General features: G+C 66.2%; 51 protein-coding genes (1 of these 51 running past the window's edge). 30 read left to right on the forward strand and 21 right to left on the reverse strand.

The window, feature by feature from the left end; translation table 11 throughout:
* Positions 1–842: 842 nt before the first annotated feature.
* The 4 genes from CEY09_RS27540 to CEY09_RS27555 all read right to left on the reverse strand — a co-directional run bounded on the left by CEY09_RS27540 (position 843) and on the right by CEY09_RS27555 (position 5,051).
* Positions 843–1,670 (reverse strand): IclR family transcriptional regulator, encoded by an 828-nt coding sequence (locus CEY09_RS27540; protein WP_088591036.1) that lies wholly within the window; start codon positions 1,668–1,670, stop codon positions 843–845.
* 130 nt (positions 1,671–1,800) lie between these two features.
* Positions 1,801–2,586, reverse strand: coding sequence for a phytanoyl-CoA dioxygenase family protein (locus tag CEY09_RS27545; RefSeq protein ID WP_088591037.1), 786 nt, complete (start codon positions 2,584–2,586; stop codon positions 1,801–1,803).
* Positions 2,587–2,704: 118 nt separating this feature from the next.
* Complete coding sequence (locus CEY09_RS27550) at positions 2,705–3,820, reverse strand: AI-2E family transporter (RefSeq protein WP_006222487.1); 1,116 nt, start codon at positions 3,818–3,820, stop codon at positions 2,705–2,707.
* A gap of 151 nt (positions 3,821–3,971) precedes the next feature.
* Complete coding sequence (locus CEY09_RS27555) at positions 3,972–5,051, reverse strand: LysR family transcriptional regulator (RefSeq protein ID WP_088591038.1); 1,080 nt, start codon at positions 5,049–5,051, stop codon at positions 3,972–3,974.
* Positions 5,052–5,438: 387 nt separating this feature from the next.
* Between CEY09_RS27555 and CEY09_RS27560 the strand changes: the two genes are divergently transcribed.
* From CEY09_RS27560 to CEY09_RS27570, 3 genes are all read left to right on the forward strand, one after another.
* Entirely contained in the window at positions 5,439–6,635 is a 1,197-nt protein-coding gene (locus CEY09_RS27560) for an efflux RND transporter periplasmic adaptor subunit (protein ID WP_167390178.1), read from the forward strand.
* Between the two features lie 26 nt (positions 6,636–6,661).
* The gene (locus CEY09_RS27565) at positions 6,662–9,877 is read left to right on the forward strand and encodes an efflux RND transporter permease subunit (protein WP_006222490.1); all 3,216 of its coding nucleotides are present in this window, start codon (positions 6,662–6,664) and stop codon (positions 9,875–9,877) included.
* A gap of 71 nt (positions 9,878–9,948) precedes the next feature.
* A complete protein-coding gene (locus CEY09_RS27570) occupies positions 9,949–11,427 on the forward strand; it encodes an efflux transporter outer membrane subunit (protein ID WP_006222491.1) in 1,479 nt (492 codons plus the stop codon).
* Positions 11,428–11,955: 528 nt separating this feature from the next.
* On the opposite strand, the gene CEY09_RS27575 is transcribed toward CEY09_RS27570, so the two are convergent.
* Both CEY09_RS27575 and CEY09_RS27580 read right to left on the reverse strand, forming a co-directional pair.
* On the reverse strand, positions 11,956–12,501 hold the full coding sequence (locus CEY09_RS27575; protein WP_088591039.1) for a hypothetical protein: 546 nt from the start codon (positions 12,499–12,501) through the stop codon (positions 11,956–11,958).
* Positions 12,501–13,436 (reverse strand): LysR family transcriptional regulator, encoded by a 936-nt coding sequence (locus tag CEY09_RS27580; protein WP_006222493.1) that lies wholly within the window; start codon positions 13,434–13,436, stop codon positions 12,501–12,503. Before CEY09_RS27580 ends, CEY09_RS27575 begins: the two co-directional genes overlap by 1 nt.
* 182 nt (positions 13,437–13,618) lie before the next feature.
* Between CEY09_RS27580 and gtdA the strand changes: the two genes are divergently transcribed.
* Genes gtdA through CEY09_RS27620 form a run of 8 tightly spaced genes read left to right on the forward strand, consistent with a single transcriptional unit; the run spans position 13,619 to position 21,297 of the window.
* Positions 13,619–14,695, forward strand: a complete 1,077-nt coding sequence (gene gtdA, locus CEY09_RS27585) for a gentisate 1,2-dioxygenase (RefSeq protein WP_088591040.1) — start codon at positions 13,619–13,621, stop codon at positions 14,693–14,695.
* A 54-nt stretch (positions 14,696–14,749) separates the two neighbouring features.
* Entirely contained in the window at positions 14,750–15,448 is a 699-nt protein-coding gene (locus CEY09_RS27590) for a fumarylacetoacetate hydrolase family protein (protein WP_088591041.1), read from the forward strand.
* Between the two features lie 16 nt (positions 15,449–15,464).
* On the forward strand, positions 15,465–16,103 hold the full coding sequence (gene maiA, locus CEY09_RS27595) for a maleylacetoacetate isomerase (protein WP_088591042.1): 639 nt from the start codon (positions 15,465–15,467) through the stop codon (positions 16,101–16,103).
* A gap of 8 nt (positions 16,104–16,111) precedes the next feature.
* Positions 16,112–16,489, forward strand: a complete 378-nt coding sequence (locus tag CEY09_RS27600; protein ID WP_377785600.1) for a chorismate mutase — start codon at positions 16,112–16,114, stop codon at positions 16,487–16,489.
* On the forward strand, positions 16,482–17,486 hold the full coding sequence (locus CEY09_RS27605; RefSeq protein ID WP_088591044.1) for a Bug family tripartite tricarboxylate transporter substrate binding protein: 1,005 nt from the start codon (positions 16,482–16,484) through the stop codon (positions 17,484–17,486). The genes CEY09_RS27600 and CEY09_RS27605 overlap by 8 nt, the downstream gene beginning before the upstream one ends.
* Before the next feature lie 26 nt (positions 17,487–17,512).
* On the forward strand, positions 17,513–18,865 hold the full coding sequence (locus tag CEY09_RS27610) for an FAD-dependent oxidoreductase (protein WP_088591045.1): 1,353 nt from the start codon (positions 17,513–17,515) through the stop codon (positions 18,863–18,865).
* Between the two features lie 19 nt (positions 18,866–18,884).
* Positions 18,885–20,099, forward strand: coding sequence for a 3-hydroxybenzoate 6-monooxygenase (locus tag CEY09_RS27615; protein WP_088591046.1), 1,215 nt, complete (start codon positions 18,885–18,887; stop codon positions 20,097–20,099).
* A 22-nt stretch (positions 20,100–20,121) separates the two neighbouring features.
* Entirely contained in the window at positions 20,122–21,297 is a 1,176-nt protein-coding gene (locus CEY09_RS27620; protein WP_088591047.1) for an ABC transporter substrate-binding protein, read from the forward strand.
* 48 nt (positions 21,298–21,345) lie between these two features.
* On the opposite strand, the gene CEY09_RS27625 is transcribed toward CEY09_RS27620, so the two are convergent.
* The 8 genes from CEY09_RS27625 to CEY09_RS27660 all read right to left on the reverse strand — a co-directional run bounded on the left by CEY09_RS27625 (position 21,346) and on the right by CEY09_RS27660 (position 28,824).
* Positions 21,346–21,708, reverse strand: a complete 363-nt coding sequence (locus CEY09_RS27625) for a glyoxalase superfamily protein (protein ID WP_006222502.1) — start codon at positions 21,706–21,708, stop codon at positions 21,346–21,348.
* Between the two features lie 1,047 nt (positions 21,709–22,755).
* Complete coding sequence (locus CEY09_RS27630) at positions 22,756–23,772, reverse strand: Bug family tripartite tricarboxylate transporter substrate binding protein (RefSeq protein ID WP_167390179.1); 1,017 nt, start codon at positions 23,770–23,772, stop codon at positions 22,756–22,758.
* Positions 23,773–23,858: 86 nt separating this feature from the next.
* The gene (locus CEY09_RS27635; RefSeq protein ID WP_088591049.1) at positions 23,859–24,167 is read right to left on the reverse strand and encodes an addiction module antidote protein; all 309 of its coding nucleotides are present in this window, start codon (positions 24,165–24,167) and stop codon (positions 23,859–23,861) included.
* The gene (locus tag CEY09_RS27640) at positions 24,151–24,513 is read right to left on the reverse strand and encodes a type II toxin-antitoxin system RelE/ParE family toxin (RefSeq protein WP_234818419.1); all 363 of its coding nucleotides are present in this window, start codon (positions 24,511–24,513) and stop codon (positions 24,151–24,153) included. Before CEY09_RS27640 ends, CEY09_RS27635 begins: the two co-directional genes overlap by 17 nt.
* A 71-nt stretch (positions 24,514–24,584) precedes the next feature.
* Positions 24,585–25,325, reverse strand: coding sequence for an amino acid ABC transporter ATP-binding protein (locus CEY09_RS27645; RefSeq protein WP_006222505.1), 741 nt, complete (start codon positions 25,323–25,325; stop codon positions 24,585–24,587).
* Between the two features lie 60 nt (positions 25,326–25,385).
* A complete protein-coding gene (locus tag CEY09_RS27650) occupies positions 25,386–26,486 on the reverse strand; it encodes an amino acid ABC transporter permease (RefSeq protein WP_006222506.1) in 1,101 nt (366 codons plus the stop codon).
* Position 26,487: 1 nt separating this feature from the next.
* Entirely contained in the window at positions 26,488–27,678 is a 1,191-nt protein-coding gene (locus CEY09_RS27655) for an amino acid ABC transporter permease (protein WP_088591051.1), read from the reverse strand.
* 129 nt (positions 27,679–27,807) lie between these two features.
* Entirely contained in the window at positions 27,808–28,824 is a 1,017-nt protein-coding gene (locus tag CEY09_RS27660) for an amino acid ABC transporter substrate-binding protein (protein WP_006222508.1), read from the reverse strand.
* Positions 28,825–29,149: 325 nt separating this feature from the next.
* Between CEY09_RS27660 and CEY09_RS27665 the strand changes: the two genes are divergently transcribed.
* The 3 genes from CEY09_RS27665 (at position 29,150) to cheD (ending at position 31,974) form a co-directional block, all read left to right on the forward strand.
* Complete coding sequence (locus CEY09_RS27665; RefSeq protein WP_088591052.1) at positions 29,150–29,911, forward strand: cell division ATP-binding protein FtsE; 762 nt, start codon at positions 29,150–29,152, stop codon at positions 29,909–29,911.
* Positions 29,908–30,816 carry a cell division protein FtsX gene (locus CEY09_RS27670; RefSeq protein ID WP_088591053.1) on the forward strand — a complete coding sequence of 303 codons (909 nt, stop codon included), beginning with the start codon at positions 29,908–29,910 and terminating at the stop codon, positions 30,814–30,816. The genes CEY09_RS27665 and CEY09_RS27670 overlap by 4 nt, the downstream gene beginning before the upstream one ends.
* 411 nt (positions 30,817–31,227) lie before the next feature.
* Positions 31,228–31,974, forward strand: a complete 747-nt coding sequence (gene cheD, locus CEY09_RS27675) for a chemoreceptor glutamine deamidase CheD (RefSeq protein WP_088591054.1) — start codon at positions 31,228–31,230, stop codon at positions 31,972–31,974.
* Positions 31,975–31,987: 13 nt separating this feature from the next.
* Here the strand turns inward: cheD and CEY09_RS27680 are convergent, their stop codons facing one another.
* On the reverse strand, positions 31,988–32,944 hold the full coding sequence (locus tag CEY09_RS27680; protein ID WP_088591055.1) for a GlxA family transcriptional regulator: 957 nt from the start codon (positions 32,942–32,944) through the stop codon (positions 31,988–31,990).
* 271 nt (positions 32,945–33,215) lie between these two features.
* Here CEY09_RS27680 and CEY09_RS27685 point away from each other — a divergent pair, with 271 nt between their 5' ends.
* From CEY09_RS27685 to CEY09_RS27700, 4 genes are all read left to right on the forward strand, one after another.
* Entirely contained in the window at positions 33,216–33,902 is a 687-nt protein-coding gene (locus tag CEY09_RS27685) for a M24 family metallopeptidase (RefSeq protein ID WP_088591056.1), read from the forward strand.
* A gap of 27 nt (positions 33,903–33,929) precedes the next feature.
* The gene (gene thpR, locus CEY09_RS27690; protein ID WP_088591057.1) at positions 33,930–34,460 is read left to right on the forward strand and encodes an RNA 2',3'-cyclic phosphodiesterase; all 531 of its coding nucleotides are present in this window, start codon (positions 33,930–33,932) and stop codon (positions 34,458–34,460) included.
* 45 nt (positions 34,461–34,505) lie between these two features.
* Positions 34,506–35,066 (forward strand): 5'-3'-deoxyribonucleotidase, encoded by a 561-nt coding sequence (locus tag CEY09_RS27695; protein WP_088591058.1) that lies wholly within the window; start codon positions 34,506–34,508, stop codon positions 35,064–35,066.
* Positions 35,067–35,147: 81 nt separating this feature from the next.
* Positions 35,148–36,485, forward strand: a complete 1,338-nt coding sequence (locus tag CEY09_RS27700; protein ID WP_006222516.1) for an NAD(P)H-dependent oxidoreductase — start codon at positions 35,148–35,150, stop codon at positions 36,483–36,485.
* Positions 36,486–36,510: 25 nt separating this feature from the next.
* On the opposite strand, the gene CEY09_RS27705 is transcribed toward CEY09_RS27700, so the two are convergent.
* Complete coding sequence (locus CEY09_RS27705; protein WP_006222517.1) at positions 36,511–37,257, reverse strand: FadR/GntR family transcriptional regulator; 747 nt, start codon at positions 37,255–37,257, stop codon at positions 36,511–36,513.
* Positions 37,258–37,294: 37 nt separating this feature from the next.
* On the reverse strand, positions 37,295–38,032 hold the full coding sequence (locus CEY09_RS27710) for an SDR family NAD(P)-dependent oxidoreductase (protein WP_088591059.1): 738 nt from the start codon (positions 38,030–38,032) through the stop codon (positions 37,295–37,297).
* A gap of 238 nt (positions 38,033–38,270) precedes the next feature.
* Here CEY09_RS27710 and CEY09_RS27715 point away from each other — a divergent pair, with 238 nt between their 5' ends.
* The 11 genes from CEY09_RS27715 (at position 38,271) to lpdA (ending at position 50,521) form a co-directional block, all read left to right on the forward strand.
* A complete protein-coding gene (locus tag CEY09_RS27715) occupies positions 38,271–39,083 on the forward strand; it encodes a shikimate dehydrogenase family protein (protein WP_088591060.1) in 813 nt (270 codons plus the stop codon).
* Positions 39,084–39,123: 40 nt separating this feature from the next.
* On the forward strand, positions 39,124–40,359 hold the full coding sequence (locus CEY09_RS27720; RefSeq protein ID WP_088591061.1) for a branched-chain amino acid ABC transporter substrate-binding protein: 1,236 nt from the start codon (positions 39,124–39,126) through the stop codon (positions 40,357–40,359).
* Between the two features lie 259 nt (positions 40,360–40,618).
* Positions 40,619–41,560: a branched-chain amino acid ABC transporter permease gene (locus CEY09_RS27725; protein WP_006222522.1), complete on the forward strand. Its 942-nt coding sequence runs from the start codon at positions 40,619–40,621 to the stop codon at positions 41,558–41,560.
* Positions 41,557–42,825, forward strand: a complete 1,269-nt coding sequence (locus CEY09_RS27730) for a branched-chain amino acid ABC transporter permease (RefSeq protein ID WP_088591062.1) — start codon at positions 41,557–41,559, stop codon at positions 42,823–42,825. The genes CEY09_RS27725 and CEY09_RS27730 overlap by 4 nt, the downstream gene beginning before the upstream one ends.
* Complete coding sequence (locus tag CEY09_RS27735; RefSeq protein ID WP_088591063.1) at positions 42,822–43,574, forward strand: ABC transporter ATP-binding protein; 753 nt, start codon at positions 42,822–42,824, stop codon at positions 43,572–43,574. The genes CEY09_RS27730 and CEY09_RS27735 overlap by 4 nt, the downstream gene beginning before the upstream one ends.
* The gene (locus tag CEY09_RS27740; RefSeq protein ID WP_175216784.1) at positions 43,571–44,302 is read left to right on the forward strand and encodes an ABC transporter ATP-binding protein; all 732 of its coding nucleotides are present in this window, start codon (positions 43,571–43,573) and stop codon (positions 44,300–44,302) included. The genes CEY09_RS27735 and CEY09_RS27740 overlap by 4 nt, the downstream gene beginning before the upstream one ends.
* 36 nt (positions 44,303–44,338) lie before the next feature.
* Entirely contained in the window at positions 44,339–45,127 is a 789-nt protein-coding gene (locus tag CEY09_RS27745; RefSeq protein ID WP_088591064.1) for an SDR family NAD(P)-dependent oxidoreductase, read from the forward strand.
* 37 nt (positions 45,128–45,164) lie between these two features.
* Positions 45,165–47,348: an alpha-ketoacid dehydrogenase subunit alpha/beta gene (locus CEY09_RS27750; protein ID WP_088591065.1), complete on the forward strand. Its 2,184-nt coding sequence runs from the start codon at positions 45,165–45,167 to the stop codon at positions 47,346–47,348.
* Positions 47,345–47,833: a VOC family protein gene (locus CEY09_RS27755; RefSeq protein ID WP_088591066.1), complete on the forward strand. Its 489-nt coding sequence runs from the start codon at positions 47,345–47,347 to the stop codon at positions 47,831–47,833. The genes CEY09_RS27750 and CEY09_RS27755 overlap by 4 nt, the downstream gene beginning before the upstream one ends.
* A 10-nt stretch (positions 47,834–47,843) precedes the next feature.
* Complete coding sequence (locus CEY09_RS27760) at positions 47,844–49,115, forward strand: pyruvate dehydrogenase complex dihydrolipoamide acetyltransferase (protein WP_088591067.1); 1,272 nt, start codon at positions 47,844–47,846, stop codon at positions 49,113–49,115.
* 8 nt (positions 49,116–49,123) lie between these two features.
* Complete coding sequence (gene lpdA, locus CEY09_RS27765; protein WP_088591068.1) at positions 49,124–50,521, forward strand: dihydrolipoyl dehydrogenase; 1,398 nt, start codon at positions 49,124–49,126, stop codon at positions 50,519–50,521.
* Between the two features lie 37 nt (positions 50,522–50,558).
* Here the strand turns inward: lpdA and CEY09_RS27770 are convergent, their stop codons facing one another.
* From CEY09_RS27770 to CEY09_RS27780, 3 genes are all read right to left on the reverse strand, one after another.
* Positions 50,559–51,440: a LysR family transcriptional regulator gene (locus CEY09_RS27770; protein WP_088591069.1), complete on the reverse strand. Its 882-nt coding sequence runs from the start codon at positions 51,438–51,440 to the stop codon at positions 50,559–50,561.
* Between the two features lie 771 nt (positions 51,441–52,211).
* A complete protein-coding gene (gene ilvD, locus CEY09_RS27775; protein ID WP_088591070.1) occupies positions 52,212–54,080 on the reverse strand; it encodes a dihydroxy-acid dehydratase in 1,869 nt (622 codons plus the stop codon).
* 101 nt (positions 54,081–54,181) lie between these two features.
* Positions 54,182–55,018 carry an AraC family transcriptional regulator gene (locus CEY09_RS27780; RefSeq protein WP_088591071.1) on the reverse strand — a complete coding sequence of 279 codons (837 nt, stop codon included), beginning with the start codon at positions 55,016–55,018 and terminating at the stop codon, positions 54,182–54,184.
* Positions 55,019–55,364: 346 nt separating this feature from the next.
* Between CEY09_RS27780 and CEY09_RS27785 the strand changes: the two genes are divergently transcribed.
* Positions 55,365–56,402 carry a 2-isopropylmalate synthase gene (locus CEY09_RS27785; RefSeq protein ID WP_088591072.1) on the forward strand — a complete coding sequence of 346 codons (1,038 nt, stop codon included), beginning with the start codon at positions 55,365–55,367 and terminating at the stop codon, positions 56,400–56,402.
* On the opposite strand, the gene CEY09_RS27790 is transcribed toward CEY09_RS27785, so the two are convergent.
* Positions 56,350–56,546: the end of a LysR family transcriptional regulator gene (locus tag CEY09_RS27790; protein WP_088591073.1), read on the reverse strand. It continues 694 nt past the right edge of the window; the window shows 197 of its 891 coding nt (coding positions 695–891); the start codon falls outside the window, past its right edge; it ends in the stop codon at positions 56,350–56,352. The genes CEY09_RS27785 and CEY09_RS27790 overlap by 53 nt on opposite strands.

Consider the following 56,546-nt stretch of genomic DNA (forward strand, 5'->3'; position numbering starts at 1 on the left):
TTCGCAGTGATTTATGCAGAGCGCTTCACTGACCCGTATCGCTGAGATAGCATCGACATGTCTGATCCTCTATGGGTTCAGGCTCTGAGTGCCTTAAACACAAAAAAACTGACACTCCCGTGGAGTGCGTTCCGGTGGGCCCAGGCACACGAACGTTTTTCGCACGTAACCCATCGTCTTCGCATGCCACCAGATGGGTTGCGCGCGATGGACATGTGCGTTCTAACATCGGCTTTGCCGCGCTCCACCCATCCTACGAACGCGAGTCCAGGTAGACACAAACATAAAGCCCCGAACGTAGCCGATCGTCGTCACGTGCCGCCAGATGGGTGGCGCGCGTACGGGTCTTGGTCAGCACGTCGCTGGCTGCCGCGCGCCACCCGTCGCTCGCCCCTCCCCCAGTGACTGCGAGACCCTTAGCAAACCCCTCCCCACCCCCGCGCAAGCGACCACCGCCACGACGCACCAGTGACGCGTAAGCCGAATGCGCGCCGCCCGCGCGGCCGCAATCGGCGGGCCACGCAAATCTCGTCAGGAAACAAAATCCTGGCAGCGCATCGAACCAAGACAGCGCCAGCCCGTCGGCGGGGTCGGGCTGATGGCGCGCAACCTTGATGCGCCCGAGGGAATCCGAAGGGAGCCGCAGGCGGACGAGGATGACAACGGGGAAGTCCGGAGCGAAGGCTCCGGACCGCTATCGTGGGCGCGCGCCATCCGCCCGACCCCGCCGACGGGCGACCCACGAAGCCCCATCGAGACGCACAGACGAAGCTCCATCAGGACGTACCGACGAAACTCCATCGAGACACACCGACGAAGCCCCGACCAGCCCCCCGCCGCCCCTACCTCGAATAAGCAGAAAACTTGGACTTAGAAATCGAAGTCGCCGCCACCTGCACATGCGGCGCCAGTTCTGCTTCTACCCTCGCCACGGTCCACCGCGTTGTCGGCACGGAAATATTGATTGCCGCCACGGCCAATCCACGATGATCGATAACCGGCGCAGCCACCGAAATATCCCCCAACACGGTCTCGTTCACGATGATCGCGTAGCCTTTCTCGGCCACGCGTTGCACGCGGTCCAGCAGCTTCTCGGGGTTCACTTCGGTATACGGCGTAATCGCTTCCAGCCGCGTCTGCGCCAGGATCTCGCGCCGGTGTTCGTCTGACAGCCGGGACAGAATCGCCGTCCCCGACGCCGTGAAGAATGCCGGCAGGCGGCTGCCCACGGCGATGTCCACATTCACCAGATGGTGGCCCGGAAAGCGCGCCACGAAAACGATCTCGTGGCCGTCCAGTTCCTGCAGGTTCGTCGTTTCGCCCAGCGTCCGGCTGATGTCCAGCAGATACGGCGACGCCTTGTCGATCAACTCGTTCGCGCGCACGTAGTTGTACGAGAACTGCAGCACCTTCGGCGTCAGGCCGTAGTTGCGCGTTTCGGGGATGCGGCGCAGATAACCCAGCGTCTCCAGCGTGTAGACCAGGCGCTGCGTCGCGCTGCGGTCCAGGCCGGAAGCGCGTGCGATATCGGCCAGCGTCATGTGGCGTTTCGAACCGTCGAACGCGTGCAGCACCTGAAAGGCTTTTTCAGTGGAACCGACAAACAGCGAAGACCGGGTCTCGGTCGGCGCCTGCGGGTTTTCCGTGTCGTCGGGGATGGATTTGCGCACAGGGAACAGCCTATTGAGTTCTAGGGATGCCGCGCAAGAATCATCGCGACGTGGGAATTTGCCGGCCCATCGTCGCGTAGTGCGCTTACTTTAATTGTAATTCAATTATTAATAGCAAATATCAATTACTTTAAGCGCTTTCGGCAACCGGTTTTCCCAAAGGCACGCCCGGCTGCGAGGCCGATCGCGTGCCCGGCAGCGGATGGCACGATTGCGGGTGATAGGTGTGCACCACCGACAGCTTCACGCGGTCGCTGCGATTGCCCTGCGCCGCGTGCAGCGTGCGGCAATGGAAGAACACCACGTCGCCGGCCTCGAGTTCCGGGCAGACCGCCTGTGCGATCCATTCGGCGTTTTGCGGCGCGTCGTCGCGGAAGAATTTCTTGTCGTCGAACTGATCGGGCGTGAATGCCGCCGCATGCGAACCCGGGATGAAAGACAGCCCGCCGTTCTCGCGCTTTTCCGGCCCCAGGGCAAGCCAACAGGACACCAGGTCGGTATCGGAAAACGACCAATACCGGATGTCCTGATGCCAGCCCGTCAAGCTGCCGTAGGCCGGATGCTTGGTCATCACGCAGTTGTGGTGCACCGTGGACAGCACGGCGGGTTCGCCGAAGTAGCTGGCCAGCCATTGACCGATGCGCGGGTCGGTCGCCCATTGGGCAAACAGCGGATCGCGCGCATAGGCGCTAAGCAGGCGGCGCACCGTCAGCCCGCCTTCGGCGGCGCGCGACTCGGGCGCGCCGGGGTAGCGCAGATCGGCTTCGTATTCGATGGGGGCCACGTGCTCATGCAAATGGCGTTCGGCCAGCGCGCGCAGCGCCGCCACCTGGTCCGCGCCAACGAATTGGCGCGCCACCACAAACCCCTGCTTGCGCAGGACGGCTATCTGATCATCAGGCAGTAACCCGGACATCTCGATCCTCACACCCCGCGGCGGTTGCGAAGCGTCTGCGTGCAGGGCAGGCGCGTACCGGTCAAACGCCGGTATACGCGGGGATGGCTAGATTACCAAAGCGCCGGGCGCGCCGGCGTCAGGCGGTAGGTGTTTTTTCAACCGGCGGAACAATGGGGGGATGCAGGCGCGCGGCGTCGCGCTCTTGCACTTCGTGATGCACCCATTCGCGCCATACCGCCACCAGCAAGGCCATCAGCACGGGGCCGACGAACAACCCCACGATGCCCATGGTCTTCACGCCGCCCACCAGGCCAAAGAAGGTCGGCAGGAACGGCAGCTTGACCGGGCCGCCCACCAGGCGCGGGCGCAGGGTCTTGTCGACGATGAAGAGTTCGACGCTGCCCCAGACCATCAGCGCGATACCCGCGACCAGATGCCCCGAGCCCACCAGGTACAGCGACACCAAGGTGAACGACAGCGGCGCGCCGCCGGGGATCAGTGCCATGAAACCCGTGACCACGCCCAGCAGCACGGGCGACGGCACGCCCGCCACCCAGTAAGCGATGCCCAGCACCAGGCCCTCGCCCAAGGCGATCAGGCCCATGCCCGTGACGGTGGAGTTGATGGTGGCCGGCACCACGCGCGAAAAGCGCTGCCAGCGCGCCGGCAGGATGCGTTCGCCCAGCACGTCCAGCTGGGCCACCATGCGGATGCCGTCCTTATAGACGAAGAACAGGGTGATCAGCATGAACAGCACGGTCAGCAGCAGCTGGAACACGTTGCCCGTGGCCGCCAGCACCATGCGGTAGATATTGCCCAGGTGTTCGCCGCTGACGGCTTCGACTAGCGCGCCCAGCGCATGGGGCTGGCCGATATACGATTCCCAGTATTGCCCCAACCGTTCGCCCACGACCGGCATCGACGTGATCCAGTTGGGGACGGCCACGCCGTGGCGGTTGGCTGCGATGGCCCAGGCGAAGAAGGTGCTGGCTTCCTTGATGGCGTATGACAGCGCCAGGCTCATCGGTACGATCAGCACGACGATCACCACCAGCAGCGCCAGCGACGCGGCCACTGCCGTGCGGCCACCGCAACGCACGACCAGGCGCTGGTACAAAGGCCAGCTGGCCAAACCGATGATGAGTGCCGCAAGCGCGGGGACGAGGAAGCCGCTAAGGAAGTAAACCCCTGCCAACAAGACAAGCAGCAGCAGCCAACGGGCGATCAGGTAAGCGGGTAGAACAGGCTGCATAGAGCGGATCGACAGTAAGGGCGTTGTAGGCTTTGACTGTCGGACTATACAGACGTTTCATGAAATACGAGGGACGCAAGCCCTGTATTTACTACGGGGTTTCCCGTGGTTTCCCGGCGTGGCGGGCCGGCTGGCCCGCCCCCTCATACGCTTACAGCGCGTATTCGGCCGCCTCTTCGCGCGCGCTGCGGCGGCGCGGCGGCGCCGTCTGGAGCAAGGCGGGTTCCATGCCTGGCTGGGGCTGACCCAGGGTCATCGCGCTGGGCATGCCCAACTGGCGCTGATACACGCCGCAGCTGCCGACGGCGGGATCGGTTTCGTCACGGCCGCTCAGCAACGGGCAGCCGGCGAACAATTCCGCCACCCAGTCGGTGAAGGCGCGCACCTTGGGCGACAACTGGCGGCTTTGCGGATACAGCACGGAGATTGCCGTGGAGCTGGGCTTCCATTGCGGCAGGATTTCGATCAGTTCGCCGGATTGCAGGTGCGGCAAGGCCATATAGCGGGCGACTTGTATCAGGCCGAACCCTTTCAGGCCGCAATCCAGGTACGCGCCGGCTTCGTTCACGGCCACCGTCCCCTTCATGTCCACTTCCTGGTGCTTGCCGTCTACCTTGAAGTCCCAGGCGCAGTTGCGGCCCGTGCGGCTCATGAAGTAATGCACCGCGTGGTGATCGCGCAACGATTCGATCGTTTGCGGCATGCCGTGGCGGGCAATATAGGTGGGCGAAGCGCAGGTGACCGTCTGCAGGGTGCCGATGCGGCGCGCGACCAGGCTGGAATCTTCCAGTTCGCCGGCGCGGATCACGCAGTCCACGGCCTCTTGCACCATATCCACGGGGCGGTCGCCCAGGCCAAGCACCAGCTCGACGTCGGGGTATTTGTCGTGGAAATCACACAATGAGGGGATCAGGATCAGCCGCCCGATGCAGGTCGGGACGTCGATGCGCAGCCGCCCCTTCAGGCGCAGCGCCGCTTCCTGGAAACAGGCCTCGGTCTCTTCGACGTCCGCCAGGATGCGCACGCAATGCTGGTAATAGCCCGCGCCGTCCGGCGTCAGGCCGATACGGCGCGTGGTGCGGTTGAGCAGGCGCACGCCCAGAAGGCGTTCGAGGTTCTGGATGATGGTGGTGACGGTGGTGCGCGGAAGCGAAAGGCTGTCGGCCGCCCGGGTGAAGCTATTGGCGTCCACGACGCGCACAAACACCTGCATAGCCTGAAAACGGTCCATGGCGACGGTGTCCTTTTGGGCAAATAAGTCGGGGTGAACGGAGCATAACCCGATTTTGCCGCCGATTAGTCATTTCTGTCGAACAGTGTTGCCGGAATAGAAAGGTTTATCCGGCCCCGCAAAACACTCAGAATGCAAACCATCTTGAAGTGCCCTTGCCTCCCGGCGCCTCCACAGGGCATGTCAATCCTCAGCTTCCGACACCGCAGTGATCCCGCCCCGCCAAGGCGCCCTGCCTAGGAAACGCAACCCTGTTGCATGTTGCATTGCAGCATATGCATATATCCAGCGGACGCTAAGGACTGCCATGCCCCGGACTGCCGGAGCCGCCTCCGCCCCAGGCTCAAACAAGCGCGCTTTCGCCCCTATACCACTCAAGGAAACATCATGGTTTCGCGCAATCGTATCGCTATGCTCGTCGTCTTTGCAGCCGTACTCGCGGCCGGAGGCGGCTATGCCCTGACCCGGGGACCTGCCGGCGGCAATGTCGCCATGGCCCAAGGCGCCCCCGCCGCCACGCCCGTCGAGGTGGCTGAAGTCGTCAGCAAGACCATCGTGGACTGGCAGCGCTATTCCGGCCGCCTGGAAGCCATCGACCGCGTCGACATCCGCCCGCTGGTGTCCGGCACCCTGACGGCCGTGCACTTCCAGGACGGCAGCATCGTCAAGAAGGGCGACGTGCTCTTCACCATCGACCCGCGCCCGTACGCGGCCGAAGTGGACCGCGCCGCCGCCGCCCTGACGGCCGCCAAGGCCCGCGCGTCCTACACCGCCACGGAACTGGCCCGCGGCCAGCGCCTGCTGACGGACAACGCCATCGCCCGCCGCGACTTCGAGGAAAAGCAGAACGCCTCGCGCGAAGCCGCCGCCAACCTGCAGGGCGCGCAAGCCGCCCTGGACTACGCCAAGCTGAATCTGGGCTACACGCGCATTGAAGCGCCGGTGGCTGGCCGCGTGTCGCGCGCCGAAGTCACCGTGGGCAACGTGGTCGCCGCCGGCGCCACGTCGGTGCCGCTGACGACGCTGGTGTCGGTGTCGAAGATGTACGCATCGTTCGACGTGGACGAACAAACCTTCCTCAAGTACGTGAACCCGGCCCGCAACGGCAAGGCTGGTTCGGTCCCGGTCGAACTGGGCCTGGCCAACGAGGACGGCTATTCGCGCACCGGTTACGTGCAGTCGGTCGACAACCGCCTGGACGCCACCTCCGGCACGATCCGCGTGCGCGCCGAGTTCGATAACGCCGACGGTTCGCTCCTGCCCGGTCTGTATGCCCGCGTCCGCCTGGGCGGTAGCGACCCGCGTTCGGCCGTGCTGATCGACGAACGCGCCATCGGCACCGACCAGGACAAGCGCTACGTGCTGGTGCTGGACGACAAGAACCACGCCATCTACCGCCAAGTGAAGCTGGGCGCCAACCAGGAAGGCCTGCGCGTCGTGGACTCGGGGCTTGCCGCCGGTGAGCGCATCGTCGTCAACGGCCTGCAACGCATCCGCCCCGGCGACGCCGTGGCTCCGACCGTCGTGCCCATGGTTGCCGCCAAGGCCGCTCCGGTCAAGACCGCCGCAGCCGCTCTGAAGTAAGGCCTGCGCGTCTACAGAGAACGTTCATGAATATCTCAAAGTTCTTCATCGACCGGCCGATTTTCGCCGGCGTGTTGTCCATCCTGGTGCTGCTGGCGGGCCTGTTGGCCATGTTCCAGCTGCCCATTTCCGAATACCCGGAAGTCGTGCCGCCGTCGGTGGTGGTGCGCGCGCAGTATCCGGGCGCCAACCCCAAGGTCATTGCCGAAACCGTCGCCTCGCCGCTGGAAGAATCCATCAACGGCGTGGAAGACATGCTGTACATGCAGTCGCAGGCCAACAGCGACGGCAACCTGACGCTGACGGTCAACTTCAAGCTGGGCGTGGACCCGGACAAGGCGCAGCAGCTGGTGCAGAACCGCGTGTCGCAAGCGCTGCCGCGCCTGCCGCCGGACGTGCAGCGCCTGGGCGTGACCACCGCCAAGAGCTCGCCCACGCTGACGCTGGTCGTGCACTTGATCTCGCCCAATGACCGCTACGACATCACCTACCTGCGCAACTACGCGATCCTGAACGTCAAGGACCGCCTGGCCCGCATCACGGGCGTGGGCGAAGTGACGGTGTGGGGTTCGGGCAACTACTCGATGCGCGTCTGGCTGGACCCGCAAAAGGTCGCCCAGCGCGGCATGACCGCGTCCGAAGTGGTCGCCGCCATCCGCGAACAGAACGTGCAGGTCGCCGCCGGCGTGATCGGCGCATCGCCCACGCAAGGCGACGTGCCGCTGCAGCTGAACGTGAATGCGCGCGGCCGCCTGCAAAGCGAAGAAGAGTTCCGCGACATCATCCTGAAGACCTCGCCCGACGGCGCCGTGACGCACTTGTCCGACGTCGCCCGCGTGGAGCTGGACGCGCAGGAATACGGTCTGCGCTCGCTCCTGGACAACAAGCAGGCGGTGGGCATGGGCATCATGCAATCGCCGGGCGCCAACGCGCTGGACGTCTCGAGCAAGGTGCGCGCCGCGATGGCCGAACTGGAGCAGGACTTCCCGCCGGGCGTGGAATACCGCATCGAATACGACCCCACGCAGTTCGTGCGGTCCAGTATCGAAGCCGTGGTGCACACGCTGCTGGAAGCCATTGCGCTGGTGGTGCTGGTGGTGATCCTGTTCCTGCAGACCTGGCGCGCGTCCATCATCCCGCTGCTGGCGGTGCCGGTTTCCATCGTGGGCACGTTCGCGCTGCTGCTGGTGTTCGGCTATTCCATCAACGCCCTGTCGCTGTTCGGGATGGTGCTGGCCATCGGGATCGTGGTGGATGACGCCATCGTGGTGGTGGAAAACGTCGAGCGCAACATCGCGGCGGGCTTGAGTCCACGCGACGCGACCTACCGCGCCATGCGCGAAGTGAGCGGCCCCATCATCGCCATCGCGCTGACGCTGTGCGCCGTGTTCGTGCCGCTGGCCTTCATGACGGGCCTGACCGGCCAGTTCTACAAGCAATTCGCCATGACCATCGCCATTTCGACGGTGATCTCGGCCTTCAACTCGCTGACCCTGTCGCCCGCCCTGTCGGCCCTGCTGCTCAAGAGCCATCACGACAAGCAGGACTGGCTGACCCGTGGCATGAACCGCGTCTTCGGCCGCTTCTTCAACTGGTTCAACAACATGTTCGGCCGCGCCTCCGAGTCCTACGGCTCGGGCGTGTCCGGCGTGATCCGCCGCAAGGCGGGCGCGATGGGCGTGTACGCGGTGCTGGTGGCCGCGACCATCGGGGTGTCGTACCTGGTGCCTGGCGGCTTCGTGCCGGCGCAGGACAAGCAGTACCTGATCGGCTTCACGCAGCTGCCCAACGGTGCCTCGCTGGACCGCACGGAAGCGGTGATCCGCCGCATGAGCGACATCGCCCTGAAGGAACCCGGCGTGCAATCCGCCATCGCGTTCCCGGGCCTGTCGATCAACGGCTTCACCAACAGCTCCAGCGCCGGCATCGTGTTCGTGACGCTCAAGCCCTTTGATGAACGCAAGGGCGCCGCGCTCTCGGGTAACGCCATCGCCGCGTCGCTGAACCAGAAGTTCGCCGCTATCCAGGACTCGTTCATCGCCGTGTTTCCGCCCCCGCCCGTGATGGGCCTGGGCACGCTGGGCGGCTTCAAGCTGCAACTGGAAGACCGTGCCGCACTCGGCTATGCCGAACTGGACAAGGCCAAGCAGGCCTTCCTGGAAAAAGCGCGCCAGACGCCTGAACTGGGCCCGTCGTTCTCCAGCTACGAGATCAATGTGCCGCAGCTGGATGTGGACCTGGACCGCGTGAAGGCCAAGCAGTTGGGCGTGCCGGTGACCGAAGTCTTCGACACCATGCAGATCTACCTGGGTTCGATGTATGTGAACGACTTCAACCGCTTCGGCCGGGTGTTCCAGGTGCGTGCGCAAGCCGATGCGCCGTTCCGAGCGCACGCCGACGACATCCTGCAGCTGAAGACCCGCAATGCCGCGGGCGACATGGTGCCGCTGTCGTCGCTGGTGACCGTCAAGCAGACCTTCGGGCCTGAAATGGTGGTGCGCTACAACGGCTACACCGCCGCCGACATCAACGGCGGCCCGGCCCCCGGCTTCTCGTCCGACCAGGCGCAGGCCGCGGCCGAACGCGTCGCCGCCGAAACGCTGCCGCGCGGGGTGAAGTTCGAATGGACCGACCTGACGTATCAGCAGATCCTGGCGGGCAATGCTGGCTTATGGGTGTTCCCCATCAGCGTGCTGCTGGTGTTCCTGGTGCTGGCCGCGCTGTATGAAAGCCTGACGCTGCCGCTGGCCGTGATCCTGATCGTGCCGATGAGCATCCTGGCTGCGCTGACGGGCGTCTACCTGACGGGCAACGACAACAACATCTTCACGCAGATCGGCTTGATGGTGCTGGTGGGGTTGTCGGCGAAGAACGCCATTCTGATCGTGGAATTCGCCCGCGAACTTGAGATGAGCGGCCGCACGCCGCTGGAAGCCGCCATCGAAGCCAGCCGCCTGCGTCTGCGCCCGATTCTGATGACCTCCATCGCGTTCATCATGGGTGTGGTGCCGCTGGTGCTGTCGTCTGGCGCCGGTTCCGAAATGCGCCATGCCATGGGGGTGGCCGTGTTCTTCGGGATGTTGGGCGTGACCTTGTTCGGCCTGTTCCTGACGCCGGTGTTCTACGTGCTGCTGCGTTCGCTGGGCGGCAAGCCGCTGCACTCGGCGGCCCCGCATGAAGCGCCGGAGTGCGCGCCGCACATCGACCCGCACGCACCGCCTGCCACGCAGACTCACGCGTAACGCCGGCAGACGAAAGAGAAGCCAGCGCGTCCCGCCCAAGCAGGCGGGGCGCGCGCCAAAGAGAATTCATCATGATCCAAAGACTGACCCGCGGTTCCGCCTTGCTTGCCGTCCTGCTCGTGCTGGCCGGCTGCGCGGTGGGCCCCACTTACGAAAAACCGTCTGCCGCCGCGCCGGCGGCATTCAAGGAAGCCGCCCTGCCCGCTTCCGAAGCCGGCACCTGGAAGCCCGCCGAGCCGTCGGAAGACGCGCTGCGCGGCGCCTGGTGGAAGGTATTCGGCGATGAAGGCCTGAACCAGCTGGAAGACGAAGCGCAACACGCCAACCAGAACCTGCAGGCCGCTGCCGCCCGCCTGGCGCAGTCGCGTGCCCTGCAGCGCGAGGCCCGCGCCGGCTTCTTCCCCTCGCTGGATGCGGCCTTCGGCCCCAACCGCCAACGCCCGTCGGCCGTCTCGCAAGGCCTGCCCGACGGCACGTCCACCAGCCCGGTGACGACGTGGCGCGCCCAAGGCGCGGTGTCGTATGAAGCGGACCTGTTCGGCCGCGTGGCATCCACCGCCGACGCCGCCACCGCCGACGCCCAGCAAAGCGAAGCGCTGTACCGTTCGGTGCTGCTGGCCTTGCAGGCCGACGTGGCCACCACGTACTTCCTGGTGCGCGAACAGGACGCCGAATCGCAGCTGTACAACCAGACGGTCAAGCTGCGCACGGACACCCTGCAACTGATCCAGCGCCGCTACGACGCCGGCGACATCAGCGAACTGGACCTGGCGCGCGCCAAGGCCGAACTTGCCTCCGCGCAATCGGAAGCACTCGGCATCGACCGCCGCCGCGCCACGACCGAACACGCGCTGGCCGTGCTGCTGGGCCGCGCCCCGTCCGACTTCACGATGCCGCCGCAGCCGATCCAGAAGGTCGCGCTGTCGATTCCCGCCGGCCTGCCGTCCACGCTGCTGGAACGCCGCCCCGACATCGCCGCCGCCGAACGCGCCATGGCCGCCGCCAACTCGCGCGTCGGCGCTGCCAAGTCCGCGTTCTTCCCGCGCCTGGACATCACCGGCGCCTTTGGTTATGAGTCGTCCGACCTGGGCAACCTCTTCCAGTGGTCCAGCCGCACGTTCCTGCTGGGCCCGCTGGTCGGCGCCGCGCTGTCCATGCCCATCTTCGACGGCGGCCGCCGCCAAGCCGGCCTGGACCGCGCCCGCGCCGTCTACGAGGAAGACGTCGCCGTCTACCGCCAAACCGTGCTGAACGCCTTCCGCGAAGTCGAAGACAACCTGGCCAATCTGCGCATCCTGGCAGACCAGACCAAGGCCCAAGACGCCGCCGTCGAAGCCTCGGCCCGCGCCGCCAAGCTGTCGCACACGCAATACCGCGAAGGCTCGATCAGCTACCTCGACGTGATCGAAGCCGACCGCAGCGTCCTGCTGCAACAACGCGTGGCCGTGCAGCTGAGCGGCGAGCAGGCAAGATCCGCCGTGGAACTGATCCGCGCCATCGGCGGCGGCTGGGAAAACCCCGTCCCGCCGGAAACGGTAGCAGCCAAGTAGGATGGGTGTAGCGCGCAATGCGCTACACCGGTGCGCGACTGCCCATCGCGCGTAACCCATCGTCGAAGTGCCGACATCGCCATGCATCGACGATGGGTTACGTGCGGCATGCATCCGTGTTCGTAGGCAGACAGGCGCGCACTCCACCCATCCTACGAACGCGCAGCGAAGTGCACCCACACGCGCAGCATCACCCGTCGACGCAAGACACCGCGTAAGCCCCCGAAGGCCGCCCGCGCGGCCGGCCGGGCGGCGGGCCCCGCAAGACCCTCCACCCCACCCCGCCGGTACCACGAACCGCAAGCACCTCGCTCTCCCCGGCAACCAGTAAATGGCAGCTGACCGAGCCCGGCGCGGCGGTGGCCTGCGGTGCGCGGGGAGTCGATGCGCCCGAGGGAATCTGAAGGCAGTTGCCGCAGGCAACAACGAAGATGACAAAGGGGAAGTCCGGAGCGAAGGCTCCGGACCGCAATCGTTGACGCGCGCACCGCAGGCCACCGCCGCGCCGGGCGCCTCAAGAACCCAAACCTACCTCCGAAGATCCAGATACCGCCGCGCCACCCGATACCCCACAAACACAAAAAACCCCCCACTATTGGCCACCAACCAGGCCCCTAACCCCCCCAGCAACGCCACGACAGGCCCCACTGCCCTAACATCCCCCTGCGTCCAGGCAATCACGCCGAGGCCGCCCACGGTCACCAACCCGATCGCCAGCCACTTCACGATCACCAGCCCCGCCGACCGTCCCGCCATCAGCATCACCACCGCGATCGACAACGCCAGCGCCGTCCCCGCGCACACCGCCACCAGCGCGAACGCCGCCCAGGCCGAGCCCACAGCGCGCAGCACCAGGCTAAGCACTTCGATGCCGACGCCCAACCCGCCCGTCATCACCAGTACCGACAACGCCAACGGCGACCACATCCCTGGCGGGATCCGTCTGGCATCCATGTCGGCCACGAACCGATGCATGGCCACGGACGCGGACGGGTCCGGGCTTCCGGCCAGCGCAGCCTCCACCCGGCGGCACTGCGCGATCAACGCATTCAGGCCCGCGCCGGAGGATGGCATCACAGCCTCGTCACGCCCGGCGCATGTTCCGCCACCGTATTGCGCAAGGCTGCCATCGCTTCCTGCACCGCCAGCGGCCTGAAGGCGTCTTCGCGCCAATACATCGCCACCGAGCCGAAACCGGACAAGCGCACCGGGATGATCCGCATCGCCCGCATCTGCGAAAACCGCAGCGCCGCGCGGTGCGAGGCCACGCCGATCATGTCGCTGTTGTTGATCAGCGTCAGGTTGATCGTCACCGAGTTCGACTCCACATGGTCCGGCGGCGGCGCCTGCCCGGCGGCCGCCAACGCGGCGTCCACCGCATTGCGGATGGGCGTGCCCTTGGGCCACAGGATCCACCGGTACGACAGCAGGTCCTGCCAGCTGGGCTGCTCGATCGAGAAGAGCGGATGGCGCGGGCGCGCCACCAGATGAATGGGTTCCAGGTAAAGCGCCTCGAAGCGGATCGCCGGGTCGTGATGCTCGGGCGCCGAGCGGCCCACCACGATGTCCAGGTCGCCTTGGGCCAGTTGCGCCAGGAGGCGGTCCGTCGTGCCCTCCACCAGCTTCACGCGCGCCTGCGGCATGCGTTCCAGCAGCTTCATCACCGCCAGCGGCACCGTATCTGACGCCGACGCGCCGGACGCGCCGATCACCACCCGGCCGCCGCCGCCTTCACGCAACGCGGCCATGTCGGCGCTGGCGCGGTCCAGCTGCGATTCCACGCGCTGGGCGTGGGCGATCAGCACGTCGCCGTGCGGGGTGGGCCGCAGGCCGCGCGCATGGCGCTCGAACAGCGGCAGGCCGATATCATCTTCCAGGTCTTTCAGCCACTTCGACAAACCCGGCTGCGTGGTGTTGAGCATCGCGGCCGAATGGCTGATGTTGCGGGTCTGCGCCAGGCTCAGCAGCATCTTCAGATTGCGCAGCCGCAGGCGGTGGGTCCAGTCCATGCGGGTCCTCGTCGAGAGGAGGTTGTCTCGTATGTATATTGTTATTCGTATGGATAATAAGATAATTTCATTATTAAACACATAGCTGCTTACGCATAATCGTCTCCATATCCGGACCAGCCGCGAACCACGCGGCGGCCACCCGTAGAAGCCGGCAACAGCCGGACATACTGGAGACAACCATGCCCGACGGCCACCCCGCCGGCGCCGATCATGCCGCCGACCGCGCCGCAGATCGCGCCGCCTATTACGCGCGCATCGCCAAAAAGCACATGGCTCCCCTGTGGGAGTCGCTGCACAACCTGGTGCCCCGCCAGCCTGCCCCGCGCTGCGTGCCCGCCCTCTGGAAATACGACGACGTGCGCGACGACGTCATGGCATCGGGATCACTGATCACGGCCGAAGAAGCCGTGCGCCGCGTCCTGATCCTGGAGAACCCCGGCCTGCCGGGACAAGCGAGCATCACCCAGAGCCTGTATGCCGGTCTGCAACTGATCCTGCCCGGCGAAATCGCGCCCAGCCACCGCCACACGCAGTCCGCGCTGCGCTTCATCGTGGAAGGACGCGGCGCCTATACGGCCGTCAACGGCGAGCGCACCACCATGCACCCCGGCGACTTCATCATCACGCCGTCCTGGACCTGGCACGACCACGGCAACGCCGAAACCACCGAGGGCGGCGAACCCGTGGTGTGGCTGGACGGCCTGGACATTCCGCTGCTGCGCTTCCTGGACGCCGGCTTTGCCGAGAACTACCCGCAGGCCACCCAGCCCGTCACGCGGCCCGAAGGCGACAGCATGGCCCGCTTCGGCCACAACATGGCGCCGGTGCGCCATCAGGCGGCGCGCGGCACGTCGCCCATCTTCAACTACCCCTACGAACGCAGCCGCGAAGCGCTGGACGCGCTGTACCGCCACGGTGAACTGGATCCCTGGGACGGCGTGAAGCTGCGCTACCTGAATCCGGCCACGGGCGGCTACCCCATGCCGACGATGGCGACTTTCATGCAGCTGCTGCCCGCCGGCTTCCAGGGCAAGACCTATCGCAGCACCGACTCCACCGTCTATAGCGTGGTGGAAGGCCGCGGCACGGCGCGCATCGGCGACCAGGAATTCCACTTCGGTCCACGCGACGTCTTCGTGGCGCCCTCCTGGCTGCCCGTGCAACTGGCCGCGCTGGAAGACGCCACGCTCTTCAGCTATTCCGACCGCCCGGTGCAGGACGCGCTGGGCCTGTGGCGCGAAGAACGCATCGCCTGAGCGCGCGGGCCCCCGCCACTTATCGCTTTCCCTTCCCTCTTTCAAGGGTGATTCATGCCTTTCGTGTTTGCTCCCGCCGCCCCCGTCGCCGTGCCCATCGCCGGCAGCCAGGACGCCTTCCCGGTTCGCCGCGTTTACTGCGTGGGCCGCAACTACGCCGCCCATGCCCGCGAAATGGGCTTCGATCCCGACCGCGAACCGCCGTTCTTCTTCTGCAAGCCCGCCGACGCCGTCGTTCCGGTGGCCGACGGCCAGACGCTGGACTTGCCCTACCCGCCCGAGACCGCCAACCTGCATTACGAGATTGAACTGGTCGCGGCCATCGGCAAGGGCGGCGCCAACATCACGGTGGATAACGCGTTGCAGCACGTCTGGGGCTACGCCGTGGGCCTGGACATGACGCGGCGCGACCTGCAGATGAAGATGCGTGAAGCCGGCCGCCCGTGGGAACTGGGCAAGGCTTTCGACCAGAGCGCGCCCATCGGGCCGCTGCACCCGGCCGCGTCGGTCGACGGCATCGGCCAGGCCGCCATCTGGCTACAGGTCAATGGCGCGGACAAGCAACGCAGCGACATCGGCAAGCTGATCTGGTCCGTCGCCGAGACCATCGCCTACCTGTCCAAGTACTTCCGCCTGGAAGCGGGCGACCTGATCTACACCGGCACGCCGGAAGGCGTGGGCCCCGTCGTGCGCGGCGACACGATGGTCGGCGGCGTCAACGGCCTGGGCACGCTCAGCGTACGCATGGTCTGACCTTCCAGGAACCCGCATGCAACTCCACAGCTTCTTCAATAGCTCTACGTCCTACCGCGTGCGCATCGCGCTGGCGCTCAAGGGCCTGCCTTACGAATACCTGCCCGTGAACCTGCGCAAGCAGGAGCAGCGCGCCGCGGAATATGTGGCCAAGAACCCGTCGGCGGGCGTGCCGCTGCTGATCGATGGCGACACGCAGTTGTCGCAATCGCTCGCCATCGTCGACTACCTGGATGCCACGCATCCCGAGCCCCGCCTGATCCCGGCCGATACGCTGGCGCGCGCCCGCGTGCTGGAACTGTCCGACGCCATTTCCTGCGACATCCATCCCGTGAACAACATGCGCATCCTGCGTTATTTGCAGGACGTGCTGGGCGCCACGGATGAGCAGAAGACCGCCTGGTACTACCACTGGATCCGCGAGGGCCTGACCGCCGTCGAGGCACTGCTGGCGCGCCACGGACACGGCGCGTACTGCTTTGGCGACGCACCCACGCTTGCCGATTGCTGCCTGGTGCCGCAAGTGGCCAACGCGCAGCGCATGGGCTGCGACCTGTCTGCCTACCCCCGCATCCTGCGGATCTTCGACCACTGCAACGCGCAGCCCGCGTTCCAGGCCGCCGCGCCCGCGCGCCAGCCCGACTACACCCAATGACGACGCCCATGCAAGAACCCGACACCCACGGCGCGCCGCTGCGCGAATACACCGATCCGGCCTATCGGCCCCTATGCGCCAACCTGGCCGACGTGCGCGCCAACATCGACCGGCTGGACGACGAGATCGTGCGCCTGATCGCCGAGCGCGCCATGTACGTCAAGGATGCGGCGCGCTTCAAGCGCGACGCCTTCCAGGTCAGCGCGCCCGCGCGCCAGGCCCAGGTGTTCGACAAGGCCCGCGCGCTGGCCGAACGCCACAACCGCGGTTTCGCCAATCTTGAGCAGGTGGTGGATGCCACCTACCGGGCGATGGTCGCCGCCTTCATCGCCAACGAGCAAACCTATTTCGCCACCATGAAAGACGCGGGAGACACGCATGAATAAGTCCCGTCCGCTGACGCTGGCCCGCCACGCCGCGGCGCGTGCCCTGATGCTGGCGCTGGCCGCCGCCGCGCCACTGGCGGCAACGCAGGCCGCCGACGTGTGGCCCACGCAACCGCTCAAGGCCATCGTGCCCTTCGGTCCCGGTTCCAGCCCCGACCAGGTCGCCCGCATCGTCGGCGAAAAGGCCGGCGCCATCCTGGGCCAGACCATCGTCATCGAAAACAAGCCCGGCGCCAGCGGCAATATCGGCACCTTCGCCATCGCCAACGCCAAGCCCGACGGCTACACCTTCGGCGTGTCCATTACCGGCCCGCTGGTGAACAACACGCTGCTGTTCGACAAGCTGCCGTACGCGCCGGCGACCGACCTGTCGCCCCTGACGCTGGCCGTGCACCAGCCCAACGTGCTGGTCGTGCCCGCCTCCGCCGGCATCGGCAACGTCAGCCAATTACTGGATGCGCTGAAGCAGAACCCGGACAAGTACAACTTCCCGTCGCCCGGCGCGGGCACGGTGTCCCACCTGGCCGTCGAACTGCTGCTGCAGCAGATCGGCGCGCGCGCCACACATGTGCCTTACCCCTCATCGCCCGCCGCCCTGACCTCGTTGCTGTCGGGCGACACGCAATTCGCGGCGCTGCCGCCCATTGCCGTCATGCCGATGGTGAAAGACGGCCGGCTGAAGGCCTTGGCAGTCACCTCGTCCAAACGCTCGGCGCTGCTGCCCGATATCCCGACCTTGGCCGAAGTAGGCGTGCCGGGCATCGAGGGATCCGCGTGGATCGGCTTCGTGGTGTCGTCCAAGGTACCGGCCGACATCCAGAAGAAGCTGTCCGACGCGCTGATCCAGGCGATCCGCGACCCCGAGGTGGCCAAGCGCCTGCAAGCGCAGTTCATGGACCCCGTCGGCAGCACGCCTGCCGAGTTCCGCGCCTACATGGATGACGAGCTCCAGCGCTGGGAACCCCTGATCAAGAAGCTGGGGATCAAAGGCCAGTGACACGCACGACAAGCAAGGAGAATCAGATGCTGATCAACGAACCCGCCCGCCAGGTCCCGCTCTACGGCGAATACGACGTCGTGGTGCTGGGCGGCGGCCCGGCCGGCGTGCTGGCCGCCACCAGCGCCGCCCGCAATGGCGCCAGCGTATTGCTGGTGGAGCGCTACGGCTTCCTGGGCGGCATGGGCACGGCGGCAGGCGTGTCGAACTTCTGCGGGCTGCACGCCAACATCCACGGCGACATCCGCCAGGTCGTGCACGGCATGACCGACGACCTGCTGGACCGCATGCGCGCCATGGACGGGCTGAATGATCCGCATCTGATCCTGGGCAAGATCCACGCCCAGGCCTACGACATCTCGGCGTTCAAGTGCGCGGCCGACGGTCTGGTGCAGGACAGCGGGGCGCAGGTGCTGTTCCATGCCTTGGCCACCGGCCTTGCACGCGCCGAGGACGGCCGCGTGGACGCCTTGTTCCTGGAGACCAAGTCGGGCCGCTGCGCCGTGCGTGCCCGCGTGTTCATCGACTGCTCGGGCGATGCCGACATCGCGCAATGGGGCGGGTTGCCGTTCGAAAAAGGCGACGAACGCGGCCACATGCTCTACCCCACCCTCATGTTCAAGGTGGGCAACGTGGACGGCGCGCGCGCACAAGAAGCCTGGAAGACCATCCCCCTCCTGATGGACCAGGCCGCGGCCAGCGGCGAATTCACATTCCCCCGCCGGGGCGCCATCGTGCGTCCGCAAAAGCACGATTACGAATGGCGCGTGAACGTCACGCAACTGGCCAACGCCGACGGCAGCGCGGCCGATGGCACCAATGCCGGGTCGCTGTCCGCCGGAGAGCTGGAAGGCCGCCGACAGATCATGCAATACCTGGGCTTCCTGCGCGCCAAGGTGCCGGGCTTCGAGAACGCGTATGTACTGGACATCGCCCCGCAACTCGGCATCCGTGAAACGCGCCGCATCGTGGGCGAAGCGGTATTGACCAAGGAACACGTGCTGGGCTGCGCCGATTTCGAAGACAGCATCGGCGTGAATGGCTGGCCCTTGGAAATGCACACGGCGGGTGACGTGCAATGGATGTGGCCACCCATTCCCGAATCGCGGGGTTACAACCAGCTGCCGTTCCGGATGATGGTCCCCAAGCGCGGCCCTGGCGTGGCCGACAACGTGCTGGTGGCCGGCCGCTGCGCCTCGATGACGCACGAGGGCCAGTCGGCCGCGCGCGTCAGCGGCAGCTGCTTCGTGATGGGCGAAGCTGCAGGCACGGCCGCGGCCATGGCGCTGCGCGCCGGCATCGCGCCTGCCGATGTGCCCGTTTCCGCCTTGCAGGCCCAGTTGAAGCGCCAAGGCGCCTTCCTTGGCGGCCAGGAATGACGGGGCGCGGACAACAATCATGAACACGTCCAAGACAAGCACTCAACCGGCCCGGTCCGTCATCGTGGTGGGCGGCGGCATCGGCGGCCTGGCCGCCGCGCTGGCGCTGACCCGCCAAGGCATCGCGGTGCAACTGCTGGAACAGGCCGCGCACATTGGCGAGATCGGCGCGGGGATCCAATTGGGCCCGAACGCCTTCGCCGCACTGGACGCCCTGGGCGTGGGCCAGACCGCGCGCACCCGCGCGGTCTTCACCGATCACATCATCATGATGGACGCGGTGGATGCCCGGGAAGTGGTGCGCATCGACACGGGCGACGCGTTCCGCGCGCGCTTCGGCGGCCCATATGCCGTGATCCATCGCGCAGACATCCACCTGTCCATCCTGGAAGCCGTGCAGCAGAACCCGCTGATCCGCTTTCGCACGTCTACCCAGATCGCCGGCATGTCGCAAGACGGCAACGGCGTCGAGGTCGTGGACACGGACGGCAACCGCTACCGGGCGGACGCCATCGTGGGCGCGGACGGCGTCAAATCGGTGATCCGTGAACGCACGATCGGCGACCCCGCACGCGTGACCGGCCACGTCGTCTACCGGGCGGTGGTCGAACGCGACAACATGCCCGAAGAACTGCGCATCAACGCACCCGTGCTGTGGGCCGGCCCGCACTGCCACCTGGTGCACTACCCCTTGCGCGGCGGCCAGCAATACAACCTGGTCGTCACGTTTCACAGCCGCGAACAAGAAGAATGGGGCGTGCGCGAAGGCAGCAAGGAAGAGGTGCTGTCGTACTTCCAGGGCATCCATCCGCGCCCGCACCAGATGCTGGACCGCCCCACGTCGTGGAAGCGCTGGGCTACCGCCGACCGCGAACCCGTCGAGCAGTGGGGCCAGGGCCGCGTGACGCTGGTGGGCGACGCCGCCCACCCCATGACGCAATACATGGCCCAGGGCGCCTGCATGGCGCTGGAAGACGCCGTGACGCTGGGCGAAGCCGTGCGCCAATGCGGCTACGACCTGGAAGCCGCCTTCCGCCTGTACGAATCGGTCCGCATCCCGCGCAGCGCGCGCGTGGTCTGGTCCACCCGGGAAATGGGCCGCCTGTATCACGCGCGGGGCGTGGAACGCACCGTGCGCAACCAACTGTGGACCGGCCGCAGCCAGTCCCAGTTCTACGACGCGTTGCAGTGGCTGTACGGTTGGAAAGTGGAGAACTGCCTCGCGGCGACATAACAAGAGCACAAGAGGAGACAACATGAAGAAGAGCCCTATCCGCGGCACCGCCGCGATCCTGCTGGCTTTGGCGGCCTCCGCGGCCGCCGCGCAGCAAAAGCCGGTGGACATCGGCTTCATCGGCACGCTTTCCACGCCCGCCGGCTACATCGGCGAGGACGAGCGCGACGCCTTCATGCTGGCCGTGAAAGAAGGCGGCGGCAAGCTGGGCGGCGTGCCCGTCAACGTGCGCGTCGAAGACGATGCGCTCAAGCCCGCCAACGCCAAGCAGATCGCCGACAAGATGGTGCAGGACGGCGTGCGGCTCTTCACGGGCATCAACTTCTCGAACGTCATGGCCGCCGTCGGCCCCACGGTGCTGAACGCCGGCGGCTTCTACGTCAGCCTGAATGCCGGCCCCTCCAATTACGCCGGCAAGGCTTGCAACCCGAATTACTTCGCCGCCGCCTTCCAGAACGACTCGTACGCCGACACGGCCGGCATCGCGGCCAACGAACTGGGCGTCAAACGCGTCGTCGTCATGGCCCCCAACTACCAAGCCGGCCGTGACGCCGTCGCCGGCTTCAAGCGCGCCTACAAGGGCGAAATCGCCGAAGAGATCTATACCAAGCTGGACCAGTCCGACTTCTCGGTGGAACTCGCCCGCATCCGCTCGCTGAACCCCGACGCCCTCTTCCAATTCCATCCCGGCGGCGCCGGCATCAACCTGACCAAGCAGTTCGCCAACTCGGGGCTGTCCGAGAAGATCCGCATGATCACGCCCATCTACTCGATGGACGACCGCATGCTGGCCGCGACCGGTACCGCAAGCAAGGGCTTCTATCTGAGCTCACTGTGGAGCGCCGACCTGGATAACGCGCAGAACAAGCACTTTGTCGAGGCCTTCACCAACGCCTACAAACGCCCGCCCACCGCCTACGCCGCCCAGGCCTACGACACCGCCAACCTGATCGCCTCGGCGCTGAAAGCCGTCAACGGCGACGTCACCGGCCGCGCCGACGACTTCCGCACCGCCCTGCGCCGCGCCGACTTCCCCACCGTGCGCGGCAAATTCAAGTTCGGCCCCAACCAGCACCCGATCCAGGACTGGTACCTGCTGCACATCGAAGCCGGCCCCGACGGCAAGCTCGTCTACAAGAACCAAAAGGTACTCGCCCGCGACCACACTGACGTGCACGCGGCGGAATGCAAGATGTAGGAAAAAGGGGCAGTAAAACCCGGCACAACAGGACCGGCGCGTAAGCGCCTAGTCCTGGCTTTCGCAAAAGCTCAGGCGGTTGCCGAACGGATCAATAACCGCCAGCACCCGCCCCCAGGGCGCCTCTTCCACGCCCGGCCGCATATAGCCGTACTGCGTCGCGGTGAGCTCCGCGTGATACGCATCCACCCCCTGCATCCGCACAAACACCGCCGACCCCGGCGTCGCATCGCCATGGTGTTCGCTCAAATGCAGGACCAAGTCGCCGCGATGCACCTGCGCATACAAGGGAAACCCGGCCTCGAAGCGATGCTCCCAGTCCCACGAGAACCCCAGATAATCCAGATAGAACTCGCGCGCCTTCTCGACCGAGAAAATGCGCAGAATGGGGATAGCGGCGGAAAATTGCATGAGAAAAGCCCGGATGAGAAGCGTGAATACCACAGCATAATCCGGCCACGCCTTCGCAAGCGACGATGGGTTACGCGCGGCAAGCACCCGCGCACAAGTGACCACCGCACGCGCTCCACCCATCCTACAAATGCACGTAGCGCGAAACGACCAACGCCCCGGCGCAAGACACCGCACGCCCCCAACTACCCAACCGACCGCCACCAACACCGCGAAGCGACCACTCCCCGACGCAAGACACCGCGTAAGCCCCACAAGGCCGCCCGCGCGGCCGGCATGGGGCGGGCCCCGCAAGACCTTCCCCCACCCAACCGCCGATGACAAGCACCATAAAAAACCACGCCTCCCCCGCTGACGGAAGATTGCAGACGACAAAGCTCGTCGCGTCGGTGGCCCGGGGTGCGAGGGGCGTCGATAAGCCCGAGGGAATCTGAAGGAGTCGCCGAAGGCGAGGACGAAGATTACAAGGGGGCAGTCCGGAGCGAAGGCTCCGGACCGCAATCGTTGACCCGAGTCACCCCGGGCCACCGACGCGACGGGCGTCTTAAAAACCCACCCCGCCGCACATCAACCAATCAACCAACCGATCAAGCGATCAAAAAAAGCACGTAGCGCGAAACGACCAACGCCCCGGCGCAAGATACGGCATCAGCCCCGACCGCCACCAACACCGCGAAGCGACCACGCTCCGACGCAAGACACCGCGTAAGCCCCACAAGGCCGCCCGCGCGGCCGGCATGGGGCGGGCCCCGCAAGACCTTCCCCCACCCAACCGCCGATGACAAGCACCATAAAAACCCAGTCCTCCCCCGCTGACGGAAGATTGCAGACGACAAAGCTCGTCGCGTCGGTGGCCCGGGGTGCGAGGGGCGTCGATAAGCCCGAGGGAATCTGAAGGAGTCGCCGAAGGCGAGGACGAAGATGACAAGGGGGCAGTCCGGAGCGAAGGCTCCGGACCGCAATCGTTGACCCGAGTCACCCCGGGCCACCGACGCGACGGGCGTCTTAAAAACCCACCCCGCCGCACATCAACCAATCAAGCAAAAATCAATTCAAACTAGCCCCAGAAATCTTAACGATCTCCTGATACTTCGCCTTCTCGCCCTTAACGAACTCAGCAAACGCCTCAGACGTCATCGGCCCCGCCTCCGACCCCATGGTCAACAGACGCTGCTTCACATCCGGCTGCTGCATCGCTTCCGAATAAGCCTTGTTCAGCTTCGCCACCACAGGCGCAGGCGTGCCACCGGTCGTGAACACCCCGAACCAAGTGCCAAGGTCAAACCCCTTGACCCCCGACTCCTCGACCGTCGGCACGTCCGCCAGCAACGACGAACGCTTCGCCGTCGTCACGGCCAAGGCCTTCACCTTGCCGTCCTTGATCAACGGCGCCGAGGCCGCCAGATTGTCGAACATGAAATCAGACTGGCCCGACAGCAGCGCCAACTGCGCCGGCGCCGCACCCTGGTAAGGAATGTGCTCGACATTGATGCCCGCGCGCGCCTTCAGCAGCTCACCCGACAAATGGCCTGCACTGCCGTTGCCGCCCGAACCATAGTTCAGCTTGCCCGGGTTCTTCTTCGCGTACTCGATCAGATCGGCCAGCGTCTTGATATTGTTCTTCTGGGCGAACTCCACGTTCATCACCAGCACGTTCGGCACCGAGGCCACGATCGTGACCGGCGCGAAATCCTTCACCGGGTCGTACGGCAGATTGGCGAACAACCAGGGGTTGATCGCATGCGTGGCCACCGCACCCATCACCAGCGTGTAGCCGTCGGCCGGCGCCTTGGCCACCAGGTCGGCGCCAATGTTGCCGCCTGCGCCCGAGCGGTTTTCCACGATCACGGCCTGGCCGAGCGAACCGCGCACTTTCTCGGCCAGCATGCGGGCCATGGTATCCAGCGGGCCGCCGGGCGGGTAAGGCACGACGAAGCGGATCGGCTTCGTCGGGAAATCAGTGGCTTGCGCCAGGGCGGGCGCGCCGAAAGGCAGGGTGGCGGCAAGCGCCACGGCGCCTTGCAGCAGTGCGCGGCGCATAGCGCGGCGGGGGGGTTTCGTCATCATGTTGTTCTCCTCACTCCGGATCGATAGCGGTCAGTAGCATACCGCAGGGAGCAGATCGACGTAACAAAGGGATACTGCCGACATTATCCCTGGGGAGTGGGTTCACGTTTGGTTTTGACAAGTGCCGTCAAGGACACGCCAAGCGCGTTCATTACCTTGCGCAAGGTGTGGTAGCTGGGATTCGCCCCCGGGGCGAGCACTCGGTAAAGATTCGTCCGCGCGAGTCCCGTTTCACGCGAGATTTCGGTAATGCCGCGCGCACGGGCCACATCGCCCAGCGCCTCAAGAAACGCATCGGGATCTTCCTCGGCCGCTGCGTCCGCAAGATAATGCGCGATCGTTTCGTCATCTTTCAGATAGTTCGCTGCGTCGAAGTCACGGTATTTCGTCATGATCGGTACTCCGTTTTATTTGCGTCCAGAGGCGTTTTGCGTGAGCGATGTCTCCAGCTTGGCTGCCTTTGTCGCCACCGCAAAGCAGTACATACACGACCCTTCCCGCTCGAGCGTAGTAAACGCGGTAGCCGGCACCGATGTCCACCCGCATTTCACTAATGCCTTCCCCCACGGGCTCAGCGTCGCCGAAATTTCCCTTTGTTGCACGGGATAAACGGCGCAGGATTTGAGCGCGCGCTCGAGCGTCTCGCAATGATTCAAGCCAACGGGAAAATTCCTCGGTTTCTCGAAATCTGAACATACCGGATTGTCGCTCAAAAGGTACATTCAGAACAACGTCCATGAAAAACACCCCAAAAGCCGGACCGAAATCCAACTTTTGGGGTGTCTGCCGAACGGGCGGGCTTCAGCCGATCAGTGCAAAATCTGGCTCAAGAAGAGCTTGGTCCGGTCGTTCTGCGGATTGTCGAAGAACTCGTCCGGGCTGTTTTGCTCGATGATTTCGCCGCGGTCCATGAAGATCACACGGTTGGCGACCTTGCGCGCGAAGCCCATTTCGTGGGTCACGCAAATCATCGTCATGCCGCTTTCCTGGGCCAGGCTGACCATCACGTCCAGCACTTCCTTGACCATTTCCGGGTCAAGCGCCGACGTGGGCTCATCAAACAGCATGATCTTGGGGTTCATGCACAGCGAACGCGCGATCGCCACGCGCTGTTGCTGGCCGCCCGACAACTGGCCGGGAAACTTCTTGGCCTGTTCCGGAATGCGCACGCGCTCCAGGTACTTCATGGCCGTCGCCTCGGCTTCCGCGCGCGGCTTCTTCAGCACCCACATGGGGCCCAGCGTCAGGTTTTCCAGCACCGTCAGATGCGGGAACAGGTTGAAGTGCTGGAACACCATGCCCACGTCCTTGCGGATCGTCTCGATGTGCTTCAGGTCATTGGTGAGCTCCGTGCCGTCCACGATGATGTGGCCTTTCTGGTGCTCTTCCAGACGGTTGATGCAGCGGATCATCGTGGACTTGCCCGACCCCGAGGGGCCGCACACCACGATGCGCTCGCCTTGCGCCACGTCCAGGTTGATGTTGCGCAACACGTGGAACTGGCCATACCACTTGTTCACGTCCTGCAAACGAATAATGGCATCGGACATGCCTGTACTCCCGTAAATATCGCTGTGCGCGCCCGCCATGCGGCGGACGCGCGGCATTGGCTAGCGTTTGTGATCAGTCGCAAGACGTTTTTCAAGCGCCTGACTGTACTTGGACATGGAAAAGCAGAACACGAAGTAGATCAGCGAGATGAAGAGATACGCCTCTACGCCGAATCCGCGCCATGCCGCGTCGGACAAGGCCGCCTTGGCCGCCAGCGTCAGGTCGAAGATGCCGATGATCACCACCAGCGACGTGTCCTTGAACAGCGCGATGAAAATGCTGACCAGCGGCGGGATCACGATCTTCAGCGCCTGCGGCAGGATGATCTTGCGCATCTGCTGCCAGTAGTTCAGGCCCAGCGAATCCGCGCCTTCGTACTGTCCCTTCGGGATGGCCTGCAAGCCGCCGCGCACCGTTTCCGCGATGTAGGCCGCGGCGAACATGATGATGGCGATCTGCGCGCGTAACAGCTTGTCGATGGAAAAGCCTTCCGGCAGGAACAAGGGCAGCATCACCGACGACATGAACAGCAGGCTGATCAACGGCACGCCGCGGATCAATTCGATGTACACGACGCACAGCGCCTTGATGGCCGGCATCTTCGAACGGCGGCCCAGGGCCAGCAGCACGCCGATGGGGAACGCGAAGGCGATGCCGAACGTGGACAGGATCAGCGTGAGCGGCAGGCCGCCCCAGCGTGCGTTTTCCACATAGGTCAGGCCGAACACGCCGCCCCACATCAGGAGCGCCACGGCGGTCAGGCCCACGGTCCAGATGACGGCCAGCTTCCAGTTCCAGAAACGGCGGATGCCGCTGCAGACGATCACCGCCACCAGGATGATGGTGGCGATCAGCGGACGCCATTGCTCATCGAACGGATAAGTGCCGAACAGGATCAGCCGGTGCTTCTCGATGATGAACGCCCAGCAGGCGCCGCCCGAAGCACGGCATTCCTGAGCGCTCGTCGCGTTGAAGTTGGCTTTGATGAATGCCCATTCCACCAGCGCCGGCACCGCCATCAACAGGAACCACGCAAGCAGTACCGTGATGAGGATGTTCAGCGGCGACGAGAACAGGCGGGATTTGAGCCACGGCCACGCGCCCACGTGTGTGCTGGGCGGCGGCAGGCCTTCGCTGGGGGTATGCGTAGTGCTGCTCATCTCAACGCTCCACCAGCGCGATGCGCTTGTTGTACCAGTTCATGAATATCGAGATCGACAGGCTGACCGTAAGGTACGCGCCCATGATGATGAGGATGCCCTCGATCGCCTGGCCCGTCTGGTTCAGCGTGGTGTTGACCACCGACACGATGTCCGGATAGCCGATGGCGACCGCCAGCGAGCTGTTCTTCGTCAGGTTCAGGTACTGGCTGGTCATCGGGGGGATGATCACGCGCAGCGCCTGCGGCAGGATCACCAGGCGCAGTACCTGCTTTCTGCGCAGGCCCAGCGAACCGGCGGCTTCCCACTGGCCGTTGTTCACGGCCTGGATACCCGACCGCACCACTTCGGCGATGAACGCCGACGTGTAGATCACCAGACCCGCGAGCAACGCGGCGAATTCCGGCGACAGCGTCAGACCGCCCGAGAAGTTGAAGCCCTTCAATTCCGGCATGTCCAGCGTCAGCGACGCGCCGCTGACCAGCCAGCCGATGAACGGCAGCCCGATCAAGAGACCGATGGCCCAGCGGCCCAGCGGGAACATGTGGCCCGTGGCCTCATGGCGCTTCTTGCCGTAATGGCCCAGGAAGATGATGGCCACGATGGCCAGTCCCAGTCCGGCCAGCATCCAGTCCAGCGAGTTGCCTTCCAGCCCGGGCACTTTCAGGCCGCGGTTGGAAATGAAGACGCCCGGCAGCGGGTTGTGCGCCTGGCGCGGACCCGGCATGTTTTCCGTGATCAGCGCGTACCAGAAGAACAGCTGCAACAGCAGCGGCACGTTGCGCATCACCTCGACATACACCGACGTGATCTTCGCCACCAGCCAGTTCTTGGACAGCCGGCCGATACCGATCAGGGTGCCGAGGATGGTTGCCAGCACGATGCCGATGACGGCGACGCGAAGGGTATTGAGCAGGCCCACCAGGATGGCGCGGCCGTAATCGTTTGCGGGGGTGTAGGCGATGGGCGTTTCGCCGATCGCGAACCCGGCTTCGCGGTTCAGAAACCCGAACCCCGTGGCGATGTTGCGCACGGACAGGTTGTGAAGCGTGTTCGAAACCAGGAACCACACGGCCCAGGCGACCGCTGCCAGCGCAAGCACCTGGTAGACCACGGAGCGCACGCCGGGGTCGTTCCAGTTCAGCCGCCGGCGGGGCGCCGAAATCGGGGCGTTTTTATTGGAAGTCGTCATGTTGAATCTACAGAAGTCGTACACCGGGTGGCAAAGCCGGCAAGGCCACGCCCCCCACTCCTGCCGCCCGCTCTATGGCGGGCTAGGCAAAACGGAGCCCGAGGCTCCGTTTTGCCAGGCAGCCGTGTGTTAGCGCACCGGCCAGCCGTACATCAAACCGCCCTGCTTGTACGACGCGTTCAGACCGCGTTCCAGCTTCATTGCGCTGTTCTTGCCCAGCGTGCTTTCGAAGCTTTCACCGTAGTTGCCCACGTTCTTGATGATGTTGTAGGCCCACTTGTCATCCACGCCCAGGTTCTTGCCCATGCCCGGGGTCACGCCCAGGATGCGCTGGATGTTCGGGTTGGGGCTCTTGGTCATTTCTTCGACGTTCGCCTTGGTGATGCCGTATTCCTCGGCTTCCAGCATGGCGTTCAGCGACCAGCGGACCACGTTGAACCACTGCTCGTCGCCCTGGCGGACCATGGGGCCCAGCGGCTCCTTGGAAAAGTCTTCCGGCAGGATGATGAACTTGTCCGGGTTCTCGAGCGTGGTGCGCGTGGAAGCCAGCTGCGACTTGTCGGTCGTGAAGGCGTCGCAGCGGCCGGCCGAGAAGGCGCGGATGATTTCGTCGTACTTGTCGATCACGACAGGCTTGAATTCGATCTTCTGACCACGGAACCAGTCAGCCAGGTTCAGTTCGGTGGTGGTGCCCGGCTGCACGCAGATGGTGGCGCCGTTCAGTTCCTTGGCGCTCTTGACGTTCAGGTCCTTGGAGACCATGACGCCTTGCGAGTCGTAGTAGTTCACGCCCACGCCGATCAGGCCCAGCGTCGTGTCACGCGTCAGCGTCACGGTGGTGTTGCGGGTCAGCACGTCGACTTCGCCGGACTGCAGCGCGGTGAAGCGTTGCTGTGTGTTCAGCGGGGTGAACTTGACCTTGGTGGCGTCGCCGAACATCGTGGAGGCGATGGCGCGGCACAGGTCCACGTCGATGCCCTTGTACTCACCCTTGCTGTCGGCGATGGAGAAACCCGGAATGCCCGTCGACACGCCGCATTGGACAAACCCTTTCTTTTTGACATTATCGAAGGTCGCGCCCGCATTGGCGGCCGCGGATGCAGCAAACAGTGCCGCGCCAATAGCAGCGAGTTTCAGTACTTTCATCGTGATCTCCGTGTGGGATAAATCGAGCCGTACGCGGGCCGGGTTGGGCCGACGCATGGGGCGGATGGTAGCGTCCGCGCAGCAGGCGGCGCATCCGGGAATTCCCTTGAAATATAGGGACACTGGCGAAATCAAACGTTGTTTTCGTACGAAAACGGGGACGTGTTTTAGCGCGGCGGATTTGTCCCAAGACGCATTCATTTCGTTCTGGCGAAAACGTGTCCGACTGGTCACATGGATACGCTTTTTCACAGCCTGCCCACCAAGAGGCTTAGGCCACCTTACTGTCCCCGAGTTACTATTGCGGCTTCATCTGACAGCCGCCATGATCGAATTCCAACACGTATTCAAATCATATGGTCGCGGCCGCAATATTCTGGCCGACATCAACTTCCGCGTCAGCGCGGGAGAATTCGTTTTCGTATCGGGGCCGTCCGGCGCCGGTAAGTCCACGCTGCTCAAGCTGATCGGCGGGCTGGAGCCCGCCAGCCGCGGATCCATCCAGGTCAACGGCCAGCGGCTGGACAAGCTGCCCGCGCGCGCCCGGCCGTATCTGCGCCGCGCCGTGGGCGTCATCCTGCAAGACACCCACCTGTTGTTCGATCGAAGCGCGTTCGAAAACGTGATGCTGCCGCTGGCCGTCCAGGGGCAGCCCTGGGATTCGGCCGCCGCGCGCGCCCGCGCCGCGCTCGACAAGGTAGGCCTGTCCGGCAAGGAAGACCTGAACCCCATCGAACTGTCTGGCGGCGAACAGCAACGCCTGGCGATCGCGCGGGCCATCGTGAACCGGCCGGCCATCCTGATCGCGGACGAACCCACCGCCAACCTTGACCACGACAACGCGCAACGCATCATGAACGTGTTCCGCGACTTCAACCGCGTCGGCGTGACGACGCTGATCGCCTCGCACGACCAGGACCTCATGGCGCGCTACGCCACACGCACCTTGCGCATCGACCCGGGCAAGTTCGCCGATTCCGCTGGCACCGCGCCTCCGCCCGAGGCCGGGCAGGGCCAGGCCGCCCCGACCCGCACGGGCGGCGGCCGCGCCGAGCCCGGCTTTGGCCATCCGGGAGAGTCCGCATGAACGCCTGGTTGCGGCAACACCGCTACGCGCTGATGGTCACCCTGCGCCGCCTGGCCAAGCAGCCGTTCTCATCTCTGGCCAACCTGCTGGTCATGGCGCTGGCGCTGGCCCTGCCCTTGCTGGGCAGCGCCATCCTGGTGTCGGTCCAGCCCGTGGCGCGCGAGATGTCCGTGACGCCCGAAGTCACCGTGTTCATGCGCGTGGATGCCCCGGCCGGCGCCGCCGCCGACGTGGCCAAGCGCATCAAGGACGAGTATTCGCAAGACGTGCGCGCCGCGCGTGTCGTGGGGCGCGACGCCGCGCTGGCCGACCTGCGCGCCAACCCCGCCTGGCAGCAGGCGCTGGCCGTGCTGCCGGGCAATCCCCTGCCGGACGCCGTGGTCGTGACGCTGGCCGATGGCGACAATCTGGCCGGGCGCGCGGACAAGCTCGCGGGCGCCTGGAAGCAATGGAACCACGTGGACCTGGTGCAGCTCGATAGCGCCTGGGTGCAGCGGTTGGAAGCCATCTTGCGGTTTGCCCGAATCGGCCTGGGATTCCTGGCCGCCTGCGTGGCGGTCGTGGTGCTGGCCACCGTGTTCAACACGGTACGCATGCAGGCGCTCTCCCAGCGCGAGGAAATCGGCGTGGCCCGCCTGGTCGGCGCCACCGAATCGTTCGTGCGCCGGCCGTTCCTGTATCTGGGCGCGCTGTCGGGCGCCGTGGCCTCGCTGCTGGCCATCGGGGTTGCGGCCATCGCGCTGTCGCCGCTGAACGACGCCCTGCTGGGGCTGGCCCGCAGCTACGGCGCCGAATTTGCCCTTCACCTGCCCGGTACCTCGGTGCTGATCACCGCCGTGGTGGCCTCGGCCGCCCTGGGCGCGCTGTCGGCCCGCTGGTCGGTCACGCGCAGTACGCGCTTCTGACGCTGCCGCGTTGCGGCCCGGTTCCCGATGGCCCGCGCCTTGGGAACCGGCGCAGGCCGCCGCCACTGAAAACCCCGCCTAAAGCCACGTATGAAGCCCGATCCTCCCCGTGATCCGGGGAAAGGCGTGCTATCCGCCCGGGTACGATGATTGCAAGCCGTCCGGGTGAACGGCCGCAGGCGCCTGCGGGTGCCTGGCCTACAGGCTGTCCACCCTGCAAAAAAGGAAACCGCGAGAAAGAGCGTTAAAAATCAGGGACGTATCGCACCGTCGCCGTTACAAGCATTTCCCGCGTTGTAAGCTGGGATATGCAAGAATAAAGCGACATTTTTTTACACTTTTTGAAACATTCCTTGTTTTACCGAGCGCCGTCCTTCGTGTCCCAATCGCTGTTCTTGCCCCTTAAGTCCCATGGTCGCCCGTCTTGAAGCCCGTGCAACGCGCCACTATTTCGATAGCGCGTTCCAGTGTCAGGCGGTGAAAGTACTCCCCAACGAGTACTACGTCACCGACGAAGACCTGATGATCTCGACCGTACTCGGGTCGTGTGTCGCCGCCTGCATCCACGATCCGGTCACCGGCGTGGGCGGCATGAACCATTTCATGTTGCCGGAAGGCGACATGCAGTCGCCTGCCTCGGCAACGATGCGCTATGGCGCCTTCGCGATGGAAGTGCTGATCAACGAACTGCTGAAGGCGGGCGCCGTGCGCGACCGCCTGGAAGCCAAGGTGTTCGGCGGCGGCGCGGTGCTGAGCGCCATGCAGCAGATGAACATCGGCGAACGCAACGGCGAATTCGTCCTGAACTACCTGAAGACCGAAGGCATTCCGGTCAAGGCGCAGGACCTGGGCGACGTGCACGCCCGCCGCATCAACTACTTCCCGCGCGACGGCCGGGTGATGGTGCGCAAGATGGCCCCGCACCATCAACGCGCCGAAGAGATCATCGCCAAGCGCGAGCAGGCGGCCGCCCAGAGCGTGCAGGCCAAGACGCAAAGCCCGCCGCGCGTCGAGCGCTTCACCCGGCCCGGGGTGGAACGTTTCGACAAGCCCGCGCGCCCTGGCGTAGAGCGCTTCGACCGCCCGGCCCGCCCTGGCGTCGAACGCTTCGACACCGCGCTGAGCCGGCTGCGCAAATCGGAAACCACCGACACCTGAGGCGCGCGCCGCCTTAGAACCCGAAGCTTGCGCGGTACTGGCTGGGCGACACGCCCAGCCGCCGCGTGAACACTTCGCGCAGATGGCGCGCGTCGCGAAAGCCGCATTCGTAGGCCACGGTCTTCAGCGGCCGCGCCTCGCGCTCCAGGCGCGCCCGCGCCGCATCCACCCGCACGCGCTCGACGAACTCGGCCGGCGTCACCCCCGCATCGCGCAGGAAGACCCGCGAGAAGTTGCGGCGGCTCATGTTGGCCACGGCCGCCAACGCATCCAGCCCAAGGTCCGCGTCCAGGTGGCCCAGCACGTGCTGCTGCACCTGCGCCACGGCCGACGTCTCTTCCACGAACGGCGTCAGGAACGGGCTGAACTGCGATTGCCCGCCCGCGCGCTGCGTGAACACCACCAGCCGCTTGGCCACATTCAGGGCGACATCCTGCCCGACGTCCTGCGCCAGCAGATACAGCGCCAGGTCGATGCCCGCCGTCACGCCCGCCGACGTATGCAGGCGCCCGTCCTGCACGTATAGCCGGTCCGCCTCGACCCGCAGCGCGGGGTAGCGCGCCGCCAGCGCCGGCGCATCGTTCCAATGCGTGGTGACGGTGGCGTCCTGCAGCAGGCCGGCGCGCGCCAACAGGAAGGTGCCGTTGCAGATGGAGCCATAGCGCGGCGCGCGCAGGCACATCGCGCGCAGCCAGGCCAGGGCATCATCGGGTTCGCGCTGCCCGGGCAAGGCCGGCCCGCCCGCCACCAACAGCAGGTCTGGGGGATCGGCCACGTCCGCGTAGTGGCGCTGCGGCAGCAGCGCCATGCCGTTGGAACAGGGCACCGTGCCGCGCGTCAGGCCGATCAGTTCCAGCTGGTAATGCTGGGCGGGCAACAGGAAGCGGTTGGCTTCGGCGAACACGTCCAGCGGTCCGCTGACATCCAGCGACTGCACGCCGGGAAAGACGACGATAGCGACGGTTTTCATGGGAAATCGTTAGCAGGCGGAACGGCGGTGGACGCACAAAACACTACCTTAGCCGACCGCCACGGCCGCGGCATGGCCCCGCGCACCAGCCTGGCCCGAAAACGCGGCATCGCGGCCGGAAACCACCCCTGCGTGCCCGGTTGGCCGCCCGCCGCACCACGCTGGCGCGATTCCGTCCACGCCGGCCCCGCCCCATCGCCCGCCGGGCCGGCAAGATTGCCCTGTCCGGCCCGGCATGCCGCCGCGCCCATCACCCCCAAAGGATCCCGCCATGACGATGCCCCCGTCTCTAGCCAGCGAACGCGTCGGCCCCGCCTTTTCCGTGGACGGCATGCTGGCCGCCCGCAACAAGACCCGCCAGGCCATCGCCGATGTCGCGGCGCGCATCCGGCCCGGCATGGTCGAAGAAGACGCCGTGCAACTGGCCCGGCAAACGCTGATCGACGCCGGCATGGCGCTCAGTTGGCACCCGACGCGCGTGCGCTTCGGCGCCAACACCATGAAGGCCATGCGCCAGGCTTCCGAACCCGGCGTGGTGCTGGGCGAGCACGACATCTTCTTCCTGGACATCGCGCCACGCCTGGACGCCTGGGAAGGCGACGGCGGCAAGTCGTTCACCGTGGGCGGCAATGCCGACCAGGCGCGCTGCGCCCGCGACGCCGAAGCCCTGTTCCACGACGTGCGCGGCGTGTGGCGCCGCGACGGGCTGACCGGGCAGGAGCTCTACGCCTACGCCGACCGCCAGGCGCGCGCGCTGGGATGGGAGCTGAACTTCGACCTGCCGGGCCACCGCGTGTCCGATTTCCCGCACGCCGCGATCCACACCGGTTCGCTGGCAGACCTGGCCACCTCGCCGTCGGAGATGCGCTGGATCCTGGAGATCCACTTGCGCGATCCGGCCGGTCGCTTCGGCGCGTTCTTCGAAGACATGTTGCTGGGCGACGAGCACTACGCGTAGCGCGCAGGCCGCGCCTACAATCGGCGCATGTCCACCGTCCGTCTCTTCTTCGCCCTGTGGCCGTCGCCCCCGCTTGCCGCGTCGCTGGCCGGCTGGGCGGAACAGGCCCGCCTGGCCTGCGGCGGCCGCGTCATGCGCACCGAGACGCTGCATCTGACCCTGGCCTTCCTGGGGCCGGTGGAGGCGCAGCTGGCAGACACGCTGGCCTGCGCCACGCCCGACCACCGGCTGGCCCCGGGCGAGGTGGCGCTGGACCACTACGGCGTGTTCAACCGCCAACGCATCCTGTGGGCCGGCCCGCGCGATACGCCCGCCGGCTTGCAGGCCGCGCATGACGGGCTGTGGCAATGGCTGGCCGGATTCGGCCTGGCGGCCCCGCCCCAGCCCTTCCGCCCGCACGTGACCTTGCTGCGCAACATCGAACGCGGCCAGCCCCCTGACGCGACGCCGGCGCCGCTGTCCTGGCGCTATGACCGCATGGTGCTGGTGGCCTCGGAATCCCTGTCGGGCGGCAGCCGCTACCGCGTCATCGCGCAGTCGCGCCCCGGTGGCGAGTAGCCCGGCTCTGGCACAATCAGGCGGTTGCAACGACCTGGGATCACCATGATCATCCTGCTGGACCAAGACGGCGTGCTGGCGGATTTCGAACACGCGTTCATCGACGCCTGGCGCGCCCGCCACCCGGACATCGCCCCCGTCGCGTTCGAAGACCGGAAATCCTTCTACATCCGTGAGGACTACGCCCCGGAACTGCGCGGCATGGCCGAGGCCATCTACACCGCCCCGGGGTTCATCCGCAACCTGCCGCCCGTGCCCGGCGCGCTGGATGCCGTGCGCGAACTGCTCGCGCTGGGCATGGACGTGCGGATCTGCACGTCGCCGCTGTCGCAGTTCGAAAACTGCGTGGCTGAAAAGTACCTGTGGGTGGAAAAGCACCTGGGGCGCGAGGCCACCAACCGGCTGATCCTGACGAAGGACAAGACGCTGGTGCAGGGCCATTTGCTGATCGACGACAAGCCCTTGATCGAAGGCGCAGTCAAGCCGCGCTGGAAACACATTCTGTTCGACGCCCCCTACAACCGGCAGGTCACCGATCGCGCCCGCATCACCTGGGCGAACTGGCGCAACGTGCTGGCGGGCGAGCTCTATACGGCAGACGAATGAGTCCGCGCGGGTCCTGTTCAGCGGTCATGATTTAGGGCTATTCTGTGTTGGCTGTACCCCCACCCCGGAGGAGCCCGCACCATGAATCTGCACCGCCTGCTCAAGCAGCGAGAAGCCGACCACAAGCCTTTGCGAGTTGCATTGCTGGGCGCCGGAAAGTTCGGCGCAATGTTCATGAGCCAGGCGCCCCGCACTCCCGGGATGCGGCTGGTCGCGGTGGCCGATCTGGCGCCCGCCCGCGCCCGCGCCGCGCTGACCCGCGTGGGCTGGCCCGCCAGCGCACTGAACGCCGCCAGCACCAATGACGCGTTAAAGAACGGCAAGGTCTTTTTCAGCGACGACCCCTACGCCATCATCGCCAGCCCCGACGTCGACATCGTCATCGATGCCACCGGCCAGGCCGCAGCCGGCATCGGCCACGTGCTGGCCTGCTGCGAACACGGCAAAGACATCATCATGGTCAACGTCGAAGCCGACGCGTTGGCCGGCCCGTTGCTAGCGCGCCGCGCGCGCGAGGCGGGCATCGTGTATTCGCTGGCCTACGGCGACCAGCCGGCCCTGATCTGCGAAATGGTGGACTGGGCGCGCGCCGCCGGCTTTGAGGTGATGGCGGCGGGCAAAGGCACCAAGTACCTGCCGGAATTCCATACGTCCACGCCGGATACCGTCTGGCCCTACTACGGCTTCACCGCCGAAATGGTGGCCGCGGGCGACTTCAACGCGCAGATGTTCAACAGCTTCCTGGACGGCACCAAGAGCGCCATCGAAATGGCGGCGGTGTCCAACGCCACGGGCCTGCTGCCGTCGCCCTCGGGCCTGCATTTCCCGCCTTGCGGCGTGGACGATCTGGCCCGCGTGCTGCGCCCGCGCGAAGACGGCGGCATTCTGCACCATCGCGGGCAGGTGGAAGTGATCTCGTCGCTGGAACGCGACGGCCGGCCGGTGTTTCGCGACTTGCGCTGGGGCGTCTACGTGACCTTGGCCGCCGACAGCGATTACGTGCGGCGCTGCTTCCAGGAATACGGGCTGGTCACCGATCCCAGCGGCAACTTCACCGCCATGTACAAGCCCTATCACCTGATCGGGCTGGAGCTGGGCATCAGCGTGGCCAGCGTCGGACTGCGGCGCGAGCCCACGGGCGCGCCCGCCGGCTGGCACGGCGACGTGGTGGCCACCGCCAAGCGCGACCTGCAAGCCGGCCAGTTGCTGGACGGCGAAGGCGGCTATACGGTGTACGGCCGGCTGATGCCCGCGCCGGACTCGGTGGAAGAAGGCTATCTGCCGCTGGGCCTGTCGCACCAGGTCAAGCTGAAGAACCCGGTGCGCCAGTCGCAGGCGATACGCTGGCGCGACGTGGAGTACGACGACCGCTCCACCGCCGTGCAGTTCCGCCGCGAAATGGAACAGACCTTCGCCTGAGCCCACGCGGACGCACCGCCGCCGGCTAGACCGGCGCGGGGCGTTCAGCCTGGAAGAGGCGCAGCCGGTCTGCGGCGTTGCGCAGATGCTGTTCGGCGGCTTGGCCGGCAGCGTCCGGATCCGCCCCTTCGATTGCCGCGAAAATGGCCTGGTGCTCGCTTTGCACGGCGGCCATGCGTTCGGCGTACCTGCGCGCCGTGTTGTTGCGCGCACTGCGGATCACGCGGCGCACGTTGGCTTCCAGGTAGTCGTTCAACGCGACCAGATGCGGGTTGTGCGTGGCCTGCACGATGGCCTGATGGAACTGGTAGTCCTCTTCGTCGCCCAGCTTGTCGTTGATCAGCGCGTATTCCATGCCCACCAGCGCCTGGCGGATCTTCTTCAGGTCTTGCTCGGTGCGACGCTGCGCCGCGTAGCGCGCTGCGGTGACTTCGATGGACAGCATCAGTTCCAGGATGTGTTCCAGGTCCTGGCTGTCGCCCGGCGTGGGCGCGGCAATGCGAAACGCGTTGCGCTGGAAGTTCGGATCGACGAACACGCCGCTGCCTTGCTGCGACGTGATCAGCCCTTCCGACTTCAAGCGGGCCAGCGCTTCGCGCACGACCGCGCGGCTGACGGAATAGGTTTCGGTCAGCTGTTTTTCGGTCGGCAGGCGATCGCCGGGGGCAAGCACGCCCTGGCGTATCTGCTCGGCCAGCGCGTCGCCCAAGGCCGCGGAAAGCGAACTCTTGGGCGCAGCGCGCGGCGGGTCCTGTTCTTGGGTAGGCTGCATGGAAAATCGTTGGATCGTGATGGCGGCGTCCTGAACTTTAAGCGATATAGATGCCGCCGTTGACCTGCATGACTTCGCCGGTCACGAAGCCCGCCAGCGGCGAACACAGGAACGCGATCGATCCGGCGATTTCCTCGGCCGTGCCGAAGCGGCGCAACGGCGTGCTTTCCAGCAACTGCGCGCCCTTCTGGCCGATCAGGTCATGCGTCATGGACGTGGCGATGATGCCGGGTGCCACTGCATTCACGCGGATCTGCGGCGCCAGTTCCAGCGCCAGGCTGCGCGTGAAGCTCTGCACGGCGCCCTTGGACGCCGAATAGGCGGCGTGGGCGTAGCTGCCGCGCTGGGCGGCCAAGGACGTCAGCAGCACAATCGACCCGTTGTGGCGCAGGTGGCGCTGGGCCGCGCGGCACACGTAGAACGTGCCGTCCAGGTTCACGCGCATCAGCGTGCGCCAAGCCTCGTCGCTGGTGTCTTTCACCAGTTGTTCCGGGTAGATGCCGGCGCAGTGAATCAGATGATCCAGCCCGCCGAAATGCTTGGCCGCCGACTCGAACACGCGTTCGCAGTCGTGCGACACGGACACATCCAGCGCGTGGGTGTAGACCCGCTGGCCGCTGGGATCCAGCTCGGCCGCGATCGCCTCCAGGCGCGCGTTGTCGATGTCGGTCAGCACCAGCCGGGCGCCGTGGGCGGCCATCAGCCGCGCGGTCGCCAGACCAATGCCATTGCCTGCGCCGGTGATGACGGCCACCTGTCCTTCGAACGAAATCATCCTGTCTCCAAAGCTCTCTATGGGCGGGCCCGCGGCCTTTCAAGCGCCAGCGGCTTCTTGGATTGAACTCCTGAATCCGCTGCTTGACACGAGAAAAACGCATGCCCTATGATTTATCGGACAACTTAATAAAGTTGCCTGACAACTTATTCCGAAAGCGTAAATCAAGTCGCGCTTTCAGGCAAGAAGGGTCAGAAAAACACGGCCGCAGGCCGCATGACAGGCAGGGGACAACCAGGTGGAAATCACCGGCAGCACTACCGTATTCGCGATCGCGGCGGACCCGATCACGCACGTCAAGACGCCCCAGCGGCTCAATGCCCTGCTGCGCGAACGCGCGGTCGACGCCGTCATGGTGCCCTTCCACGTGTCCGCCGACGCGCTGCCGGGCCTGTTCACCGGCCTGCGCGGCCTGGCCAACCTGGGCGGCATCGTGGTCACGGTGCCCCACAAGGAACATGCCGCCACCCTGTGCGACGCCCTGACCCCGGCAGCCCAGCTGATCGGCGCGGTCAATGCCGTGCGCCTGCAAGACGGCGTGCTGACCGGCGGCAACTTCGACGGCCTGGGCTTTGTGGCCGGTTTGCGCAGCCAGGGGCATGACCCCGCCGGCCGCCACGTCTACCTGGCCGGTCTGGGCGGCGCCGGCAAGGCCATCGCCTGTGCCCTGGCCGACGCCGGCCCCGCCAGCCTGCGCCTGTACAACCGGTCCGCCGACAAGGCGCGCGCCTTCGCCGCCCATCTGGCCGGTCAACACCCCGACCTGGACATCCGCGTGGCGGATTCCGCGCCCGAACCCTGCGACATCGCCATCAACGCGACCTCGCTGGGCCTGCAAGACACCGATCCCCTGCCCTTCCCCCTGGACGCCCTGGCCCCCGGCACCGTCGTGGCCGACGCCGTGATGAGCCGCGTCGACACCCCCTTGCTGCGTGCCGCCGCCGCGCAAGGCTGCCGCACCCATCCGGGTCTGTACATGCTGGAAGGACAACTCACCGAAATTGCCCGCTTTCTGGGCGTAGAAGAGCCGCAACAAAGCGCGCTTGCTTGATTCACGGACTCACCACTCCCGTCCCACGGAGGAGACACGCATGAAATTGGCTTTCACCACCGGCCTGCTGTGCCTGGCCGGCATTGCCGCATCGGCGCACGCCGCACCCGTCAAGATCGGTCTGATCGAAACGCTGTCGGGCCCGCAGGCCTCGACCGGCCTGATGTTCCGCGCTGCGGTCAAGTACGAACTGGACCGCATCAACGCCGCCGGCGGCTGGAACGGCCAGCCGCTGGAACTGGTCGAATTCGACAACCAGGGCGGCCCCGTGGGCGCGTCCGACCGCTTCCGCGCCGCCGCTGCCGAAGGCGTGCAGGTCCTGGTGCAGGGCTCGTCGTCCGCGATCTCGGGCCAGCTGACCGAAGACGTGCGCAAGCACAACCTGCGCAACCCGGGCAAGGAAGTCGTCTTCCTGAACGTGGGCGGCGAGGCGCTGGAACTGACGGGCCAGAAGTGCCACTTCTACCACTTCCGCTTCACCACCAACGCCGACCTGCGCGTGAAGTCGCTGGCCTCGGTGATGTCGGCCGACGGCACGCTGGGCAAACGCGTGTACGCCATCAACCAGAACTATTCCTGGGGCCAGGACATGGAAGGCGCCACCGAGCGCTTCGCCAAGCAGTACGGCTATGAAGTGGTAGGCAAGACGCTGCATGAAGTCAACAAGATCCAGGACTTCGCGCCCTACGTCGCGCGCATCCGCTCGGCCACGCCCGACACCGTCATCACGGGCAACTGGTCCAACGACCTGCTGTTGCTGATGAAGGCCACGCAGGCTGCCGGCCTGAAGGTGCGCTTTGCCACCGTGTTCCTGGACCAGGTGGGCAACCTGGCCAACGCGGGCGAAGTCGCGCTGGGCCACTACATCGCGCACCCGTACAACATCGAAGCCGCGGGCGACGAAGGCGCCAAGTTCGCCGAAGACTACAAGGCCAAGACTGGCCATTACCCCAGCTATACGGAACCGCAAACCGTCATCGGCGTGCGCTTCCTGGGCGAAGCGTTGAAGCAGGTGCCGCCGCAGGACGGCAAGCTGTCCGTGCCGGCGCTGGCGAAGGCGTTGGAAAAGGTCACCTACACCTCGTCGCTGGGCACCTATACGATGCGTGCGGAAGACCACCAGGTGCAACTGCCGATGGTCGTGTCCAAGGTGAGCAAGAGCGCCAAGTACAAGGCCGACGGCACCGACATGGGCTTCGAGCCGGTGAAGGTGCTGGCAGCGGCGGACGTGTCGGCGCCGGTGCAGGCAACGTGCAAGATGCAACGGCCGGACTGATCTGATGGGTTGCGCGCGCTGGACGGCAGCGCGCGCGGCGTGATTGTCGCGCGCTCCACCCATCCTACGGATGCGTACCCCGCTACGTAGGATGGGTGGAGCGCGGCAGGTCCCCAAAAGCGAACGCCAGCATCGAACGCGCGCAACCCATCATCGCCACCGCAAAAAACAAGCGCACTCCCGGCGCGGGCCGGAAAAACAACGTGCGCAATCGCTCGCAGGACGCCTCGCGTCTTAGCGCAAGAATTATGGAGCGGACATGGAATTCTTTACCGTCTCGCTGTTGAACGGCGTGATTTACGGCCTGCTGCTATTCATGGTGTCGGCAGGCCTGACTTTGATTTTCGGAATGATGGGCGTGCTGAACTTCGCGCACGCCTCGTTCTACATGATCGGCGCGTATGCCGCCTACACACTGACGCCGGTCACGGGGTTCTGGACGGCGCTGGTGCTGGCCACGATCATCGCGGGCGTGCTGGGCATGGGCGTCGAACGCTTCTTCCTGCGCCGCGTTCACAAGTTCGGCCACGCGCAGGAACTGCTGGTGACGTTCGGCCTGGCGTTCATCGTGGCCGAGCTGATCAAGCTGTTCTACGGCGACTTCCCCGTGGACTACCGCGTGCCGCAGTTCCTGAACTTTGCGGCCTTCCGCGTGTTCGACGCGGACTACCCCTTCTACCGCCTGTTGATGGGCGGCGTGTCGCTGGCGATGTTCGCCGTGATTTACCTGTTGCTGTCGCGCACTCGTGTGGGCATCGTGGTGCGTTCGGCCATCTACCGTCCACGCATGGCCGAAGCGCTGGGCCACAACGTGCCGCTCGTCTTCATGAGCGTGTTCGGCGTGGGCGCGGCGATGGCCGGCCTGGCGGGCGCCGTGGCAGGCGCCTTCTACACCACCAATCCCAACATGGCGCTGGAACTGGGCGTGCTGGTGTTCGTGGTGGTGGTCGTGGGCGGCCTGGGTTCGCTTGAAGGCGCGATGATCGCGTCGCTGCTGATCGGCCTGATCAGCTCGTTTTCGGTGGGCATCGACGCCAGCCTGGCTTCCTTGTTCGGCCTGTTCGGCGCGGGCGAGTGGGCCGAAAGCGTGGGCGGCCTGATGACCGTGAAGATATCCAGCCTGGCGGCCACCTTGCCCTTCCTGCTGATGCTGGTCGTGCTGCTGGTCAAGCCGTCCGGCCTGAAAGGAGAACAGGCATGAGCCAAACCCGTAACGTCTCGGGCGCCCTGCTGTTGATCGTCTGCGTGGGCGTGCTGTGCGCGCTGCCCTGGCTGCTGCCCCCGGGCCAGCTTGTGGCCGCCGTGCAGATGCTGATCGCCGCGCTCTTCGCTTGCGCCTTCAACCTGCTGGCGGGCCAGGGCGGCATGCTGTCCTTCGGCCATGCCGCGTACTTCGGCGTCGGCACGTTCGCCACCATCCACGCCATGAATGCGCTGGGCGGCGCGGGCCTCTTGCCCACGCCCCTGATGCCGCTGGCGGGCGGCGTGGCCGGCCTGCTGTTCGGTCTCGTCGCTGGCTGGTTCGCCACCATGCGTTCCGGCGTGTACTTTTCGATGATCACGCTGGCCTTGGCTGAATTGCTGCACGCGCTGGCGCCGCACCTGAAAGGCGTGTTCGGCGGCGAGGCCGGCGTGTCGGCCATGCGCATGCCGGCCTGGGGCTTCACCTTCGGTTCCGACATCGAGGTGTACTTCCTGGTGCTGGCCTGGGTGCTGATTTCGCTGGCGGCCTTGTACGGCCTGACCCGCACGCCGCTAGGCCGGCTGACGCTGGGCCTGCGTGAAAACGCCAATCGGTTGCGCTACCTGGGCTACCGCCCGCATGCGTTGAAGACGATGGTGTTTGCGCTGTCGGCCATGTTCGCCGGCATCGCGGGCGGCCTGCAGGCCTTGAACATCGAAGCCGGCAACTACGTGCTGTTCGAGGTCAAGCTGTCCACCGACGCGGTGCTGTTCGCCTACATCGGCGGCGTCAACGCCTTCCTGGGCCCCGTGCTGGGCGCCTCCATCCTGACCTTCCTGTCGCAGACGCTGGCCGACATCACGCGGTCGTGGCTGTTGTACCAGGGTGTCCTGTTCGTACTGGTCATGCTGTTCGTGCCGGACGGCCTGGTGGGCCTGGTGCAGCGCGCGGCCAAGTCGCTGCGCGAGCGCGGGTTGGCCAACTGGCTGCCGCGCGCCGCGTTGTCGGTGGCCGCCGGCCTGCTCCTGACCGCCGCCACCGTGTTCTCGGTCGAGATGCTGCAACGCATGTTCGCCCGCGATTACCGCGCACTGCTGGCGATGAACCCGGAGGCCGGCTGGCCCGCCATTGCCCTTTTCGGCCAGGAATGGGCGCCGCTGGCGCTGTCCACCTGGCTGATCCCGCTGGCGCTATTTGCCGTGGGCCTGGCAGCCTGCCGCTGGGCGCTGGCCCTGTGGCGCGACGACGGCGACGCCGCCCCTGTGCTGGAGCCCGCAAAATGACCCACGACATCCTGACCCTGACTGACGTGCGCAAGTCCTTTGGCGAAGCGCAGATCATCCGCGGCGTGAACCTGGCGATCGAAGCCGGGGAACGGCACGCGGTCATCGGCCCCAACGGCGCCGGCAAGTCCACCTTGTTCCACCTGATGTCGGGCTCGTTCGCGCCGACCTCGGGCGACATCAGCCTGCGTTCGCGTTCCATTGGCGGCCTGGCGCCTGAAGCTATCAACCGGCTGGGGCTGGCGCGCTCGTTCCAGATCACGAACGTATTCCCACGCCTGTCGGTTCGCGAAAACCTGCGCCTGGCCGTGCTGCGTATGCACGGGCTGGTCTACAACTTCTGGCGCCCCATCGCGCGCAACCGCGCCGTCAATGAAGACGTGGACCGCCTGCTGGAGAAAGTGCGCCTGACCGCCAAGCAGGACACGGGCGCGGGCGATTTGAACTACTCCGAGCAGCGCTCGCTGGAAATCGGCATGACGCTTGCCTCGCGCCCCAAGGTCATCCTGCTGGACGAGCCGATGGCCGGCATGTCGCAGCACGAAGTCGACTACACGGTCGAACTCATCAAGGAAGTAACGCGCGATTGCACCCTGCTGATCGTCGAACACGACATGCAGGTGGTGTTCTCGCTGGCCGACCGCATCAGCGTGCTGGTGTACGGCGAAATCCTGGCCACGGGCACGCCCGCGGACATCCGCGGCGATGCCCGCGTGCGCGAAGCCTACCTGGGAGAGGAAACGGTATGAACATGGCATCAAACCCGCAATCCCCCTTGCTCAGCCTGCAAGGCGTGCACGCGCACTACGGCAAGAGCCACATCCTGCACGGCATCGACCTGTCCATCGGGCGCGGCGAAGTCGTGAGCCTCTTGGGCCGCAACGGCGCAGGCCGCTCCACCACCATGAAAAGCATCATGGGCCTGGTGGACGTGACCGGCGGGCGCATCGCCATCGAAGGGCGCGACATCACCAACAAGCGCCCCTTCGAGATCGCGCGCGCCGGCCTGGGCTTCGTGCCCGAAGAACGCGAGGTCTTCGCCAACCTGACCGTGGACGAGAACCTGCGCATGGGCGAACAGCCCAAGCGCGACGACGCGCCCTACTGGACGGTCGCGCAGATGTTCGACTATTTCCCGCGCTTGAAGGAGCGCATCAACACCCGCGCTGGCAACTTGTCCGGCGGCGAACAGCAGATGCTGACCATGTGCCGATCGCTGTTGGGCAACCCCAAGGTCATGCTGATCGACGAGCCCACCGAGGGTTTGGCCCCGAAGATCGTGGAAGTGATTGCGGACGTGATCCGCGACATCCATAAACGCGGCGTCTCGGTGGTGCTGGTGGAACAGAAGCTGACCATCGCACTGAAGGTGTCGACCCGCGTCAGCGTCATGGGCCACGGCCGCATCGTATTCGAAGGACCGCCCGCGCAGCTGCATGAGCGCCAGGACGTTGTGCAGGAATGGCTGGCCGTCTGACGCGCCGTCACGCAAACCCCTTTACAGGCAAATACCTTGGACAACCCTACTGAAGTCATCCATAGCGACCTGCGCGGCCAGACCGTCGTGATCACCGGCGGCGCCAAAGGCATCGGCTTTTCCACGGCGCGGGCTTTCGTGCGCCAAGGCGCGCGCGTCGCGCTGCTGGACATGGACGCCGCCGCCCTGGACGCCGCCGTGGCCGAGCTGACATCCGACGGCGGCGAAGCCATCGCGGTGCAGGCTTCCGTCACCGACGCCGACGCCGTCGAACGCGCCTTCGCCCGGGTGGAACAGGCGTGGGGCCGCATCGACGTGCTGGTCAACAACGCCGGCATCTCGGCCAACAAGCCCACGCTGGAAGTGACCGTGGACGAATGGCGCCGCGCGGTCGACATCAACCTGACCGGCGTCTTCCTGTGCGCGCAGGCCGCCGGCCGCCGCATGGTGCCGGCAGGCTCGGGCAGCATCATCAACCTGGCCTCGATGTATGGCGTGGTGGCCGCGCCCGACCGCGCCGCCTACTGCGCGACCAAAGGCGCCGTGGTGCTGCTGACCGAAACGCTGGCGGTGGAATGGGGCCCGATGGGCGTGCGCGTCAATGCGCTGGCGCCCGGCTATGTCGAGACCGACCTGGTGCGAGACCTGGCTGCGCGCGGCCGACTGGACCCCGAGCGCCTGAAACAGCGCACCCCGCTGCGCCGCATGGCGCAGCCGGCCGAAATGGCCGACCTGGCGGTCTTCCTGGCGTCGCGCCAGGCCGCCTACATCACCGGACACACCCTGGTGGCCGACGGCGGCTGGAGCCGCTACAGCTACCTCTAACCGCACCGACGCTTAAAAACATTCTGGAGATTCACTCATGGCCACCTACCAACCGCTTGAGCCCCAAGCGCCCTGGCGGCAACTGACGGTCGAGGCAAAGGATTGGCAGCAGGCGGACCCCGCCCTGCTGGGCACCATGCTCACCCAGTTGCACTGGATTCGCGCCTTTGAAGAGGCCGTGCTGGACCTGGCCGCCGAAGGCCTGGTGCACGGCCCCGCGCATTCGTCCGTGGGCCAGGAAGGCGGCGCCGTCGGTTCGGTGCTGGCCTTGGGCGCCGGCGACCAGATCAACGGGTCGCACCGCGGCCACCACCAGTTCCTGGCCAAGGCGCTGCAGCACGTCGCCCCGCTGGGCCTGGACCCGCGCAACCCGCTCACCCCCGCCATCGACGAAGTCCTGCAAAAGACGCTGGCCGAGATCATGGGCCTGGCCCAGGGCTATTGCCGCGGCCGTGGGGGCAGCATGCACTTGCGCTGGCTGGAAGCGGGCGCGCTCGGCACCAATGCCATCGTGGGCGGCGGCGTGCCGCTGGCCGCCGGCGCCGGGTGGGCGCACAAGCACGCCGGCACCGACCGCGTGGCGGTGACCTACTTCGGCGACGGCGCGGTGAACATTGGGTCCGTGCTGGAAACGATGAACCTGACCGCCGCGTGGAAGACGCCGCTGTGCTTCTTCATCGAGAACAACCGCTACGCCGTGTCGACCACGGTGGAAGAGTCCACCGCCGAACCGCGCCTGTCGGCCCGCGGCCTGGCGTTCAACATCCCCTCGTGGAAGGTGGACGGCATGGACCCGCTGGCCGTGCACCTGGCCATGTCGGAAGCGGTGGCGCACATGCGCGCCGGCAACGGCCCGACCATCGTGGAAGTGGACGTGTACCGCTTCTTCCACCAGAACGGCCCCTTCCCCGGCAGCGCCTTCGGCTACCGCACGAAGGACGAAGAGGCGCAATGGCGCCGCCGCGATCCGCTAGACAAGATCGCTTCCGAGATGATCGGACGCGCGCTGATCACGCAAGCGGAAGTGGACGCGCTGCGCCAGCGCTGCAAGGACGTCATGAAAGACGTCTGCGGCCGCCTGACCGAAGCCGCCGAAGGCGGCAAGCGCCGCGTGCGCGCCGACCTGTGGCCCAGCCCCGACTTCCGCGACGTGGGCCTGCGCAGCGATGGCGCCGAATTGGCACGCCTGCGCTACGAGGACGTGGCTGATTACACCGGCGACAAGGTCGAACGCAAGTTCGTCGATGCCGTCGCCGACGTGCTGGATCGCCGCATGGAAACCGATGGCGGCGTGGTCGTGCTGGGCGAAGACGTGCACCGCCTGAAGGGCGGCACCAACGGTGCGACTCGCGGCCTGAAGGACAAGTACCCCGACCGCGTGCTCGGCACCCCGATTTCCGAGAATGCCTTCGCCGGCCTGGGCGGCGGTTTGGCAATGGACGGCCGCTACAAGCCCGTCGTCGAATTCATGTACCCCGATTTCATGTGGGTCGCGGCCGACCAGATCTTCAACCAGATCGGCAAGGCCCGCCACATGTTCGGCGGCGACATCGACGTGCCCTTCGTGCTGCGCACCAAGGTCGCGATGGGCACGGGCTACGGCTCGCAGCACTCGATGGACCCGGCCGGCATCTTCGCCACCGCGCCCGGTTGGCGCATCGTGGCCCCGTCCACGCCCTTCGAGTACGTGGGCTTGATGAACACCGCGCTGGCCTCCAAGGACCCCGTGCTGGTCATCGAACACGTGGACCTGTATGCCTCGTCGGGCGAAGTGCCCGCCGGCGACCTGGACTACGCCATCCCGTTTGGCAAAGCCCGCGTTCGCCGTGCCGGCAGCAAGGTCACCATCCTGACCTACCTGTCGATGGTCAGCCGCGCGCTCAAGGCCGCTGAAGAAGCCGGCGTGGACGCCGAAGTGATCGACTTGCGCACGCTGGACCGCGCCAGCCTGGACTGGGACACCATCGGCGCCAGCATTCAGAAGACCAACAACGTGCTGATCGTGGAGCAAGGCGCGCGTGGCACGTCCTACGGCGCCATGCTGTCTGATGAGATCCAGCGCCGTTACTTCGATTGGCTGGACCAGCCGATCAAGCGCGTGACCGGCGGCGAAGCCTCGCCCAGCATCTCGAAGGTGCTGGAACGCGCGGCGTTCGCCGACACCGAGGAAGTGCTGACCGGCCTGGCCGACGTGCTGGCCGACCTGGGAGAACAGGCATGAGCGCCCTGCAAATGACCGTGCCGATGGAAGTCGGCATCTGCTGCAAGGACCTGGACGCGCTGCTGGCGTTCTACACGGACGTGGTCGGCCTGACGCTCGTCAACCGCGTGAGCGTGCCCGCCGACAAGGCGCGCGCCACGGGATTGACGGTGCACGGCTACGACGTGGCACGCCTGCAGACGTCCTACGGCGAACGCATCAAGCTGCTGCAGCCCAGCGTGGCGCCGGAATCCGCCGTGCGCGGCGCGGCGATCCTGGACCGCCAGGGCGCCACCTACCTGACCTTCATCGTGCGCGATCTGGCGGGCGTGGTGCGCAACCTGGAATCCAAGGGCGTCGTGTTCGACAGCGCGCCCGCGCCCATGGAAGTGCGCCCCGGCACCTGGCTGGCGTTCTTCCGCGACCCGGAAGGCAATGTGCTGGAACTGGTCGAATACGACGACCCCGCCGCCTACCGGCCCGATCTGGCCGCCGCCGCAAACTAGGACGAACATCGTGGCACACCTTATCAAGCTCCCCTCCGTTGCCGCCGACACGTCGGGCGGCAACCTGCACCAGTGGTTAAAGAAAGAAGGCGACAAGGTCGCCGTCGGCGATGCACTGGCGGAAATCGAAACCGAAAAGGCCATCGTCGAAATCAACGCCGAACATGCCGGCGTGCTGGGCCGCATCGTGGTCCAGGCCGGCGCCGCGTCGGTGCCCATCAACACCGTGATCGGCGTGCTGCTGGCCGACGGCGATGACGCCTCCGCAATCGACCGCGCGCTGGCGGAACATGGCGGGGCGGCTACGGCAGCGACCGCTTCGAAGGTTGCCGCTACACCGCCTGCTGCAGCGCCGGCTGCCGCAGGAACGCCTGCCGCAGCATCGGCTGCCGCAGGATCGCCTGCCGCATCCTCTTCCGCCGCCGTGCCGGGCGGGCGGCTGTTCGCCAGTCCGCTGGCGCGCCGTCTGGCCGCGCAATGGCATGTGGACCTGCTGGGCGTGACGGGCACCGGCCCGCACGGCCGCATCGTGCGCCGCGACGTCGAAGCCGCGCGCGACCGCGCGCCGGTTGCTGCCGCCCCATCGGCTGCCGGCCGCCCCGCTGCCCGCCGCGTGCCGCACACCGGCATGCGCCGCGCCATCGCCCGCCGCCTGACCGAAAGCAAGCAGAACGTGCCGCACTTCTACCTGTCGGTGGATTGCCGCATGGACGCGCTGCTGGCCCTGCGTGCGCAAGCTAACCACGGCGGCGCGGTGAAGCTGTCGGTAAACGACTTCATCGTGCGCGCCGCCGCACTGGCGCTGCGCGAAGTGCCGGAAGTGAACGTCAGCTGGCACGAAGACGCCATCGAATACCATGCAGGCGCCGACATCTCGGTAGCGGTCGCCACCGATGGCGGGCTGGTCACGCCCATCGTGCGCGACGCGGACGTAAAGTCCCTGTCCGCCATCGCGGGCGAAATCGTCGAACTGGCCGGACGCGCCAAGATCAACCGCTTGAAGCCCGAAGAATTCACCGGCGGATCGCTAACGGTCAGCAACCTGGGCATGTACGGCATCAGCCAATTCGCCGCCATCATCAATCCGCCCCAGGCCGCCATCCTGGCCGTCGGCGCGGCCGAGCGCCGCCCAGTCGTGAATGAGGCCGGCGAACTCGTCGCCGCCACCGTCATGACCGTGACGCTGTCGGCCGACCACCGCGCGGTGGATGGCGCCGTCGGCGCGCGCTGGTTGGCTGCGTTGCGCACGCTGATCGAAAACCCCGTGCGCATCCTGCTGTGAGCCCGACGATGACGAAGACCGTGTTTGACCTTATCGTCGTCGGCGGCGGCCCCGGCGGCTACGTCGCCGCCATCCGCGGCGCTCAGCTGGGCATGTCGGTGGCGCTGGTGGAGCGCGCCGAACTGGGCGGCATCTGCCTGAACTGGGGCTGCATCCCCACCAAGGCGCTGCTGCACAGCGCCACCGTGTTGCGCGCCTGCCGCGAAGCCGCGCACTACGGCGTGACGGGCGCGGGCGATGCCCGCCCCGACCTGGCCGCGATGGTTGCCAGGTCCCGCAAAGTCGCGGGCCGCCTGGGCCAGGGCGTGGCGCACCTGATGAAGAAGAACGGCGTCACCGTGTTCGCCGCCAGCGCCAAGCTGGCCGGCTCGGGCAAGCTGGCGCTGGACACCGGCGCCACGCTGTCGGCCAAGCACATCATCCTGGCCACCGGCGCACGCGCCCGCGAACTGCCGGCGCTGCCGGTGGGTGAACGCATCTGGGCCTACCGCCAGGCTTTGGCTCCGGCGGAGATCCCGAAGTCGCTGCTGGTCGTGGGCGCCGGCGCGATCGGCGCGGAATTCGCCAGCTTCTACCGCGCCATCGGCTCGGACGTCACCCTGATCGACATGACGCCGGAAATCCTGCCGCAAGAAGACGCCGAGATCTCGCAACTGGCGCGCAAGGCGTTCGAGAAGCAAGGCATCCGCGTGCTGACGCAATGCGCCGTCACGGCATCTTCGCCCACCGCCACAGGCGTCAAGGTGACGCTGGAGCAGCAAGGCAAGAAGACGGATATTGAAGTCGACCGCGTCATCGTCGCCGCCGGCATCGTCGGCAACGTCGAGAACCTCGGCCTGGAAAAGACCCGCGTCACCGTCGAGAAGACCCACATCGTCACCGACGCCCAATGCCGCACCGGCGAACCGGGCGTCTACGCCATCGGCGACGTGGCCGGCGCCCCATGGCTTGCCCACAAGGCCAGTCACGAAGCCGTGCTGTGCGTGGAAGCCATCGCGGGCCTGCCCACCCACGCGATCGACCCGCTGCGCATTCCGGCCTGCACGTACTCGTACCCGCAAGTCGCCAGCATCGGCATGACCGAGGCCCGCGCCCGCGAACATGCCAAGCAGACCGGCGGCGAGATCCGCGTGGGCAAGTTCACCTTCGCCGGCAACGGCAAGGCAATCGCCATGGGCGAAGACCAGGGCCTGGTGAAGACGGTGTTCGACGCCAAGTCAGGCGAATTGCTGGGCGCGCACATCATCCATCCGGAAGCGTCCGAGCTGATCACGGGCTACGGGGTGGCGGCGTCGCTGGAAGCCACCGAAGAGGATCTGATGCACACCGTGTTCGCGCATCCGACCTTGTCGGAAACGCTGCACGAATCAGTGTTGTCGGCGTTTGGACGGGCGTTGCACGCGTAGCGCGGCATGATGGGTTGCGCGCCGCAACCCATCCCTTCTACACCCGTCCGGCGAAGAAATCCAAGAAGCACGCAATGCGCCGCGACAGCTGCGTATTGCGGTGGTACACCGCGTGCATGGGTTGCAGGTAGTCGCTGTACACGCCCTCCATCACCTTGACGAGCCGCCCGGCCGCGATGTCTTCGCGCACGACGAAATCCGACAGGCACGCGATCCCCACGCCGCGCAGCGCCAGCTGCCGCTGCGTTTCCCCACTGGATGTGGCCAGCGTCGGTGTCGCCAGATAACTGGATCCGCCGGCATGCTTGAGCGGCCACACGTTCAGGCTTTCGGGGTGCGTGAAGCCCAACACCTCGTGCTCTGCCAGATCCTCCACCGTCTCCGGCGCCCCACGCCGCGCGATGTACTCAGGGCTGGCCATCATCCACCGCGGCGCCGGCCGCAAGGGCCGGGCATGCAAGGTCGAATCCGTCAATGGCCCCATGCGGATCGCGATATCGGTGCGATGCTCCATCAAGTCCACGATGCGGTCGTTGCTGGTCAGCTCCAACGTGATCTCGGGATATTCGCGCCGGAACTCACCCACGTGCGGCACCACGCAATGCAGCATCACCGGCACCGACGCATCCACCCGCAACCGCCCCGCCGGCCGCTGATGCACCATCCGCATGCATTCCTCGGCCTCTTCCAACGCCGCCACGATCTGCCGAGCCTTGGGAAGAAAGTGAGCGCCTTCTTCGGTCAATTCCATCCGCCGGGTTGTCCGGTTCAAGAGAATGACGCCTAACTCGTCCTCAAGCCGCGACAGGCCCCGGCTGACGCCTGATGCGGTCTGCCCGAGCATTTCTGCCGCCGCGCTCATGGAGCCGGCATCGACGACGCCGAGGAACAGGCGCAACGCTTCTGAATTCAGGGACATGAGGGCTCCAGGCGGGGTCTAGGAATTTTATCGGGGTTTCCTGGTGATGGGCGGTGTGAGGGTTCTTGAGACGCACGACGCGGTGAGGCCCTGGGGAGCGCGGGTCAACGATTGCGGTCCGGAGCCTTCGCTCCGGACTTCCCCTTCGTCATCTTCGTCACGGCCTTCGGCCGTTCCTTCAGATTCCCTCGGGCTTATCGACTCCCCGCGCACCCCAGGGCCTCACCGCGCCATGCTCCAACGTGTGCAATCTGGCGTCACCGGAGACGGTCTGTGTTCTTAGGGTTCTAGCCCCGTGTCGGGGGTAATGGAAGATCTTGCGGGGCTTGCCCCCGGCCGGCCGCGCGCAAGCGACCACCGCCACGACGCCCCACCGACGCGTATGCCGAATGCGGCCGCCCGCGCGGCCGCGTGAGGCGGGCCACGCAAATCTCGTCAGTAAACAGCGATCCAGCAGCGCATCGAGCCAAGAAGGCGCCAGCACGTCGGCGGGGTCGGGCGGATGGCGCGCAACCTTGATGCGCCCGAGGGAATCCGAAGGGAGCCGCAGGCGGACGAGGATGACAACGGGGAAGTCCGGAGCGAAGGCTCCGGACCGCAATCGTGGGCGCGCGCCATCCGCCCGACCCCGCCGACGGGCGACCTACGAAGCGCCCAACCGCCTCTACAAAGCAAACCCGAGCGACGAAACCGCCAACCGCCCGCCCGGGCAACACAAAAAAAAGCGACGCAAAAAGCGCCGCCTTTTTCACACCCCACGCAATCAGGCAATCACCGCTTGCCCTTCTGCTTCAGCTGCGACAAATCCCGCACCGCACCGCGATCCGCCGACGTCGCCAACGCGGCATAAGCCTGCAACGCCTGCGACACGACGCGCTCGCGCCCCACGGGCTCCCAGCCATCCGCACGCGCATCCATCGCTGCACGACGACGCGCCAGTTCTTCGTCGGACACCGCCAGATGCATCTTCCGGTTCGGGATATCGATCTCGATCACATCGCCTTCTTCCACCAGGCCGATCGTGCCGCCTTCCGCCGCTTCCGGCGACGCATGTCCGATCACCAGACCCGACGAGCCGCCCGAAAAACGACCGTCCGTGAACAGCGCGCACGTCTTACCCAAGCCCTTGGACTTCAGGTACGACGTCGGATACAGCATCTCTTGCATGCCCGGACCGCCCTTCGGGCCTTCGTAGCGGATCACCACCACGTCGCCCGCCACGATCTTGTCGCCCAGGATGCCTTCCACCGCATCGTCCTGGCTTTCGAACACGCGCGCACGGCCCGTGAAGACCCATTGCGACTCGTCCACGCCGGCCGTCTTCACAATGCAGCCCTTCTCGGCCAGATTGCCGTACAGCACGGCCAGGCCGCCGTCCTTCGAGTAGGCGTTTTCCTTGCTGCGGATGCAGCCCGTCTTGCGGTCCGTGTCCAGCGTCAGGAACGTTGCGTCCTGGCTGAACGCCACCGTCGTCGGGATGCCGCCAGGCGCCGCGCGGTAGAACTTCTGCGCTTCTTCGCCGGCCTCGCCCGCCACGTCCCACGCTTGGATCGCGTTGCCCAGCGTACCGCTGTGCACGTTGCCGCAAGACAGGTCCAGCAGGTCGGCGCGCGCCAGCTCACCCAGGATGCCCAGGATGCCGCCTGCGCGGTGCACGTCTTCGATGTGGTACTTGTCGGTGGCGGGCGCCGCCTTGCACAGGCAGGGCACCTTGCGCGAAATGCGGTCGATGTCGGCCATCGTGAAATCCACGCCCGCTTCCTGCGCCGCGGCCAGCAAATGCAGCACGGTGTTGGTCGAACCGCCCATCGCCACGTCCAGCGCCATCGCGTTCTGGAAAGCGCTCTTCGTCGCGATGCTGCGCGGCAGGACCGATTCGTCTTCTTCCACGTAGTAGCGGCGGCACAGGTCCACGACCAGGCGGCCGGCTTGCTCGAACAGGCCCTTGCGCCACGCGTGCGTGGCCACGATGGTGCCGTTGCCCGGCAGCGCCAGGCCGATGGCTTCGGTCAGACAGTTCATCGAGTTGGCGGTGAACATGCCGGAACAGGAGCCGCACGTCGGGCATGCGCTGCGTTCCACTTCAGCCACTTCGGCGTCCGACACCTTCGGGTCGGCCGCCTTGATCATGGCGTCGATCAGGTCGATCTTGGCAATCACCTTGCCGTCGGTCGGCGACTTGACCTTGCCCGCTTCCATCGGGCCGCCGGACACGAACACGACCGGGATGTTCAGGCGCATCGCGGCCATCAGCATCCCCGGGGTGATCTTGTCGCAGTTCGAAATGCAGACCATGGCGTCGGCGCAGTGCGCGTTCACCATGTATTCGACCGAGTCGGCGATCAGTTCGCGCGACGGCAGCGAATACAGCATGCCGCCGTGGCCCATGGCGATGCCGTCATCGACGGCGATCGTGTTGAATTCCTTGGCGACGCCGCCCGCGGCTTCGATCTCTTTGGCGACCAGTGCGCCCAGGTCGCGCAGGTGCACGTGGCCCGGCACGAACTGCGTGAACGAGTTCACTACCGCGATGATCGGCTTGCCGAAATCGCCGTCCTTCATGCCGGTGGCGCGCCACAGGGCGCGGGCGCCGGCCATGTTGCGGCCGTGGGTCGATGTGCGGGAACGGTAGTGCGGCATGATTTGTCTCGAGTGCTGTTAGCGTGGCGGCAAAACGGTAAATAATACGCTGGTTCCGGGCGGGGCTGGCCGGCAGCCGCCCCCGGGACGCTTCGTGGCCATCAGGCGGACGCGCCGCCCCGGGCCGCAAACGCGCTGGGCGACTCGCCCACGGCGCGGCGGAACATCGCCGCAAAGGCGCTGGGGCTGTCGTAGCCCAGGTCCAGCGCCACATCCAGCACGCGCGCGCCGCGCGCCAGCCGCTCCATGGCGGCCAACAGGCGCGCCTGCTGGCGCCAGCGCCCGAAGGTCATGCCCGTATGGCGCAGAAACAGGCGGTGCACCGTCTTGGGGTCCACCCCCAATTCCCGCGCCCAGTCCGCCGCGCCGGCCTGGCGCTCAGGGTGGCGCACGATGGCGCGGCAGATGCGCGCCAGCCGGGGCTCGGCCGGCTGCGGCAAATGCAGCGGCAACACGGGTTCCTGGCGCAGTTCGTCCAGCAGCAGCATCATCAGCCGGCCGTCGCGCGTGTCGGGCGCCCAATCCAACGGCACGTCGGCCGCGGCCACCATCAGTTCGCGCAGCAGCGGCGAAATCGACAGCACGCAGCATTGCTCGGGCAGATGCGCCGCGGTTCCCGGCTCGACGAACACGGTGCGCATGCGCGGTTCGCCGCTCATGCGGATGCCATGCGGCACCCACGCCGGCACCCAGACGCCGCGCGTGGGCGGCACGATCCAGATGCCGGCGTCGGTATCCACCACCATCACGCCGGAGATCGCATAGAGCAACTGCCCCCGGCGGTGCCGGTGCCGCCGCACGCGATGGCCGTCTTCGTAGTCCACCGCCAGCCCCGCCACGGGACGCTGGGACGATTCGTAGGGAAACAGGTCCAAATCCGCGGGAGAGCGCGGTTTCCCGGAAGGCGACGGAGTTGGGGTGGGCGGCGAGGTGTCCATTTTGCGACGATGGATGTCTTGATAGCGTTAGACGGTCTTTTCAAGTGTACCTACCATCCCCGAATCCCTGCTGAATCCCCTCACGCCCCCATGCCCTTGCCGTTCGCCCTCCCTGCCACCCACGCCGCGCTTGCGGCCGCCGGGCATGGCTGCGCGAACGGCACGGCCGCCCCCGCCCTACCCCTGCGACTAGCGCGCGGTTGCCGGGCCTTGCGCCCCGTGGCCGCCCGGCAGCCCGGGGCCCGCTGACGGGCCCTGAAGCCACCTCCCCCTTGCTGTGCCGTCGCCGCGCCTTGCGGCCATGGCGTTCTGATGCCGCGGCGCCTGCTCGCGGCCGGAGGTTTCCATGCTTGAACAACCCCAAACCAAGTACCGTCCCACGCAACCCTTCACACGCGATTACGCGGAACGCACCTGGCCTTCGCGCCGCCTGACTGCGCCGCCTGTCTGGATGAGCACCGACATGCGCGACGGCAATCAGGCGCTGATCGAACCCATGGACGGCGCGCGCAAACTGCGCATGTTCGAGCAACTGGTGGCGGTGGGCGTGAAGGAAATCGAAGTGGCGTTCCCATCGGCATCGGACACGGACTTCAACTTCGTGCGCAAGCTGATCGAAGAGCGCCGCATACCGCAAGACGTGACGATCGAAGTGCTGACGCAGTCGCGCCCCGACCTGATCGAACGCACCTTTGAATCGCTGCGCGGCGTGCCGCGCGCCATCGTGCACCTGTATGCGCCCATCGCGCCGCAATGGCGGCGCATCGTATTTGGCATGACGCGCGCCGAGGTCAAGGAGATCGCCCTGGCCGGCACCCGCCAGATCCGGGCGCTGGCCGACGCCCACCCCGAGACGGAATGGATTTACGAATACTCGCCAGAAACATTCAGCCTGGCCGAGCTGGATTTCTCGCTGGAGGTCTGCGATGCCGTCAGCGCCATCTGGGGTCCCACGCCCGACCGCAAGATGATCGTCAACCTGCCGTCCACGGTAGAGTGCACGACGGCCAACGTGTATGCCGACCAGATTGAATGGATGCACCGCCACCTGGCGCGGCGCGACAGCATCGTGCTGAGCGTGCATCCGCACAATGACCGCGGCACGGCCGTCGCCTCAGCCGAGCTGGCAGTGCTGGCCGGCGCCGACCGCGTCGAAGGCTGCCTGTTCGGCAACGGTGAACGCACGGGCAACGTGGACCTGGTGACCTTGGCCATGAACCTGGACCTGCATGGCGTGCAGAGCGGCCTGGACTTCTCGGACATGGCCGCCGTGCGCGAATGCGTCCAGGACTGCAACCAGCTTCCCGTGGATGTGTTCCACCCCTACGCGTTCACGCATGCAACGCCAGCAGCGCCTCCTGCAGGTGGCGCAACCCCCGGCTAAGCGGCTTGTCGCGGCGCAGGACAAGGGCCAGGTCGCGCGACAGACGAGGCGTCAGCGAACGCACGGCCAGCGCATCGCGCTGGCCCGCGCCCGACACGGCAAGCTTGGGCAACACCGCGCAGCCCAGGCCCGCCGCGACGATTT

It is taken from the genome of Achromobacter marplatensis (assembly GCF_002209535.1).
GTDB classification, from domain to species: Bacteria; Pseudomonadota; Gammaproteobacteria; order Burkholderiales; family Burkholderiaceae_B; genus Achromobacter; species Achromobacter marplatensis.

What these genes read in the sequence shown, in the direction of transcription:
- CEY09_RS27740 (WP_175216784.1), top strand. Translation starts at nt 43,571, where the DNA reads ATGAACATGGCATCAAACCCGCAATCCCCCTTGCTCAGCCTGCAAGGC.
- CEY09_RS27590 (WP_088591041.1), top strand. Translation starts at nt 14,750, where the DNA reads ATGCCTTTCGTGTTTGCTCCCGCCGCCCCCGTCGCCGTGCCCATCGCC.
- CEY09_RS27600 (WP_377785600.1), top strand. Translation starts at nt 16,112, where the DNA reads ATGCAAGAACCCGACACCCACGGCGCGCCGCTGCGCGAATACACCGAT.
- CEY09_RS27750 (WP_088591065.1), top strand. Translation starts at nt 45,165, where the DNA reads ATGGCCACCTACCAACCGCTTGAGCCCCAAGCGCCCTGGCGGCAACTG.
- CEY09_RS27720 (WP_088591061.1), top strand. Translation starts at nt 39,124, where the DNA reads ATGAAATTGGCTTTCACCACCGGCCTGCTGTGCCTGGCCGGCATTGCC.
- cheD (WP_088591054.1), top strand. Translation starts at nt 31,228, where the DNA reads ATGGTCGCCCGTCTTGAAGCCCGTGCAACGCGCCACTATTTCGATAGC.
- CEY09_RS27610 (WP_088591045.1), top strand. Translation starts at nt 17,513, where the DNA reads ATGCTGATCAACGAACCCGCCCGCCAGGTCCCGCTCTACGGCGAATAC.
- CEY09_RS27550 (WP_006222487.1), bottom strand. Translation starts at nt 3,820, where the DNA reads ATGCAGCCTGTTCTACCCGCTTACCTGATCGCCCGTTGGCTGCTGCTG.
- CEY09_RS27655 (WP_088591051.1), bottom strand. Translation starts at nt 27,678, where the DNA reads ATGACGACTTCCAATAAAAACGCCCCGATTTCGGCGCCCCGCCGGCGG.
- CEY09_RS27755 (WP_088591066.1), top strand. Translation starts at nt 47,345, where the DNA reads ATGAGCGCCCTGCAAATGACCGTGCCGATGGAAGTCGGCATCTGCTGC.
- lpdA (WP_088591068.1), top strand. Translation starts at nt 49,124, where the DNA reads ATGACGAAGACCGTGTTTGACCTTATCGTCGTCGGCGGCGGCCCCGGC.
- maiA (WP_088591042.1), top strand. Translation starts at nt 15,465, where the DNA reads ATGCAACTCCACAGCTTCTTCAATAGCTCTACGTCCTACCGCGTGCGC.
- CEY09_RS27555 (WP_088591038.1), bottom strand. Translation starts at nt 5,051, where the DNA reads ATGGACCGTTTTCAGGCTATGCAGGTGTTTGTGCGCGTCGTGGACGCC.
- CEY09_RS27650 (WP_006222506.1), bottom strand. Translation starts at nt 26,486, where the DNA reads ATGAGCAGCACTACGCATACCCCCAGCGAAGGCCTGCCGCCGCCCAGC.
- CEY09_RS27725 (WP_006222522.1), top strand. Translation starts at nt 40,619, where the DNA reads ATGGAATTCTTTACCGTCTCGCTGTTGAACGGCGTGATTTACGGCCTG.
- CEY09_RS27785 (WP_088591072.1), top strand. Translation starts at nt 55,365, where the DNA reads ATGCTTGAACAACCCCAAACCAAGTACCGTCCCACGCAACCCTTCACA.
- CEY09_RS27695 (WP_088591058.1), top strand. Translation starts at nt 34,506, where the DNA reads ATGATCATCCTGCTGGACCAAGACGGCGTGCTGGCGGATTTCGAACAC.
- CEY09_RS27565 (WP_006222490.1), top strand. Translation starts at nt 6,662, where the DNA reads ATGAATATCTCAAAGTTCTTCATCGACCGGCCGATTTTCGCCGGCGTG.
- CEY09_RS27645 (WP_006222505.1), bottom strand. Translation starts at nt 25,325, where the DNA reads ATGTCCGATGCCATTATTCGTTTGCAGGACGTGAACAAGTGGTATGGC.
- CEY09_RS27580 (WP_006222493.1), bottom strand. Translation starts at nt 13,436, where the DNA reads ATGGACTGGACCCACCGCCTGCGGCTGCGCAATCTGAAGATGCTGCTG.
- CEY09_RS27575 (WP_088591039.1), bottom strand. Translation starts at nt 12,501, where the DNA reads ATGCCATCCTCCGGCGCGGGCCTGAATGCGTTGATCGCGCAGTGCCGC.
- CEY09_RS27685 (WP_088591056.1), top strand. Translation starts at nt 33,216, where the DNA reads ATGACGATGCCCCCGTCTCTAGCCAGCGAACGCGTCGGCCCCGCCTTT.
- CEY09_RS27730 (WP_088591062.1), top strand. Translation starts at nt 41,557, where the DNA reads ATGAGCCAAACCCGTAACGTCTCGGGCGCCCTGCTGTTGATCGTCTGC.
- CEY09_RS27615 (WP_088591046.1), top strand. Translation starts at nt 18,885, where the DNA reads ATGAACACGTCCAAGACAAGCACTCAACCGGCCCGGTCCGTCATCGTG.
- CEY09_RS27680 (WP_088591055.1), bottom strand. Translation starts at nt 32,944, where the DNA reads ATGAAAACCGTCGCTATCGTCGTCTTTCCCGGCGTGCAGTCGCTGGAT.
- CEY09_RS27710 (WP_088591059.1), bottom strand. Translation starts at nt 38,032, where the DNA reads ATGATTTCGTTCGAAGGACAGGTGGCCGTCATCACCGGCGCAGGCAAT.
- ilvD (WP_088591070.1), bottom strand. Translation starts at nt 54,080, where the DNA reads ATGCCGCACTACCGTTCCCGCACATCGACCCACGGCCGCAACATGGCC.
- CEY09_RS27560 (WP_167390178.1), top strand. Translation starts at nt 5,439, where the DNA reads ATGGTTTCGCGCAATCGTATCGCTATGCTCGTCGTCTTTGCAGCCGTA.
- CEY09_RS27780 (WP_088591071.1), bottom strand. Translation starts at nt 55,018, where the DNA reads ATGGACACCTCGCCGCCCACCCCAACTCCGTCGCCTTCCGGGAAACCG.
- CEY09_RS27625 (WP_006222502.1), bottom strand. Translation starts at nt 21,708, where the DNA reads ATGCAATTTTCCGCCGCTATCCCCATTCTGCGCATTTTCTCGGTCGAG.
- CEY09_RS27640 (WP_234818419.1), bottom strand. Translation starts at nt 24,513, where the DNA reads ATGGACGTTGTTCTGAATGTACCTTTTGAGCGACAATCCGGTATGTTC.
- CEY09_RS27545 (WP_088591037.1), bottom strand. Translation starts at nt 2,586, where the DNA reads ATGTCCGGGTTACTGCCTGATGATCAGATAGCCGTCCTGCGCAAGCAG.
- CEY09_RS27670 (WP_088591053.1), top strand. Translation starts at nt 29,908, where the DNA reads ATGAACGCCTGGTTGCGGCAACACCGCTACGCGCTGATGGTCACCCTG.
- thpR (WP_088591057.1), top strand. Translation starts at nt 33,930, where the DNA reads ATGTCCACCGTCCGTCTCTTCTTCGCCCTGTGGCCGTCGCCCCCGCTT.
- CEY09_RS27635 (WP_088591049.1), bottom strand. Translation starts at nt 24,167, where the DNA reads ATGACGAAATACCGTGACTTCGACGCAGCGAACTATCTGAAAGATGAC.
- CEY09_RS27570 (WP_006222491.1), top strand. Translation starts at nt 9,949, where the DNA reads ATGATCCAAAGACTGACCCGCGGTTCCGCCTTGCTTGCCGTCCTGCTC.
- CEY09_RS27630 (WP_167390179.1), bottom strand. Translation starts at nt 23,772, where the DNA reads ATGACGAAACCCCCCCGCCGCGCTATGCGCCGCGCACTGCTGCAAGGC.
- CEY09_RS27665 (WP_088591052.1), top strand. Translation starts at nt 29,150, where the DNA reads ATGATCGAATTCCAACACGTATTCAAATCATATGGTCGCGGCCGCAAT.
- gtdA (WP_088591040.1), top strand. Translation starts at nt 13,619, where the DNA reads ATGCCCGACGGCCACCCCGCCGGCGCCGATCATGCCGCCGACCGCGCC.
- CEY09_RS27700 (WP_006222516.1), top strand. Translation starts at nt 35,148, where the DNA reads ATGAATCTGCACCGCCTGCTCAAGCAGCGAGAAGCCGACCACAAGCCT.
- CEY09_RS27660 (WP_006222508.1), bottom strand. Translation starts at nt 28,824, where the DNA reads ATGAAAGTACTGAAACTCGCTGCTATTGGCGCGGCACTGTTTGCTGCA.
- CEY09_RS27770 (WP_088591069.1), bottom strand. Translation starts at nt 51,440, where the DNA reads ATGTCCCTGAATTCAGAAGCGTTGCGCCTGTTCCTCGGCGTCGTCGAT.
- CEY09_RS27735 (WP_088591063.1), top strand. Translation starts at nt 42,822, where the DNA reads ATGACCCACGACATCCTGACCCTGACTGACGTGCGCAAGTCCTTTGGC.
- CEY09_RS27605 (WP_088591044.1), top strand. Translation starts at nt 16,482, where the DNA reads ATGAATAAGTCCCGTCCGCTGACGCTGGCCCGCCACGCCGCGGCGCGT.
- CEY09_RS27705 (WP_006222517.1), bottom strand. Translation starts at nt 37,257, where the DNA reads ATGCAGCCTACCCAAGAACAGGACCCGCCGCGCGCTGCGCCCAAGAGT.
- CEY09_RS27620 (WP_088591047.1), top strand. Translation starts at nt 20,122, where the DNA reads ATGAAGAAGAGCCCTATCCGCGGCACCGCCGCGATCCTGCTGGCTTTG.